This is a genomic window from Mycobacterium sp. (genome assembly GCF_035640695.1).
GTDB lineage: Bacteria > Actinomycetota > Actinomycetes > Mycobacteriales > Mycobacteriaceae > Mycobacterium.
On record NZ_DASQVQ010000084.1, the window covers coordinates 1 to 56,243 of the forward strand.

General features: G+C 67.2%; 57 protein-coding genes and 1 pseudogene (1 of these 58 running past the window's edge). 32 read left to right on the forward strand and 26 right to left on the reverse strand.

Annotated elements, in window-relative coordinates; genetic code table 11:
- Positions 1-426, forward strand: a pseudogene (locus tag VE759_RS09950) (glycosyl transferase); the annotation flags it as partial.
- Positions 427-525: 99 nt separating this feature from the next.
- Entirely contained in the window at positions 526-1,797 is a 1,272-nt protein-coding gene (purD, locus tag VE759_RS09955) for a phosphoribosylamine--glycine ligase (RefSeq protein WP_324931119.1), read from the forward strand.
- Here the strand turns inward: purD and VE759_RS09960 are convergent.
- Complete coding sequence (locus VE759_RS09960; protein WP_324931122.1) at positions 1,794-2,705, reverse strand: alpha/beta hydrolase; 912 nt, start codon at positions 2,703-2,705, stop codon at positions 1,794-1,796. The genes purD and VE759_RS09960 overlap by 4 nt on opposite strands.
- Before the next feature lie 68 nt (positions 2,706-2,773).
- On the opposite strand from VE759_RS09960, the gene VE759_RS09965 reads away from it, so the two are divergent.
- The 3 genes from VE759_RS09965 to VE759_RS09975 all read left to right on the forward strand — a co-directional run bounded on the left by VE759_RS09965 (position 2,774) and on the right by VE759_RS09975 (position 5,363).
- The gene (locus tag VE759_RS09965; protein WP_324931124.1) at positions 2,774-3,376 is read left to right on the forward strand and encodes a TetR/AcrR family transcriptional regulator; all 603 of its coding nucleotides are present in this window, start codon (positions 2,774-2,776) and stop codon (positions 3,374-3,376) included.
- A gap of 32 nt (positions 3,377-3,408) precedes the next feature.
- Positions 3,409-4,824: an adenylosuccinate lyase gene (purB, locus tag VE759_RS09970; RefSeq protein WP_324931126.1), complete on the forward strand. Its 1,416-nt coding sequence runs from the start codon at positions 3,409-3,411 to the stop codon at positions 4,822-4,824.
- 197 nt (positions 4,825-5,021) lie between these two features.
- The gene (locus tag VE759_RS09975) at positions 5,022-5,363 is read left to right on the forward strand and encodes an Lsr2 family protein (RefSeq protein WP_324931129.1); all 342 of its coding nucleotides are present in this window, start codon (positions 5,022-5,024) and stop codon (positions 5,361-5,363) included.
- Between the two features lie 26 nt (positions 5,364-5,389).
- On the opposite strand, the gene VE759_RS09980 is transcribed toward VE759_RS09975, so the two are convergent.
- Positions 5,390-6,019 (reverse strand): hypothetical protein, encoded by a 630-nt coding sequence (locus tag VE759_RS09980; RefSeq protein ID WP_324931132.1) that lies wholly within the window; start codon positions 6,017-6,019, stop codon positions 5,390-5,392.
- A 78-nt stretch (positions 6,020-6,097) separates the two neighbouring features.
- Between VE759_RS09980 and VE759_RS09985 the strand changes: the two genes are divergently transcribed.
- Both VE759_RS09985 and VE759_RS09990 read left to right on the forward strand, forming a co-directional pair.
- On the forward strand, positions 6,098-6,985 hold the full coding sequence (locus VE759_RS09985) for a phosphoribosylaminoimidazolesuccinocarboxamide synthase (RefSeq protein ID WP_324931135.1): 888 nt from the start codon (positions 6,098-6,100) through the stop codon (positions 6,983-6,985).
- A complete protein-coding gene (locus VE759_RS09990; RefSeq protein WP_324931138.1) occupies positions 6,982-9,087 on the forward strand; it encodes a S9 family peptidase in 2,106 nt (701 codons plus the stop codon). Before VE759_RS09985 ends, VE759_RS09990 begins: the two co-directional genes overlap by 4 nt.
- Here VE759_RS09990 and VE759_RS09995 read toward each other — a convergent pair.
- Positions 9,046-9,495 (reverse strand): DoxX family protein, encoded by a 450-nt coding sequence (locus VE759_RS09995; RefSeq protein WP_324931141.1) that lies wholly within the window; start codon positions 9,493-9,495, stop codon positions 9,046-9,048. The genes VE759_RS09990 and VE759_RS09995 overlap by 42 nt on opposite strands.
- Before the next feature lie 82 nt (positions 9,496-9,577).
- Here VE759_RS09995 and VE759_RS10000 point away from each other — a divergent pair, with 82 nt between their 5' ends.
- Positions 9,578-10,141, forward strand: a complete 564-nt coding sequence (locus tag VE759_RS10000) for a TetR/AcrR family transcriptional regulator (RefSeq protein WP_324931144.1) — start codon at positions 9,578-9,580, stop codon at positions 10,139-10,141.
- Positions 10,142-10,144: 3 nt separating this feature from the next.
- Here VE759_RS10000 and VE759_RS10005 read toward each other — a convergent pair whose 3' ends face one another.
- A complete protein-coding gene (locus tag VE759_RS10005) occupies positions 10,145-11,764 on the reverse strand; it encodes a DHA2 family efflux MFS transporter permease subunit (protein ID WP_414687874.1) in 1,620 nt (539 codons plus the stop codon).
- Positions 11,765-11,899: 135 nt separating this feature from the next.
- On the opposite strand from VE759_RS10005, the gene VE759_RS10010 reads away from it, so the two are divergent.
- Positions 11,900-12,604: a DUF2334 domain-containing protein gene (locus tag VE759_RS10010; RefSeq protein WP_324931147.1), complete on the forward strand. Its 705-nt coding sequence runs from the start codon at positions 11,900-11,902 to the stop codon at positions 12,602-12,604.
- A 29-nt stretch (positions 12,605-12,633) separates the two neighbouring features.
- On the forward strand, positions 12,634-14,277 hold the full coding sequence (locus VE759_RS10015; RefSeq protein ID WP_324931150.1) for an FAD-binding dehydrogenase: 1,644 nt from the start codon (positions 12,634-12,636) through the stop codon (positions 14,275-14,277).
- Between the two features lie 24 nt (positions 14,278-14,301).
- Here the strand turns inward: VE759_RS10015 and VE759_RS10020 are convergent, their stop codons facing one another.
- Entirely contained in the window at positions 14,302-14,940 is a 639-nt protein-coding gene (locus tag VE759_RS10020; protein WP_324931152.1) for an MBL fold metallo-hydrolase, read from the reverse strand.
- A 62-nt stretch (positions 14,941-15,002) separates the two neighbouring features.
- Here VE759_RS10020 and VE759_RS10025 point away from each other — a divergent pair, with 62 nt between their 5' ends.
- The 4 genes from VE759_RS10025 (at position 15,003) to VE759_RS10040 (ending at position 17,708) form a co-directional block, all read left to right on the forward strand.
- Positions 15,003-15,689, forward strand: a complete 687-nt coding sequence (locus VE759_RS10025; protein WP_414687875.1) for an ATPase — start codon at positions 15,003-15,005, stop codon at positions 15,687-15,689.
- Between the two features lie 67 nt (positions 15,690-15,756).
- Entirely contained in the window at positions 15,757-15,996 is a 240-nt protein-coding gene (gene purS, locus VE759_RS10030) for a phosphoribosylformylglycinamidine synthase subunit PurS (RefSeq protein WP_324931158.1), read from the forward strand.
- Complete coding sequence (purQ, locus tag VE759_RS10035; protein WP_324931162.1) at positions 15,993-16,667, forward strand: phosphoribosylformylglycinamidine synthase subunit PurQ; 675 nt, start codon at positions 15,993-15,995, stop codon at positions 16,665-16,667. Before purS ends, purQ begins: the two co-directional genes overlap by 4 nt.
- Before the next feature lie 147 nt (positions 16,668-16,814).
- A complete protein-coding gene (locus tag VE759_RS10040; RefSeq protein ID WP_324931165.1) occupies positions 16,815-17,708 on the forward strand; it encodes a LysR family transcriptional regulator in 894 nt (297 codons plus the stop codon).
- On the opposite strand, the gene VE759_RS10045 is transcribed toward VE759_RS10040, so the two are convergent.
- From VE759_RS10045 to VE759_RS10055, 3 genes are all read right to left on the reverse strand, one after another.
- Positions 17,709-18,449: an SDR family oxidoreductase gene (locus tag VE759_RS10045; protein WP_324931168.1), complete on the reverse strand. Its 741-nt coding sequence runs from the start codon at positions 18,447-18,449 to the stop codon at positions 17,709-17,711.
- A gap of 125 nt (positions 18,450-18,574) precedes the next feature.
- Positions 18,575-19,372: a family 1 encapsulin nanocompartment shell protein gene (locus tag VE759_RS10050; protein WP_324931171.1), complete on the reverse strand. Its 798-nt coding sequence runs from the start codon at positions 19,370-19,372 to the stop codon at positions 18,575-18,577.
- Positions 19,372-20,397, reverse strand: a complete 1,026-nt coding sequence (locus VE759_RS10055; protein WP_324931174.1) for a Dyp-type peroxidase — start codon at positions 20,395-20,397, stop codon at positions 19,372-19,374. The genes VE759_RS10050 and VE759_RS10055 overlap by 1 nt, the downstream gene beginning before the upstream one ends.
- Positions 20,398-20,474: 77 nt before the next feature.
- Between VE759_RS10055 and VE759_RS10060 the strand changes: the two genes are divergently transcribed.
- Positions 20,475-21,746: a M18 family aminopeptidase gene (locus VE759_RS10060; protein ID WP_324931269.1), complete on the forward strand. Its 1,272-nt coding sequence runs from the start codon at positions 20,475-20,477 to the stop codon at positions 21,744-21,746.
- Here the strand turns inward: VE759_RS10060 and VE759_RS10065 are convergent.
- A complete protein-coding gene (locus VE759_RS10065; RefSeq protein WP_324931177.1) occupies positions 21,731-21,961 on the reverse strand; it encodes a hypothetical protein in 231 nt (76 codons plus the stop codon). The two genes, VE759_RS10060 and VE759_RS10065, sit on opposite strands and share 16 nt — an antisense overlap.
- 157 nt (positions 21,962-22,118) lie before the next feature.
- On the opposite strand from VE759_RS10065, the gene purL reads away from it, so the two are divergent.
- From purL to VE759_RS10080, 3 genes are read left to right on the forward strand one after another with little or no spacing between them, the layout of a single operon-like run.
- On the forward strand, positions 22,119-24,386 hold the full coding sequence (purL, locus tag VE759_RS10070) for a phosphoribosylformylglycinamidine synthase subunit PurL (protein WP_324931272.1): 2,268 nt from the start codon (positions 22,119-22,121) through the stop codon (positions 24,384-24,386).
- 28 nt (positions 24,387-24,414) lie between these two features.
- On the forward strand, positions 24,415-26,181 hold the full coding sequence (locus VE759_RS10075; protein ID WP_324931274.1) for an alpha/beta hydrolase: 1,767 nt from the start codon (positions 24,415-24,417) through the stop codon (positions 26,179-26,181).
- An 8-nt stretch (positions 26,182-26,189) separates the two neighbouring features.
- Positions 26,190-26,888, forward strand: coding sequence for a CPBP family intramembrane glutamic endopeptidase (locus tag VE759_RS10080; protein WP_324931180.1), 699 nt, complete (start codon positions 26,190-26,192; stop codon positions 26,886-26,888).
- Here the strand turns inward: VE759_RS10080 and VE759_RS10085 are convergent.
- Positions 26,806-28,569, reverse strand: a complete 1,764-nt coding sequence (locus VE759_RS10085) for a CocE/NonD family hydrolase (RefSeq protein ID WP_324931276.1) — start codon at positions 28,567-28,569, stop codon at positions 26,806-26,808. The genes VE759_RS10080 and VE759_RS10085 overlap by 83 nt on opposite strands.
- 297 nt (positions 28,570-28,866) lie before the next feature.
- Here VE759_RS10085 and VE759_RS10090 point away from each other — a divergent pair, with 297 nt between their 5' ends.
- Together VE759_RS10090 and purF are read left to right on the forward strand one after the other, a co-directional pair.
- Positions 28,867-29,259 (forward strand): sterol carrier family protein, encoded by a 393-nt coding sequence (locus VE759_RS10090; protein WP_324931182.1) that lies wholly within the window; start codon positions 28,867-28,869, stop codon positions 29,257-29,259.
- A 162-nt stretch (positions 29,260-29,421) separates the two neighbouring features.
- The gene (gene purF / locus VE759_RS10095; protein ID WP_324931186.1) at positions 29,422-30,939 is read left to right on the forward strand and encodes an amidophosphoribosyltransferase; all 1,518 of its coding nucleotides are present in this window, start codon (positions 29,422-29,424) and stop codon (positions 30,937-30,939) included.
- 23 nt (positions 30,940-30,962) lie between these two features.
- On the opposite strand, the gene VE759_RS10100 is transcribed toward purF, so the two are convergent.
- Complete coding sequence (locus tag VE759_RS10100; protein WP_414687878.1) at positions 30,963-31,358, reverse strand: cupin domain-containing protein; 396 nt, start codon at positions 31,356-31,358, stop codon at positions 30,963-30,965.
- A 133-nt stretch (positions 31,359-31,491) separates the two neighbouring features.
- Between VE759_RS10100 and purM the strand changes: the two genes are divergently transcribed.
- Positions 31,492-32,565: a phosphoribosylformylglycinamidine cyclo-ligase gene (purM, locus tag VE759_RS10105; RefSeq protein WP_324931192.1), complete on the forward strand. Its 1,074-nt coding sequence runs from the start codon at positions 31,492-31,494 to the stop codon at positions 32,563-32,565.
- Here the strand turns inward: purM and VE759_RS10110 are convergent, their stop codons facing one another.
- Both VE759_RS10110 and VE759_RS10115 read right to left on the reverse strand, forming a co-directional pair.
- The gene (locus tag VE759_RS10110) at positions 32,566-32,733 is read right to left on the reverse strand and encodes a DUF3073 domain-containing protein (RefSeq protein ID WP_324931195.1); all 168 of its coding nucleotides are present in this window, start codon (positions 32,731-32,733) and stop codon (positions 32,566-32,568) included. It lies immediately after the preceding gene.
- Positions 32,734-32,874: 141 nt separating this feature from the next.
- Positions 32,875-33,960, reverse strand: a complete 1,086-nt coding sequence (locus VE759_RS10115) for a folate-binding protein YgfZ (RefSeq protein WP_324931198.1) — start codon at positions 33,958-33,960, stop codon at positions 32,875-32,877.
- Between the two features lie 84 nt (positions 33,961-34,044).
- Between VE759_RS10115 and VE759_RS10120 the strand changes: the two genes are divergently transcribed.
- Positions 34,045-34,896 (forward strand): aminodeoxychorismate lyase, encoded by an 852-nt coding sequence (locus VE759_RS10120; protein ID WP_324931201.1) that lies wholly within the window; start codon positions 34,045-34,047, stop codon positions 34,894-34,896.
- Between the two features lie 266 nt (positions 34,897-35,162).
- Here the strand turns inward: VE759_RS10120 and VE759_RS10125 are convergent, their stop codons facing one another.
- From VE759_RS10125 to lmeA, 7 genes are all read right to left on the reverse strand, one after another.
- A complete protein-coding gene (locus tag VE759_RS10125) occupies positions 35,163-35,810 on the reverse strand; it encodes an FABP family protein (protein ID WP_324931203.1) in 648 nt (215 codons plus the stop codon).
- Between the two features lie 129 nt (positions 35,811-35,939).
- On the reverse strand, positions 35,940-36,245 hold the full coding sequence (locus VE759_RS10130) for a DUF1416 domain-containing protein (protein ID WP_324931206.1): 306 nt from the start codon (positions 36,243-36,245) through the stop codon (positions 35,940-35,942).
- Between the two features lie 3 nt (positions 36,246-36,248).
- Positions 36,249-37,082, reverse strand: coding sequence for a sulfurtransferase (locus VE759_RS10135; protein WP_324931209.1), 834 nt, complete (start codon positions 37,080-37,082; stop codon positions 36,249-36,251).
- Between the two features lie 34 nt (positions 37,083-37,116).
- Positions 37,117-37,572, reverse strand: coding sequence for a DUF4395 domain-containing protein (locus tag VE759_RS10140; protein ID WP_324931212.1), 456 nt, complete (start codon positions 37,570-37,572; stop codon positions 37,117-37,119).
- A gap of 91 nt (positions 37,573-37,663) precedes the next feature.
- Positions 37,664-37,753, reverse strand: coding sequence for an Ms5788A family Cys-rich leader peptide (locus VE759_RS22890; RefSeq protein ID WP_414687876.1), 90 nt, complete (start codon positions 37,751-37,753; stop codon positions 37,664-37,666).
- Between the two features lie 29 nt (positions 37,754-37,782).
- Positions 37,783-38,202: a thioredoxin family protein gene (locus VE759_RS10145; protein WP_324931216.1), complete on the reverse strand. Its 420-nt coding sequence runs from the start codon at positions 38,200-38,202 to the stop codon at positions 37,783-37,785.
- Entirely contained in the window at positions 38,199-39,014 is an 816-nt protein-coding gene (gene lmeA / locus VE759_RS10150; protein WP_324931219.1) for a mannan chain length control protein LmeA, read from the reverse strand. The genes VE759_RS10145 and lmeA overlap by 4 nt, the downstream gene beginning before the upstream one ends.
- A gap of 142 nt (positions 39,015-39,156) precedes the next feature.
- Between lmeA and VE759_RS10155 the strand changes: the two genes are divergently transcribed.
- The 8 genes from VE759_RS10155 (at position 39,157) to VE759_RS10190 (ending at position 46,742) form a co-directional block, all read left to right on the forward strand.
- Positions 39,157-39,966: a response regulator transcription factor gene (locus VE759_RS10155; RefSeq protein ID WP_324931279.1), complete on the forward strand. Its 810-nt coding sequence runs from the start codon at positions 39,157-39,159 to the stop codon at positions 39,964-39,966.
- Positions 39,963-40,880, forward strand: a complete 918-nt coding sequence (mshD, locus tag VE759_RS10160; RefSeq protein WP_324931222.1) for a mycothiol synthase — start codon at positions 39,963-39,965, stop codon at positions 40,878-40,880. Before VE759_RS10155 ends, mshD begins: the two co-directional genes overlap by 4 nt.
- A 230-nt stretch (positions 40,881-41,110) precedes the next feature.
- Positions 41,111-42,247: a phosphate ABC transporter substrate-binding protein PstS gene (pstS, locus tag VE759_RS10165; protein WP_324931225.1), complete on the forward strand. Its 1,137-nt coding sequence runs from the start codon at positions 41,111-41,113 to the stop codon at positions 42,245-42,247.
- A gap of 12 nt (positions 42,248-42,259) precedes the next feature.
- Positions 42,260-43,309 (forward strand): phosphate ABC transporter permease subunit PstC, encoded by a 1,050-nt coding sequence (gene pstC / locus VE759_RS10170; protein ID WP_324931228.1) that lies wholly within the window; start codon positions 42,260-42,262, stop codon positions 43,307-43,309.
- Entirely contained in the window at positions 43,306-44,211 is a 906-nt protein-coding gene (pstA, locus tag VE759_RS10175; protein WP_324931232.1) for a phosphate ABC transporter permease PstA, read from the forward strand. Before pstC ends, pstA begins: the two co-directional genes overlap by 4 nt.
- A 15-nt stretch (positions 44,212-44,226) precedes the next feature.
- A complete protein-coding gene (gene pstB / locus VE759_RS10180) occupies positions 44,227-45,003 on the forward strand; it encodes a phosphate ABC transporter ATP-binding protein PstB (protein WP_324931235.1) in 777 nt (258 codons plus the stop codon).
- A gap of 65 nt (positions 45,004-45,068) precedes the next feature.
- Entirely contained in the window at positions 45,069-45,806 is a 738-nt protein-coding gene (locus tag VE759_RS10185; protein ID WP_414687877.1) for a winged helix-turn-helix transcriptional regulator, read from the forward strand.
- 9 nt (positions 45,807-45,815) lie between these two features.
- Positions 45,816-46,742 (forward strand): NADP-dependent oxidoreductase, encoded by a 927-nt coding sequence (locus VE759_RS10190; RefSeq protein ID WP_324931238.1) that lies wholly within the window; start codon positions 45,816-45,818, stop codon positions 46,740-46,742.
- A 26-nt stretch (positions 46,743-46,768) separates the two neighbouring features.
- On the opposite strand, the gene phoU is transcribed toward VE759_RS10190, so the two are convergent.
- The 5 genes from phoU to VE759_RS10215 all read right to left on the reverse strand — a co-directional run bounded on the left by phoU (position 46,769) and on the right by VE759_RS10215 (position 52,713).
- On the reverse strand, positions 46,769-47,437 hold the full coding sequence (gene phoU, locus VE759_RS10195) for a phosphate signaling complex protein PhoU (RefSeq protein ID WP_324931241.1): 669 nt from the start codon (positions 47,435-47,437) through the stop codon (positions 46,769-46,771).
- 88 nt (positions 47,438-47,525) lie between these two features.
- Positions 47,526-49,661 carry an LCP family protein gene (locus tag VE759_RS10200; protein ID WP_324931244.1) on the reverse strand — a complete coding sequence of 712 codons (2,136 nt, stop codon included), beginning with the start codon at positions 49,659-49,661 and terminating at the stop codon, positions 47,526-47,528.
- 187 nt (positions 49,662-49,848) lie between these two features.
- The gene (dusB, locus tag VE759_RS10205; RefSeq protein WP_324931247.1) at positions 49,849-51,042 is read right to left on the reverse strand and encodes a tRNA dihydrouridine synthase DusB; all 1,194 of its coding nucleotides are present in this window, start codon (positions 51,040-51,042) and stop codon (positions 49,849-49,851) included.
- A complete protein-coding gene (locus tag VE759_RS10210; protein WP_324931250.1) occupies positions 50,994-52,016 on the reverse strand; it encodes an acyl-ACP desaturase in 1,023 nt (340 codons plus the stop codon). Before VE759_RS10210 ends, dusB begins: the two co-directional genes overlap by 49 nt.
- A gap of 100 nt (positions 52,017-52,116) precedes the next feature.
- Positions 52,117-52,713: a TetR/AcrR family transcriptional regulator gene (locus VE759_RS10215; RefSeq protein ID WP_324931253.1), complete on the reverse strand. Its 597-nt coding sequence runs from the start codon at positions 52,711-52,713 to the stop codon at positions 52,117-52,119.
- Positions 52,714-52,786: 73 nt separating this feature from the next.
- Between VE759_RS10215 and VE759_RS10220 the strand changes: the two genes are divergently transcribed.
- The gene (locus VE759_RS10220; protein WP_324931256.1) at positions 52,787-53,791 is read left to right on the forward strand and encodes an oxygenase MpaB family protein; all 1,005 of its coding nucleotides are present in this window, start codon (positions 52,787-52,789) and stop codon (positions 53,789-53,791) included.
- Positions 53,792-53,901: 110 nt separating this feature from the next.
- Here VE759_RS10220 and VE759_RS10225 read toward each other — a convergent pair whose 3' ends face one another.
- Positions 53,902-54,783 (reverse strand): TIGR03854 family LLM class F420-dependent oxidoreductase, encoded by an 882-nt coding sequence (locus VE759_RS10225; protein ID WP_324931259.1) that lies wholly within the window; start codon positions 54,781-54,783, stop codon positions 53,902-53,904.
- A 249-nt stretch (positions 54,784-55,032) separates the two neighbouring features.
- Between VE759_RS10225 and VE759_RS10230 the strand changes: the two genes are divergently transcribed.
- Positions 55,033-56,243: the 5' portion of a serine/threonine-protein kinase gene (locus tag VE759_RS10230; RefSeq protein WP_324931261.1), read on the forward strand. The gene runs 16 nt beyond the window's last position; only the first 1,211 of its 1,227 coding nucleotides appear in the window; its start codon is at positions 55,033-55,035; its stop codon lies beyond the right edge, outside the window.

Below are 56,243 nucleotides of genomic sequence, written 5' to 3' on the forward strand. Positions count from 1 at the left end.
GGTGCGCGGGTCGGCGGCGCGCCGCCGTGGGTGCCCGGCGGCCTTGGCGGCTGCAACCTACTGGATGCCGGTAAACCCGAGCAGGCCGTCGTCGACCGGCTCACCGCCGACGCCGACTCCTACACCTGGGTGGCGGCCACCATCGGATCCAGTTGCGCCTCCGGATATCAGCTCGCCTCGGGGCATCCGGTCATGTCGGTCGGCGGCTTCAACGGATCGGATCCGTCCCCGCCGCAACCCCAATTCGAGCGCATGGTCGTCGCAGGCAAGATCCACTATTTCATCGTCGTCGGCGCGAACGACGATCTCTCCGAGAACGATCCGTCGGTGCACCTGAACAACAGCGGCCTGATCCAGCAGTGGGTGGAACGCAATTTCACGCCGCTGAAGTTCGGCAACGTGACGCTATATGACCTGACCGTGTGATCGACCGCGACGCGGCGGGTTCCGTCTCGGGCCACCACCTACACCGCCGCAAAGTGAAACGGGAAGCAGGCAAACTGGACCCCCATTAGGGTGGCAGTTGTGCGCGTCCTGGTGATCGGCTCCGGTGGTCGTGAGCATGCGCTGGTGATGGCGTTGCGGCGCGACCCCGAGGTCGACGGGCTGATCGCCGCGCCCGGCAACGCCGGCACCGCGGCCGTGGCCGAGCAGCACGACCTCGACATCACCTCCGGTGAAGCGGTGGCCAAGCTGGCCGCCAGCGTGGGCGCGGATCTGGTCGTAATCGGCCCCGAGGTTCCGTTGGTGCTCGGCGTCGCCGACGCGGTGCGCGCGGCCGGTATCGCATGCTTCGGACCGTCGGCGGAGGCAGCCCGTATCGAGGGCTCGAAGGCCTTCGCCAAGGACGTGATGGCCGCCGTCGGCGTCCGCACCGCCCGCAGCGAGATCGTCGACAACCCGGCGCACCTCGACGCCGCGCTGGACCGATTCGGCCCCAACCACACTGCCGATGCGGCCTGGGTGGTCAAGGACGACGGGCTGGCCGCGGGCAAGGGAGTCATCGTCACACCGGATCGGGCAGCCGCACGGGCCCACGCGGCCGGATTGCTGGACGCCGGACATCTCGTGCTGCTGGAGTCCTACCTCGACGGGCCCGAAGTGTCGCTGTTGTGCGTGGTCGACGGCGAAACCGTGGTGCCGCTGCTGCCGGCCCAGGACTTCAAACGTGTCGGCGACGGCGACGCTGGTCCGAACACCGGCGGCATGGGCGCATATGCGCCGCTGCCGTGGTTGCCCGACGAGCTAACCGCGCAGATCGTCTCCGAAATCATTGAACCCGTTGCGTCGGAACTGGTTCGGCGTGGGTCGCCGTTCAACGGTGTGCTTTACGCAGGACTGGCGATCACCTCATCGGGTCCGGCAGTGGTCGAATTCAATTGCCGCTTCGGCGATCCCGAGACGCAGGCCGTGCTCGCGCTGTTGGACTCGCCGCTCGGGCAGCTGCTGCAAGCGACCGCGACCGGCGCGCTGGCCGAGCAGCCGAAGCCGCGTTGGGATCCGGGCGCGGCCGTCGTCGTGGTGCTGGCGGCCGAGAACTATCCCGGTCGCCCGCGGGTGGGCGACGTCATCCACGGCGCCGAAGGGGACGGAATCCTGCACGCCGCAACCGCCCGCCGCGATGACGGCGCATTGGTGTCCACCGGCGGACGGGTGCTGTCGGTGGTGGGCACCGGCCCCGACTTGTCCGCCGCGCGGGCGGCGGCGTACCAGAAGATCGAGTCAATCCGGCTGCCGGCCAGCCACTTTCGGCATGACATCGCACTCGCAGCGGCCCAGGGGCGGATCCGCGTTTAGGCCACCAGCAGCGGGGCCATCCAGATCAGCTCCGCCGGCAGCTGCTGGCTCCAGAATCCGTCGTCGTGACCGCCCGGGGAGAATCCGCCGGACGGCGGGGTGGGCAGCTGGGCGATGAACTGCTTGGTGGCCGAGTAGAACGGATCGCTGTTACCGCAGTCCACCCGGATCGGAATCGACCCCAACTGCGGCAGGCCGAACACATTGTTGGCCGACCACTCGTCGGCGCTGTCGAACGCACCGGGCGCGGTGGCGCCGTATGACATCCACAACGCCGGGCTGACCGCGCAGATCGCCGCTGTGCGGGACGGGCCGAGGTGCGCGCCGAGCAGCAGCGCCCCGTATCCGCCCATCGACCAACCGAGGAACGCCACGCGCGACGTGTCCAGGCCCTTGCCGTCCAGCATCGGCAGCAACTCGTTGAGCACCATCGCACCGGTGTCCTCACCGGACGCCCGCTTGTGCCAATAGCTTCCACCGCCGTCGACGCTGACGACGGCGAGCGGTGGCAGGCCGGCGGCGAGGGCCTGCGCCAGTCCGTTCTCTACCTCGCCGGCCATCACCTTGGCCGCGTCGCCGCCCTTGCCGTGCAGTGCGATTACGGGCCGCAATGCCTTGGTCTGTCCCGGCGGGCGGGCGATGGCCCAGTTGGTGTCGATGCCGCCGCGGGCGGCCGATTTGAACGACCCGGTGAGATAAGTCGGCGCCGCGTTGGGCGGAGGCGCCGGCTCGAGTGGGGTGGGCGGTGCGAGCGGCGGAAGCGATGCGCCGGCTCCGGTCATCGACACCTGCGTTGTTGCCGGGCCACGCAGACCGCCGATCGCGTAGGAGCCCGCGGCTCCGAGGGCCGCACCGGCGCCGAGGCGCAACAGCGCGCGGCGGGTGAGCTGAGGCATGCGCGTCATCATGCCAGTGCGGCCAAGGTTTTGTGCGAAAGGGCAATGTAGTACCGGGCTGCCTGGCAGCATGACTAGGCATGACAGCCGCGGTCACCCGGAAGGGTGAACGCCGACGGGACGCGTTGGTGAGCGCCGCCGCCGAATTGCTGTGCGAGCGGGGATTCGATGCGGTGCGCCATCGCGCCGTCGCGCGACGGGCGGGCATGCCGCTGGCGTCGACCACCTACTACTTCTCGTCGCTCGACGATCTGATCGCCAAGGCCGTCGAGCACGTCGGCGAGCAGGAGGCCGAGCAGCTGCGGATGAGGTTGGCCGGGCTGTCGCGTCGTCGCCGCGGCGTTGAGTCGACCGCCGACGTGTTGGTCGACCTGCTGTTGGGGGATTGCCCCACAGCGCAGATCAGCGAGTGGCTGATATCTCGCTACGAGCGCTACGTCGTCTGCGCCCGGCAGCCCGCGCTGCGGGCGATCCAGCGGCGCATACGACAGCAGCGTGCAGACGCGGTCGTCGAAGCGGTCGAACGATCCGGTCGCTCGGTGCAGACCGATCGGGTGACGGCGTTGGTTTGCGCTGTCGACGGTGCGGTGGTGGCCGCGTTGGTGGATGACGGGAACAGTGCCCGGGCCTCCGCCAGAGCAACTTTGGTCGACGTGATCGACGCGCTGGCGCCGTTCGGCTAGGACCTCGCATTACGGCCGTAAGCTTGGCTTTTGTGAGTATCCCCAACGTCCTGGCGAGTCGGTATGCCAGTGCTGAGATGGTCGCCATCTGGTCGCCGGAGGCCAAGATCATCGCCGAGCGCCGACTGTGGCTTGCCGTCCTGCGCGCCCAGGAGGCATTGGGCGTCGACGTACCGGCGAACGCGCTCGACGACTACGAGCGCGTGCTGGACACCGTCGACCCGGCGTCGATCGCCGCCCGGGAACGGGCACTGCGCCACGACGTGAAGGCCCGCATCGAGGAATTCAATGCGCTGGCCGGCCATCAGCAGGTGCACAAGGGCATGACCAGCCGGGACCTCACGGAAAACGTTGAGCAGCTGCAGATCCGGCTATCGCTGGAACTCGTGCACGCACACGGCGTCGCGGTGGCCGCGCGGCTCGCCGAGCGGGCCGTGCAGTACCGCGACCTGGTCATGGCGGGCCGCAGCCACAATGTCGCCGCGCAGGCAACCACGCTGGGCAAGCGGTTCGCGTCCGCGGCCCAGGAAACGCTGGTCGCGTTGACGCGGCTGCGCGAGCTGATCGATCGCTATCCGCTGCGGGGCATCAAGGGCCCGATGGGCACCGCGCAGGACATGCTCGACCTGCTCGACGGCGAGCCCGATCGGCTGGCCGAACTCGAGGACCTCGTCGCCGAATTTCTCGGTTTCGAAACCGTTCTCACCAGCGTTGGGCAGATCTATCCGCGGTCGTTGGATCACGACGTCGTCTCGGCGCTGGTGCAACTCGGCGCGGGCCCGTCGTCGCTCGCGCACACCATCCGGCTGATGGCCGGGCACGAGCTGGTCACCGAGGGCTTCGCGCCGGATCAGGTGGGCTCGTCGGCGATGCCGCACAAGATGAACACGCGCAGCTGTGAGCGGGTCAACGGACTGCAGGTGGTGCTGCGCGGCTACGCGTCGATGGTCGCCGAACTGGCGGGGGCGCAGTGGAATGAGGGTGACGTGTTCTGCTCGGTGGTGCGTCGCGTCGCGCTACCCGATGCGTTCTTTGCGATCGACGGGCAGATGGAGACGTTCCTGACGGTGCTGGAGGAGTTCGGCGCGTATCCGGCGGTGATCGAACGCGAGCTCAATCGCTACCTTCCATTCTTGGCGACAACCCGAATCCTGATCGCGGCGGTGCGCGCCGGAATGGGGCGGGAAGCCGCACACGAGGTGATCCGTGAGCATTCGGTCGCGGCCGCGCTGGCGATGCGAGAGGGTGAGGAGCCGCGGCTGCTGGACCGGCTGGCCGACGATGAGCGGCTGCCGCTCGACCGGGCGTCGCTGGACGCCGCGCTTGCCGACCGGCAGGCGTTCACCGGCGCGGCGGGTCGCCAGGTCGACGCGGTCGTGACCGCCGTGCAGGACCTTGTCGACCGCTACCCCGAGGCGGCCAAGTACACCCCCGGCGAGATCCTGTAGCGATGTTCTCGGCGTTCTGCCGGAGCCAGTCATCGACCATCGATAACCCACATACTCGAAGTTCTTGAATCCCTATCAATTGCGAGTAGGGGTATGTAATATGCCGCCTACCGAGTAATTCGGTTTGTTGGATGGTCGAACTTCCCGGGTCGTGCGCCGGCCTTTGAGAACGCAACAAGGGAAAGGGGGCATGGGATATGTCGAGAAAAGTCAACGTGAAGTGGGTCGATGACAGCGACGGTAAGTCCCTGGCCGATGAGAGGCTGAAATTCGCTCTCGACGGTGTCCACTATGAGATCGACCTGTCGGCCAAACACGCGAAGAGGCTGCGCGATCAACTGCGGCCGTGGATTAAGGCGGGCCGTCGCGTGGGCGGTCGCAAACGCAGGTATTCCGGTTTCGGTGGCGGGTACTTGGAGCCCCTCGACCGCGAACAGCACGCCGTGATCCGGGAGTGGGCAATTCGGAATGGCTACGGCGTCGGCAGACGGGGCCGGATACCGCGCACCGTGGTGGCGGCGTTTCAAGAATCCGCCTGAGTTTCATCTGGCGGTTTTGCGCGCCGTTAGCGCACGGAAGCCGGTCGGCGCCGGACGCCCGCCGACCGCAGTTCCAGCGTGGCGAGGCCGCGGATCACCGCGGCATCCTGTCGTCGCCAGCCGGCGACGGGGTCGATGTCGACCGCGGCAAGCCGCCGAAGCGGGCGGGTCGTCAACGCCCGCAACGCCAGCAGCTGCTCACCGGCGGGCGTCGCCGCCAGGCCGAGCACCGTCCACTTGCGCCTGAAGAACCTCAGCCGAAGAAACAGCCACGGCATCGCGATCGTGAGGATCGGCGGCGCCGCCACCGCCAGCGCCAACAACACCGCTAGCCACGTCACCGTGGTGTTCAGATTGTGGCCGGCGCCGGCCATGTCGAGCGCGGCCTTGGCCGCCGCGCCCAGCGGCTTGCTGAGCGCATCGCCGATCAACGGCACCTTGTCGGCTCGGTGGCTGGCCGAGTCGAGGTTGTGGGCAATGCCGTTGGCGTCGTGTTCCACCTGCCGACCGAACTCGGCGATCGTGTAAACCGCTGAATGCACTGCGATCCCGATCAGCACCCACAACGTCGTCCAGGTCACCACAACCAGGTCACTGACCAGTTGCAGGAGCAGCCGGCCCGGGGTGCTGGCATAGGGCAGATATCGCGAAGTCATGGCGTCGATCCCAACACAAACCGGGCCGTTCGGTCCGGCGGGGAGCAGCGCGGCGACCCGGGGGAATACGCTGACCCGATGCGCCCCGCTCTGTCCGACTATCAGCACTTGGCCAGCGGCAAGGTTCGCGAGCTGTACCGCATTGACGACAAGCATCTGCTGTTCGTTGCGACCGATCGCATCTCGGCGTACGACTACATCCTGGACAGCGAGATTCCCGACAAGGGACGCATCCTGACCGCGATGAGCGTGTTCTTCTTCGACTATCTCGACGCGCCCAACCACCTCGCGGGCCCGGCCGACGACCCGCGCATTCCCGAGAAGGTGCTGGGCCGCGCACTCGTGGTGCGAGAACTCGAGATGCTGCCCGTCGAATGTGTGGCTCGCGGCTATCTGACCGGCTCCGGGCTGATCGACTACCAGAAGACCGGCGAGGTGTGCGGGATCGAATTACCGGCCGGGCTGGTCGAGGCCAGCCGATTCGAGCGGCCGCTGTTCACGCCGGCCACCAAGGCCGAACAGGGCGCGCACGACATCAACATCTCGTTCGACGACGTCGTCGACCTGGTGGGAGCCGATCGCGCCAACGAGTTGCGCGAGCGCACGCTGGAAAACTACATCCAAGGCGCCGACCATGCGCTGAGCCGGGGCATCATCATCGCCGACACCAAGTTTGAGTTCGGGGTCGACACCGACGGCAATCTCGTGCTTGCCGACGAGGTGTTCACGCCGGACTCGTCGCGGTACTGGCCCGCCGACGAATACCAGGAAGGCGTCGCGCAAACCGCCTTCGACAAGCAGTTCGTGCGCAACTGGCTCACCGACCCGGAATCGGGCTGGGACCGCTACGGCCCGGAACCGCCACCGTCGTTGCCGCCGGACATTGTCGCCGCGACCAGGGCACGCTATGTCGAAGCCTACGAACGCATCTCGGGATTGCGGTTCGACGACTGGATCAAGCCGTGACGGCACCGGAGGCCAAGCGGGTCGAACATCGCCGCGAGTACCACGGCGACGTGTTCATCGACCCTTACGAGTGGCTTCGCGACAAGTCCAACGCGGAGGTGATCGAGCACCTCAACCGCGAGAACACCTACACCGATCGGCTGACCGCGCACCTGGAGCCGCTGCGGCAGAAGATCTTCGACGAGATCAAGTCACGCACCAAGGAGACCGATCTCACCGTGCCGATCCGCCGCGGCCAGTGGTGGTATTACGGACGCAGCTTCGAAGGCAAGCAGTACGGCGTGCAATGCCGTTGCCCGGTAATGAAACCCGACGACTGGACACCCCCGCGGCTCGGCGACGACACCGAGATTTCCGGCGAACAGGTGCTGCTCGACGAGAACGCCGAGGCCGAGGGTCACGACTTCTTCGCGCTGGGCGCCAGCAACGTCAGCCCGGACGGCAATGCGTTGGCCTACTCGGTCGACGTCGTCGGCGACGAGCGGTACACGTTGCGGTTCAAAGACTTACGCACCGGCGAGACATACCCCGACGCGATCACCGGAATCGGTGCGGGAGTGACGTGGGCGGCCGACAGCCGCACCGTGTACTACACCACGCTCGACGACGCCTGGCGGCCCGACACCGTCTGGCGACACCGGCTCGGTTCCGGCCAGCCCGCCGACCGGGTCTACCACGAACCCGACGAGCGGTTCTGGTTGGCGGTCGGACGCACCCGCAGCGACAGGTACATCCTGATCGCGGCGGGATCGGCGATCACCTCCGAGGTTCGCTACGGGGATGCGCTCGATCCGCGCGCCGAGTTCACGACCGTACTGGAACGACGCGATGGCATCGAATACTCGGTCGACCACGCCGTCGTCGGCGGCCAGGACCGGTTCCTGATCCTGCACAACGACGGCGCCGTCAACTTCACGCTGGTGGAGGCTCCGGTCAACGACCCGTCGGCGCAGCGCACGCTGATTCCGCACCGCGACGACGTTCGCATCGACTCGGTCGACGCATTCGCCAATCACCTGGTGGTCAGCCACCGGCGCGAAGCCTTGCCGCGCCTGCAGATCTGGCCGCTCGCCGACGACGGCGAATACGGGCAGGCCCGTGACGTCACGTTCGACTCCGAGCTGATGTCGGCGGGCTTGGGCGGCAACCCGAACTGGGATTCCCCGGTGCTGCGGATCGGGGCCACGTCGTTCCTGACGCCGGTCCGCGTGTACGACATGGAGCTCGCCACCGGGCAACTCACGCTGCTCAAGGAACAGCCGGTGCTCGGCGGCTACCGGCGCGAGGACTATGTCGAGCGACGCGATTGGGCGGTCGCGGGTGACGGCGCCCGCGTCCCGGTGTCGATCATTCACCGCGCCGACCTTCGGTTCCCGGCACCGGCACTGGTGTACGGCTACGGCGCCTACGAGTTGTGCGAGGATCCGCGGTTTTCCATCGCGCGGTTGTCGCTGCTGGACCGCGGCATGGTGTTCGTGATTGCGCATGTGCGCGGTGGCGGCGAGCTGGGCAGGCTGTGGTACGAGCACGGCAAGCTGCTGGAGAAAAAGAACACGTTCATCGATTTCGTCGCGGTGGCAACGCATCTGGTCGACACCGGCGTCACCCGGCCGGAGAACATGGTGGCGCTCGGCGGCAGCGCGGGCGGGCTGCTGGTGGGCGCGGTGGCCAACCTCGCACCCGAGTTGTTCGCCGGCATCCTGGCCCAGGTGCCGTTCGTCGACCCGCTCACCACGATCCTCGATCCGTCGCTGCCGCTCACCGTCACCGAATGGGACGAGTGGGGAAACCCCCTGCGCGACAAGGACGTCTATTTCTACATGAAGTCGTATTCGCCGTATGAGAACGTCGAGGCCAAGCAATATCCGCAGATCCTGGCGATGACGTCGCTGCACGACACTCGAGTCCTCTACGTCGAACCGGCCAAATGGGTAGCGGCACTGCGATACACCAAGACCGACGCTCATCCGGTGCTGCTGAAGACCCAGATGAGCGCCGGCCATGGTGGCATCAGCGGACGCTACGAACGCTGGAGGGAGACCGCGTTCCAGTACGCGTGGTTACTGGATGCCGCCAAGGCCAACGGCGACGGCCGCGCCTAGGTACACGACCTCCAACACACTTCGCACCGGTAGCCGCGAGTTCATCGACTTCGGCGGGTAGGGCATCCGGGCCGCATGGACGTTCGCCGGGAACATCACCAGCATCAGCAGAAACAGACAGACGGCCGCGGCGACCCGGGTGGCCGGGATCAGCAGTCCGATCGCGCCTGCCAGCTCAAGCACGCCGGTGATGGTGACCAGCAGGGCGGGCCGGGGCAGCCGCGGCGGCACGATCGCGATCATGTCGCGCCGCAACGGGTTGAGGAAGTGCGCCGCCCCGGTTAGCAGGAACATCGCCGCCAAGCCCACCGCGATCGCCTTGGGCCAGCTGTCGACGTAGTCGACGCCCAGCCGGCCGACAACGCGCGCACCCAGGGTGCCCAGGACGAGGGTGAGGATGACGGCCATTACCAGCTCCAATCTAGACAGTGACAAGATGACAATAGGGACGGATCTAGCCACTGTCAAGATGTTCCGTTAAAATAAAAAAATGCGGCGAGGTTCCTATCACCACGGCGACCTGCGCGCGGAGATTCTGTCGGGGGCGGCCAAGCTGGTGGCCGAGCAAGGTGCCGACGCGGTGTCGCTGCGGCAGCTCGCGCGGCATTCCGGGGTGTCCCACGCCGCGCCAGCGCACCACTTCACCGACCGGCGCGGGTTGTTCACCGCCCTTGCCGCCGAAGGCTTCCGGCTGCTGGCCGAGGCGCTGACCGATGCGCGGCCGAACTTCATCGACGCCGCTGCGGCCTACGTTCGGTTCGCGATCGACCATCCCGGGCACTACGCGGTGATGTTCGACCGCTCGCTCGTTGATTCCGGCGATCCGGAACTCGTTGCCGCACAGGCGGCCGCCGGCGCCGAATTGGCGCAAGGGGTGAGGACTTTGGACGACCCACACGCCGCGGCCGATCCGGCCGGTGCCGAACTGGCGGCGTGGTCGCTGGTGCACGGATTTGCGATGTTGTGGTTGAACGGCGCCGTGCCGTCCGACGTTGCGCGGTCCGATCCAGAGCCGACGGTGGAGCGGATCGCGCGGATGTTGTTCGAGGGCTAGCTTCTAGTGCGCGAGCACGGGCGCCGCCGGGGCAGCCGACGACGTGGTGGCCGGCTTCTTGGGCAGGAACACCGCGGGTATCAGCGTCGACACCACCAAACACACCGCGACGACGAACACGACGGTGTAGGCGTGCGACAGGTCGCTGGTCAAGTGCTCCGTGAAGTTCGGCGCCAGCACCTGCGGGGGCAGCCTCGTCGGGTCCGGCGGGACGCCGTTCTTGGCGGCTTCCTGCTGTAGCGCGGCGGCCTTGTTTGCGGCTGAGACGTATTCGCTGCGGTTGAACTGGCTGGTCAGAATCACCGACATCAGCGCGGTGCCGATCGAGCCGGCGACCTGCTGGTTGACGTTGATCAGCGTCGAGGCGCGCGCCACCTGGTGCGGCGGCAGGCTCTGTACCGCCGAACCCGACACCGGCATCATCGTGCAGCCCATGCCCATGCCCATGACCGCCAACCCGACGAGCAGCACCGGCAGGTAGGCGTCGTGCTGGTGGACCCCGTAGGCGAAGGTGGCCATGCCGGCGGCGATCAGCGTGATACCGACGAGCACCACGTAGCCGGGGCCGCGCTTGTCCATGAGCCGGCCGCCGATCGGCATGGTCAGCATCGCGCCCAAGCCCTGCGGGATCAAATGAACGCCGGACTGCATCGGCGTCTGGCCGAGCAGCTGCTGAAAATAACTCGGGAACAGCAACCCCGCGCCGAAGAACGCGATCGCGAACAGAAACATCGTGGTGTTGGCCAGTGTGAGGACGCGGTTCTTGAACAGCCGCAGATCGATCAGCGGGTGACCGGCGCGGAACAGTGCGTGGAGCACGAACCCGATGATCAACGCCAGCCCGATCGACGCCGGGATCCACACGTGCCGGTCGGAGGCGGTGCCGCGGCCGGGTATCGACGACACCCCGTAGAGGAACGTCGCGAGGCCGGGCGAGAGCAGCAGCATGCCGGTGAAGTCGAACTTCTCGGCGGGATGCGCCTCGTCCGTGGGAAAGATCACCACAGCGAGGACCACGGCGAGGAATCCGATCGGAAGGTTGATCAGGAAGATCCACTGCCAGCTGTAGGAGTCGATCAGCCACCCGCCAAGGATCGGACCGCCGATCGGGCCCAGCAGCATCGGGATGCCCAGCACCGCCATCAGCCGGCCCAGCCGCTTCGGGCCGGCCTCGCGGGTCAGGATCGTGAACGTCAGTGGCATCAGCATGCCGCCGCCGAGGCCCTGCACGACCCGGAAGGCAACCAGCAGCGTTATGTTGGGCGCCATCGCGCACAGGAGCGAACCGAGGGTGAAGAACAGCACCGAGCCGATGAACAGCCGTTTGGTGCCGAACCGGTCGGCGGCCCAGCCGGTCAACGGGATCACGGTGGCCAGCGCCAGCGTGTAGCCGGTCATGGTCCATGCGACGACGGCCTGGGTTGTGCCGAACTCCCTGATGAATGTGCGTTGAGCGACGCTGACAACGGTGGTGTCGAGGATTGCCATCACCGTGGCGAGCACGCAGACTGCTGCGATCTTCAGCAGGTCGGCGTCGAGACGGTCGGGGTATTCGCCGGCGGGCGGGTCGCTTTGGTTGGGGACGGCGCCGCCTGGCTTTGGGTCTACAGCGCGATGGACCACGCGAGCTAGAGTACGAAAAATTAGCTAGGCGGCCAAGCTAATTGTGGGCAGTGCACAGTCCCTGATAGCCAAATCGCAACCTTTCGTCAGCGTGTTCGACACGGCCAGGCCATCAGGCGTCGCGAGAATATTGGTGTGCTTGGACAACTGATTGTCTCGGTTTCCGGGGTCAGTGACCGCACCGCGGATGAGGTCGCCGAGTTCTGCGCACTGCTTGATTCGCGTAGCGTCCCGGTGTCGTTCCTGGTGGCGCCGCGGCTGAGCGGTGGCTACCGGCTGCACGCCGACGCGGCCACCGCGGACTGGCTGCGCGGCAGGCGCGATCGCGGGGACGCGATCCTGCTGCACGGTTACGACCAGGCGGCGACCAAGAAACGCCGGCCGGAGTTCGCGACGCTGCCCGCCCACGAGGCCAACCTGCGGCTGATGGCCGCCGATCGCGTGCTCGAACACGTGGGGTTGCGCAGTCGGCTGTTTGCACCGCCGGGATGGCTGGCATCGCCGGGGACGGTTGCGGCATTGCCGCGCAACGGTTTCCGCCTGCTCGCCGCGATGGACGGAGTGACGGACCTGGTCCGCCAGACGACGGTGCGGGCGCGGGTCCTTGGCATCGGGGGCGGCTTCATCACCGAGCCGTGGTGGTGCCGCACGCTGGTGCTGTCTGCTGAGCGGACGGCCCGCCGGGGCGGCATTGTCCGGCTGGCCATCACCGCCAAGCAGCTGCGGCGATCGGGCCCGCGCCAGGCGATCGTCGACGCGATCGATCTGGCGCTGATGCACCGGGCCACGCCGACGGTTTACCGGTGGCCGGACCAGCCGGTACTCCTCGACGCGGCCTAGCACCCAGCCTGGGCGGCTACCGTGAGCGCATGGCAGATAGCGACGTCATTGTGGTGGGCGCCGGGCTCGCCGGCCTTGTTGCGGCGTGCGAATTGGCGGATCGCGGGCGCAGCGTGCTGGTCGTCGACCAGGAAAACGCCGCCAACCTCGGCGGGCAGGCGTTCTGGTCGTTCGGCGGCTTGTTCTTCGTCGACAGCCCCGAGCAGCGTCGGCTCGGCATCCGCGACAGTCACGAGCTAGCGCTGCAGGACTGGCTGGGAAGCGCCGGATTCGACCGGCCCGAGGACCATTGGCCGCGGCAATGGGCGCACGCCTACGTCGACTTCGCCGCCGCCGAGAAGTACAGCTGGCTGCGGTCACTCGGGTTGCGGCTGTTTCCGTTGGTGGGTTGGGCGGAGCGCGGCGGTTACGACGCGCGCGGGCACGGCAACTCGGTTCCGCGCTTTCACATCACTTGGGGCACTGGGCCGCGACTCGTGGAAATCTTCGCGCGGCGGCTAACGGAGCGGTCCAACGTCCGCTTCGCGCATCGGCACCGAGTCGACGAGCTGGTCGTCGAGGCCGGCGCGGTGACCGGAGTTCGCGGCACCGTGCTGGAGCGGTCGGACCAGCCGCGTGGTGTGGCATCGTCACGAAACAGAACCGGGGATTTCGAGTTCCGCGCCTCCGCGGTGATCCTGACCAGTGGCGGCATCGGCGGCGACCACGACCTGGTGCGGCAGAACTGGCCTCGCCGGATGGGTCGCGTTCCGGACCAGTTGCTTTCGGGTGTGCCCGCCCACGTCGACGGCCGCATGCTGGCCATCGCCGAAGCCGCCGGGGCGAACCTGATCAACCGCGATCGCATGTGGCATTACACCGAGGGCATCACGAACTATGATCCGGTGTGGCCGCTGCACGGCATCCGCATCATTCCCGGGCCATCGTCGCTGTGGTTGGACGCGACCGGCAAGCGGCTTCCGGCTCCGCTGTATCCGGGCTTCGACACGCTGGGCACTCTGGAATACATTGCTCGCTCCGGCCACGACTACACGTGGTACATCTTGAACGCCCGCATTATTGCCAAGGAATTCGCGCTGTCGGGCCAGGAACAAAATCCCGATCTGACCGGTCGCAGTGTGCCCACGCTGCTTTCGCGGGTGCGTTCCGGAGCTGCGCCGCCCGTGCAAGCGTTCGTCGACCGAGGCGCGGACTTTGTCAGTCGGGATCACCTGCGCGACTTGGTGTTTGCGATGAATGAGTTGCCAGACGTGATCCCGCTGGACTACGCCACCGTCGAGGCCGAGGTCACCGCGCGCGACCGCGAGGTGGCCAACCGGTTCACCAAGGACAGTCAAATCACCGCGATCCGAGCGGCACGGGGATACCTCGGCGATCGCTTCACCAGGGTGGTGGCGCCGCACCGGCTCACCGATCCCAAGGCGGGGCCGTTGATCGCCGTCAAGCTTCACATTCTGACTCGAAAGACATTGGGCGGTTTGGAAACCGACCTCGACGCCCGGGTGCTCAAGCCGAACGGCGCGGTGTTCGACGGCCTGTACGCCGCGGGCGAAGTGGCCGGCTTCGGTGGCGGCGGTGTGCACGGCTACCGCGCGTTGGAGGGCACATTTCTTGGCGGTTGCCTCTTTTCGGGCCGGGCCGCGGGCCGCGGCGCTGCCCGGGATATTGGGTGACGATCCGCGCAGAAATAGGCGGCGTTAGATCTCGGTGGCGTTCTCGGGTCGCAGCACCTGGAAGTCGGCGCGTCCCATCTCCGAGTAGCGTTGGTAGTAGATGGCATACGCATCCGGATTCACGATGCCTTGGTGAATCGGAATGGCGCGCTGCGGGTTCACCGCGCGCAGATATTCGACGCCCTCGGAGATCTTCATCCAGGGCGCCGCGGCCGGGAGCGCGAGCACGTCCACGGGCTCACCGGGGATGAACAGCGAATCACCTGGATGCATCAGACGCGCGGCATGCTGGTCATCGCCGATCAGATACGAAATGTTGTTTATCGCAGGAATTTCCGGGTGGATGATCGCATGCACGCCGCCGCGGCCACGCACGCGAAGCCCGTTGATCGCCAATTCGTCACCGGGATTGACCGCGCGCCACGGATCGCCGAGCTGAGCCGCGGTCTGCGGATCCGCATACAGCGCCGCGCCGGGATTGGCCTCGACCAACGCGGGCAATCGCGCGGTGTCGACGTGGTCGGGATGCTGATGGGTAATCAGGATTGCCGACAAGCCGGTGATGCCCTCGAATCCGCGCGAGAAGTTGCCCGGATCAAATAACAGCATGGTGCCGTCAAAGTCGGCAAGCAGACAGGAATGGCCGAAATGCGTCAATTGCATGACCCCGATTCTGCTCCGCGCTGCCCTGGCTTCGGTATCCTGCCGCCCTAGGGGGTATGCGCGTGAAGCGACTGGTAACCGCCCTCGGGGTGGCGGTGTTAACGGTCGGCTGCTCGTTGCTGGTCGATGTGCCGGTGCAGGCGCATGCCGCACCCGATAATTGCCCGCCGGCCTGCGACCGCATTCCGGACGCGGCCTGGATTGACCCGTCGGCGATCCCGCTGCATACGACCTACTCATGGCCGACGCTGTCCGCACTTGCGGTGACCGCCACCAAGCCCCGGTTCCAGTTCGAGGAACTCTGCGCGAAACCGCCGCCGCACGCTGACCCGCGCGAGTACGCCGTCGCCGCGAAGGCCCTCGTCATCAACCCACCCGGCCAATGGCAACTTCAGGTCCAGGTCATCCACTGGCGCGGTGACGTGTGGCTGGGTGGCCAGAACGCCGACGCGACCATAGCGGCGGCGGCCTGGGGACTGCGCACCTGTCAGCTCAGCGCACCCGCCGTCTCGCCGTCGGTGACGATCGACCAACCGGGGCGACTCGCCGCGGTGATCAGCGGCAGCGCAGCCACACCGGTGGTCGCCCATCAATACCTGGCGTCGCATCCGGCCAGCGGAACGGTCGTCGAACTTGCGATGTGGGCCTCGTCGCCGCCGCTGGTCGGCTGGCCGACAGTCAACGATCAGCAGGTGCTCGACGCGCTGATCACGCCGCTGTGCACGGCCTACATCGGTTCATGCGGCTAACCGGGTGCACGGCGAAACCACCGGTAGAGTTGTCGCCGAGCAATCGGCAGAGAGCGAGGAGCCGCGGGTGGCCCGGGTGGTTGTGCACGTGATGCCCAAGGCCGAGATCCTTGACCCGCAGGGGCAGGCGATCGTCGGCGCGCTGAGCCGCCTTGGCCACTCCGGCATTTCAGATGTGCGGCAAGGCAAGCGATTTGAGCTCGAGGTCGACGACAGTGTCGACGACGTGCAAGTCGCCCAGATCGCCGAGTCGCTATTGGCCAACACCGTCATCGAGGACTGGACCGTCAGCAGGGAGCCGTCGTGACCGCGCGGGTCGGGGTGATCACGTTTCCCGGGACGCTGGACGACGTCGACGCCGCCCGCGCGGCCCGCCTGGTCGGCGCCGAGGTGGTGAACCTGTGGCATGCCGACGCCGACCTGAAGGGCGTGGATGCGGTGGTGGTGCCGGGTGGTTTTTCCTACGGCGATTACCTGCGGGCCGGTGCGATCGCGCGGTTCGCGCCGGTGATGGGTGAAGTGATTGCGGCGGCAAGCCGTGGTTTGCCAGTGTTGGGTATCTGCAACGGTTTTCAGGTGCTGTGCGAGGCCGGCCTGCTGCCGGGCGCGCTGACGCGCAACGCCGGCCTGCATTTCGTGTGCCGCGACGTGTGGCTGCGAGTCGCTTCCAACACCACGGCGTGGACGTCGCGTTATGAACCCGGCGCCGACCTGCTTGTGCCGCTCAAATCCGGCGAGGGCCGCTTCGTCGCGCCGGAGCCCGTGCTCGACGAGCTCGATGCCGAGGACCGGGTGGTGTTCCGCTATCGGGACAACCCAAACGGCTCGATGCGCGACATCGCCGGCATCTGTTCGGCGAACCGCCGCGTGGTCGGTCTGATGCCGCATCCCGAACACGCGACCGAGGCGCTGACCGGCCCGTCCGACGACGGCCTCGGTCTGTTCTACTCGGCGCTGGATTCGGTCCTCGCGGCCTGAATTACGCGGCACCGCGTGCCGACACTTATGCCGTCGTCCACCCGCGATACCACCTCACCACGGACGCGTGCCGCTTTTCCACACCGGTGTCGGACTCCGGCTATAAGCTCCACCTATGGCGAGGTCGGCGGGACACGCGTGGTGGCCATGGAGTTACGGGAACTGACCGCGTTCGTTGCGGTGGCCGAGGAGGGCGGAATGTCGGCCGCGTCGCGTCGCCTGCACATCAGCCAGCCGGCGTTGTCGCAGACGGTCAGTTCCCTCGAGCGTCAGCTCGGCCTCCAGCTCCTCGAGCGCAGCAGCACCGGAGTGCGGACCACCGACGCTGGCGCCGTACTGTTGTCAGAGGCGCGGGCAATTCTGGCCCGGCACGACCAGGCTGTGCGTGCGATGGCCCAATTCGCTTGCGACGGATGCGGCGTCATCCGACTCGGGGTGCCGCTGGAATTGCCGTCCGGAATCTTACCGCGCGCCATGGCGAAGTTCGCGACGCAGCATCCCCAGACGCGCATTGTGCCGCGGCATCTGTCCACCGCGCGACAGCTGGCCGCGCTGCGCGATGATGAGCTCGATCTCGCCTTGGTGCGCGAACGACCGATCGGGCGCGACGTCGACGCGATGCTGGTGGTGCGGGAAAACCTGGGTGTGCTCCTGGCGGCGGAGCTGGCCGATCGCATCGTGGGGCCGGACGGCGTCCGCCTGGACGCCCTGTGCGGGTTGGACTGGGTCGGATTCGCGCGCTCCGGGAGCCCGGCGTGGTACGACGAGCTGACGGCGATCTTGCGCAGCCACGGCATCGAGGCCGGTCCGCCGCCGCCCGACGACCATGACCTGATTCCCGACGTGAAGTTCGTCGGGGTCGGCGCGGGGCGGGCGTTCGCGCTGGCGCCGGAGAACTGGGATCAGCCGCTGCCCGAAGGCATCACCTGGTCGCGGCTGATCGACCATCCCCTGGTGCGGCGTACCTGGCTGGTATGGCCCGCTGATTCGCGCCGCCGCGACTTGGCCCACCTGGTCGCCGCGTTCGACGTGCCGGCCTGATCAAGGTGCGATCGCGGCCTGGCCGCCCGTCGCCTGCAGGATCGTGCCGTTGACGTAGCTTGCGGCCGGCGATACCAAAAACGTTACGGCGTTGGCGATTTCGTCGGCCGTGGCCGCCCTGCCGAGAGCGGTTAGCCGGCCCAGGCCGTCGGTGAGACCCGGTGTCACCGCGGTTCCTGGAGTTTCCGTCGGTCCGGCTTGCACGGCGTTTACCCGCACCCCGGAACGACCGAACTCGTCCGCCCACACGCGGGTCAACAGCTCGACCGCGGCCTTGGTCGCGCCGTATATGCCGCCGGTTCGAGCCGGCACGGCAGCGGCGATGGTACTGAGGTTGACGACAGCGCCCCTGCCCCGTTCGGCCATGCCGGGCACCAGCTGCTGGACCAGGATGAACGGCGCGCGCACGTTCAAGTTCAGGTGCTCGTCGAAGAACGCGTCATCGCTGTCCGCGGTGGCGGCGAACTTGTAGACACCGGCGTTGTTGATCAGGATGTCGACGGGGCCGGCCTCGGCGGCCAGGCGACGCACGTCGTCGGCATCCGCCAGATCGGCCGTTACGAAACGTGCCTTGCCGCCGGCCTTTTCAATTTCGCGGACCGTTTCGGCGCCGCGTTCGGCGCTACGTCCGTGCACGACCACCTCGGCGCCGAGGGCGGCCAGCTGCAGGGCGATCGCTCGGCCGATGCCTGCGGTCGCGCCCGTTACCAACGCGGTGGAACCTTCGAGTGTCCTAGCCATGAAACCTCCTCGCAAAACGTTTCGGACCTCCAGTAAGCACCCAAGCGGTCGGCCGTAATCCGGTTCGCCCATAGCGGTTGCCTATGGCGAGCTATTTTGGCCAGCGTGTGGGCCCGTGTGGGCCGCTATTGGGTCAGCGCCACCGAGGCCTCTGCGGTGTAGACGATGAACGTCAGCGTCTCCTGCAGGTACAGCCGCACCGTGTCGGCATCGTGGCTGGTGTAGCCGATCGCCACGTCGGTTCCGAGCTGCAGGTCGAAATCGCCGCCCCGGGTGGTCAGCACGAATGCACCGTCGATGGCCGGCGCCCAGATGATCTCGCCGTCGACCAACCGGTTCAGGTGCTCGCGGATCGGATAGCCGTGCTCGGTGGTCTCGCTGACGATGGTGTAGGTATCGGGCGACAGCAGCACGGAGTACGGGCCGTCGACCCCGGCCAGTCGTAGTTCGGACAGTGCTTGGGAGATGACGTCGGGGATCTCGCGCGCGTCGTCGGGCAACGCCAACGCCGGGTTCGAACTGGTCTGCCGGATGCCCTCGATCGACGCGGCGGCATACCCCTCGAATATCGCGCGGTCCTCGACGAACGCCAGTTTCTTGGCGGCGTCCTTCACCGGATCCCAGTCGGAACCCTTGGAGCCACGCTCTACATCGTCGATCTCGGTGCGCGACAACGTGAATGGCACTCGCAGCCGTACCAGCGGTTGGCTGGCCCGCAGGTGCGCTATCACTCCGCCGGTCGGCGCGTCGACGTCGACCAGTCGGCCCGTGGTGACGGCTGCGGTGGTCGGGCCGCCGGGTTCACTGACATCGACAACCCGCCGGCCGGCGATGTGGCGCTTGAACGTCCGCGCGGCCTCCAATTCGATTTCCGCCCAAGCCAGTTCGGTAATCGGAGCAAGCTCGCGATACAGGTTGTTCATCAGCGGGTCCCTTTCAGGCTGCCGATCCTCAACGAGCCCTCATACCCGGATGTGAGTTGCGGCGCCGGCGTCCGTGCTAAGGCGGCCGCGCCGGGCAGCGGCGGCGGATCGTTGAGAAAGTCGACGGTGGGAACGAAGAACATGCCACCGGTGACCGCGGTGGAGAAGTCCAGGATCCGGTCGGTGTTGCCGGGCGGATCGCCAAGGAACATGTTGCGCAGCATCCGTTCGGTGACGGCGGCCGTGCGTGAGTACCCGATGAAGTACGTGCCAAATTCACCCTTGCCGAGCTCGCCGAAGGGCATGTTGTGCCGCACGATCTTGAGCTCGGTGCCCTCGGCGTCCTCGATCACGTTCAGCGCGAGGTGCGAGTCGGCCGGCTTCTCGTCGTCATCGAGCTCGATGTCTTCGAGCTTGGTGCGCCCGATCACCCGCTCCTGCTCGGTGACCGAAAGTGATTCCCACCCCGTCATGTCGTGGAGGTACTTTTGCACGTGCACGTAGCAGCCGCCGGCGAAGTCCGGGTCTTCGTCACCGATCCGCGTCGCGCTTTCGGCCAGCGGCCCGTCCGGGTTCTCGGTGCCGTCGACGAAGCCGAGCAGATCCCGGTTTTCGAAGAATCGGAAGCCGTGCACCTCGTCGACGACGGTGACGGCACCGGCCATCGCCTTGAGGATCTGGCCGGCCAACTCGAAGCAGACGTCCATCGCCTCCGCGCGGATGTGGAACAGCAGGTCGCCCGGTGTCGCCGGCGCGTCATGGCGCGGGCCGTTGAGCTCGATGAACGGATGCAGCTCAGCCGGCCTCGGCCCGGCGAACAGCCGATCCCACGCGTGCGAGCCAATGGATGCGATCACCGACAGCCGCTTCGCCGGATCGCGGAAGCCGACCGCGCGGACCAGACCGGACAAGTCCGGTAGCGCGTCGTGCACGGTTTCCTCGCCACCCTCATCGATGGTGGCAACGAGGAAGATCGCCGCGGGCGTCAACGGCGCGAGGACGGGCTGCGGCAGCGGCGGAGGCATCACCTGTGACATTAATGCCAATCGAATCGGTCATGATGAGGAACATGGGCAGCGGGCAGGGGCGGACCGACTCGGGGATGGGCTTCGCGAGCGCGCACGGGCTGTGTGAATTCGTCGACGCGTCGCCATCGCCGTTCCACGTCTGCGCCACGGTCGCGCAGCGGTTACGGTCGGCCGGTTACACCGAACTGTCCGAGGCCGAAACCTGGCCCGCGGCAGGCAGATTCTTCACGGTGCGCGCGGGATCGATCGTCGCGTGGGATTCGTCGGACGACCCCGATCGCCCGTTCCGGATCGTCGGCGCCCATACCGATAGCCCGAATCTGCGGGTCAAACAGCACCCCGATCGGTCGGTGGCGGGCTGGCACGTGGTGGCGCTGCAGCCCTACGGCGGTGCGTGGCTGAACTCGTGGCTCGACCGCGATCTCGGCATCAGCGGCCGGCTTTCGGTGCGCGACGGCGGTGGCGTGGTGCAGCGACTGGTGCGCATCGACACCCCGATCCTGCGGGTGCCGCAACTGGCGATCCACCTGGCCGAGGACCGAAAGTCGGTGACACTGAACCCGCAACTGCACGTCAACGCGGTGTGGGGGGTTGGCAGTGAGGCGCCGGGGTTGCTCGGTCACGTCGCCGAGTGCGCCGGCGTGGACCCGGGCGACGTGCTCGGCGCGGATCTGATGACCCACGACCTGGTGCCGTCGACGCTGGCCGGGGCGGACGGCACACTGCTGAGCGCGCCGCGGCTGGACAACCAGGCCAGCTGTTACGCCGGGCTGGAAGCCCTCCTGGCCGCTGAGCCACGCGGCTACCTGCCCGTGCTAGCGCTGTTCGACCACGAGGAGGTGGGGTCGACGTCGGATCACGGCGCGCAGTCGAACCTGTTGCCGACCGTCCTGGAACGCATCGTGCTGGCCGCCGACGGCGGCCGGGAGGACTTCCTGCGCCGATTGTCGGGGTCTGTGCTGGCCTCCGCCGACATGGCGCACGCGACACATCCGAACTATCCGGAACGCCATGAGCCCGGCCACTTCATCGCGGTCAATGCCGGCCCGGTGCTGAAGGTGCACCCGAATCTGCGGTATGCCACGGACGGCCGCTCGGCGGCGGTGTTTGCGCTGGCGTGCGAGCAGGCGGGGGTGCCGCTACAGCGGTACGAGCACCGCGCCGATCTGCCGTGCGGGTCGACGATCGGTCCGATGGCCTCGGCGCGCACCGGTATTCCGACGGTCGACGTCGGCGCTGCGCAACTCGCCATGCACTCGGCGCGCGAGCTGATGGGTGCCGACGACGTGGCGGCGTATTCGGCGGCGCTGCGGGCGTTCCTTTCGCCGGACTACTTGATCCGCTGAGCCAGCAGCCGCTTGCCCTCTTCCGCGCCCTTCTTGCTGTCGGCCTGTGCCTTGCGGAACAGCTCGGAAAGCTGCTTATCACCCTCGCGCTCGGCATCCTGTACGTAGGTCTCCAGCCGCAGCGCATTTTCAAGGCATTGCTCGGTGTACCAGATCAGGTTGTAGTCCTTGTCCTTGGTGCCGGTCACGTGGCCGGTTTCGGTGCTCGCGGTCATGCATCACCATCCTTCGCTTCGTGATTGCCCTGTCGTGATCGGCCTACCCGTCGGTCTCGCGGTGCAAACGTCCGGCGAACAGGAGGGATGCGGCCCGGGAAACTACACTGCATTCGTGACGTCCCCGCTCGCCCAGACGCCTGCGACAACGCCCGCGCTGGACACCGTCGAGCACGCCGCCGACACCCCCGATCTGCCGCAGCCGTACCGCGAGTTGGGCCTCAAGGACGACGAGTACCAACGGATCCGCGACATCCTCGGGCGCCGGCCCACCGACTCCGAGCTCGCGATGTACTCGGTGATGTGGAGCGAGCACTGCTCCTACAAGTCGTCCAAGGTGCACCTGCGCTACTTCGGCGAAACGACCACCGATGAGATGCGGGCGGCGATGCTGGCCGGGATCGGAGAGAATGCCGGCGTCGTCGACATCGGCGACGGCTGGGCGGTGACTTTCAAGGTGGAGTCGCACAACCACCCGTCCTACGTCGAGCCATATCAGGGCGCCGCCACCGGCGTCGGCGGCATCGTCCGCGACATCATGGCGATGGGCGCCAGGCCGGTCGCGCTGATGGACCAGCTGCGGTTCGGCGCCGCCGACGCGCCGGACACCCGGCGGATGGTCGACGGCGTGGTCCGCGGAATCGGCGGATACGGCAATTCGCTTGGGCTGCCCAACATCGGCGGCGAGACCGTCTTCGACGCGTCCTATGCGGGCAATCCGCTGGTCAACGCGTTATGCGTGGGCGCGCTGCGCAAGGAGGACCTGCACCTGGCGTTCGCATCCGGGGTAGGCAACAAGATCATCCTGTTCGGCGCGCGCACCGGGCTCGACGGCATCGGCGGGGTGTCGGTGCTGGCGTCGGAGACGTTCGGGGGCGATGACGGCGGATCTCGCAAGAAGCTGCCTTCGGTTCAGGTCGGTGACCCGTTCATGGAGAAGGTGCTCATCGAGTGCTGCCTGGAGTTGTATGCCGCGGGGTTGGTGATCGGCATACAGGACCTCGGCGGGGCCGGGTTATCTTGTGCCACTTCCGAATTAGCCTCGGCCGGCGACGGCGGCATGGACATCGAGCTGGACAGGGTGCCGCTGCGGACCGCGAACATGACGCCGGCCGAGGTGCTGGCGAGCGAGTCGCAGGAACGCATGTGCGCGGTCGTCGCGCCCGACAACGTCGACGCGTTCCTCGCGGTCTGCCGCAAGTGGGACGTGCTGGCCACGGTGATCGGCGAGGTCACCGACGGAGGCCGGCTGCGGGTCGGCTGGCACGGCGAGACCGTCGTCGACGTGCCGCCGCGCACCGTCGCGCACGAAGGGCCGGTCTACCGGCGTCCGGTCGCGCGCCCCGACAGCCAGGATGCGCTGAACGCCGACACGTCGGCGAAGCTGCCGCGGCCGGCCACCGGTGACGAGTTGCGCGCGACGCTGCTCGCGATGCTGGGCAGCCCGAACCTGTGCAGCCGCGCGTTCGTCACCGAGCAGTACGACCGCTACGTGCGCGGCAACACCGTGCTCGCCGAGCACGCCGACGGCGGCGTGCTGCGCATCGACGAACAAACCGGCCGCGGCATCGCGGTGTCCACCGACGCGTCGGGGCGCTACACCCAGCTCGGCCCGTACACCGGCGCCCAGCTCGCGCTGGCCGAGGCGTACCGCAACGTCGCCGTCACCGGCGCCACCCCCGTCGCGGTGACGAATTGCCTGAACTTCGGTTCACCCGAGGACCCCGGCGTGATGTGGCAGTTCTCCGAGGCGGTGCGCGGACTGGCCGACGGCTGTGCGGCCCTTGGCATTCCGGTCACCGGCGGCAACGTCAGCTTCTACAACCAGACCGGCTCCACGCCGATCCTGCCCACTCCCGTGGTCGGGGTGCTCGGTGTCATCGACGATGTCAGCCGACGCATCCCTACATCTATCGGTACCGAGCCGGGGGAGACGCTGATCCTGCTCGGCGACACCCGCGACGAATTCGACGGCTCGATGTGGGCACTCGTCACCGCCGACCATCTCGGCGGCACGCCGCCCACGGTGGACCTGGAGCGCGAGCGGCTGCTGGCCGACGTGCTGACCGCCGCGTCGCGCGACGGGCTGGTGTCGGCGGCCCACGACCTGTCCGAGGGCGGGCTGATCCAGGCGGTGGTGGAATCCGCGCTGGCCGGCGAAACCGGTTGCCGCATCCTTATTCCCGAGGACGCCGACCCGTTCGTCACGCTGTTCTCCGAATCGGCGGGCCGCGTAGTGGTGGCCGTTGCGCGCACCGAGGAAAGCCGGTTCCGCGCGTTGTGCGAGGCGCGCGGTCTGCCGGCCACTCGCATCGGCGTGGTCGACCAGGGCAGCGACGCATTGGAGGTGCAGGGCCTGTTTGCGGTGTCGCTCGAGGAATTGCGGGCAACCTACGAAGGCGTGCTGCCCGGGCTTTTCGGATGAGCCCTTGCCCGAAGACACCGCAGCGGCGATGAAATCCGACGTCGACAGCATCACCGAAACCCGGGCTGTCGAACCGGCGGAACGACCAGGTCGCCACCCGTTGCTGGGGTGGGCGTGGAGCCTGGTGCGCTTGGACTTCACCGGCGTCGCGTTCGGCGCACTGTTTTTCTGCGTGTCGCTGACGCCGTCGCTGCTGCCGCGGGGCCGGGTGTTTCAAGGGTTGATCGGCGGCGTCAACGCCGCGATCGGCTACGGGCTTGGCGTGGTGATTGGAATGGCGTTCCGCCACTTCGTGTTACGCCGCCGTAGCTGGTGGCCACCGGCGCCGCCGGTGCTGTACCTGTTGAAGGCCGTCACTGTCGGGGCGTCCATTGGCCTCAGCGTGCTGATGCTGATCCCTGCCGCGGCCTGGCAGCGGCAAGTATCGGCGCTGATGGGTATGGAGGGTCCCGGGACGCTCAACTACATGCGCACGTTGTTCATCGCGCTGGTGACCGGCGGCGTGCTGGTCAGCGTGTCGCGGATATTGAAGGACGCGGTAAAACTGCTTTCCCGCTACTTCATCAAGCGCTGGCACGTCGGCGTCGAGGTCGCGCGGTTCATCGGCACCGCGATCGTCGTCGTGCTGGTGGTCACACTGGTCAACGGTGTGCTGATCCGGGGCTTCTTCGCCGCCGCCAGGGCAGTGTTCCAGCCGCAGAACGCCAGCACCCGGGCCGGCATCACGCAGCCGATCGATCCGGAAAGGTCCGGCAGCCCAGCTTCTTTCGCGTCGTGGGACACGCTGGGCTATCAGGGCCGCAACTTCGTCGCCACCGGACCGCACGCCGGCGAACTCACCGCGCTCAACGGCCGTCCGGCAAAGGAGCCGATCCGGGTGTACGCCGGGCTGCAATCCGCCGACACGGTCGACGGCCGGCTCGACATCCTGGTCAGCGAACTTGACCGCACGCACGCATGGGACCGCACGCTACTGGTGATCGTGCCCACCACCGGCACGGGCTGGGTGGACCCGGCGGCGGCGCGTTCGATCGAGTCGATGTACAACGGCGACACCGCGCTGGTCGGGATGCAGTATTCGTATCTGACCAGCTGGATTTCGTTTCTGGCCGACCAGCAGAATGCTCTCGAGGCCGGCAGGGCGATGGTCGACAAGATTCATGACCGATGGTTGCGGCAGCCGCGCGACCACCGCCCGAAGTTGGTGCTCTACGGTGAGAGTCTCGGCGCGATGGCGGGTCAGGGTGCGTTCGCATGGCTCCCCGACATTGCGGGCAAGAATTTCTCGTCGGTGTTGTGGGTGGGCCCGCCGTATGCCAGTCCGCTGTGGCGGGCGCTGACCGTCCGCCGCGACCCGGGTACTCCGGAAGTCAAGCCCCGCTACGACAACGGCCGCACCGTGCGGTTCAGCGAGGGCGGCAGCCCCGAGGAGATCGCCCGCGACGCGGCGCCGCCCTGGGAAGGCACCCGGGTGTTGTTCTTGCAGCACCCGTCGGATCCGGTCATCTGGTGGTCGCCGGATCTGCTGTTCAACCGGCCGGATTGGCTAGAGGAACCACCCGGCCGCGACCGCACCACGTCCATGCGGTGGTATCCGATCGTGACGTTCTGGCAGGTCGGCGCGGACATGACGAACGCGCAGGCGGTGCCCGGCGGGCACGGCCACAATTACGGCGAGCTGGTGCTTGACGGCTGGGTAGCGGTCGCGCCGCCGGACGGCTGGACTCCGGCGGACACCGAACGTGTCCGGCGCTCGCTCGAGAAGGCGATGGCCGCGGGCCCACCCGAATTCTGATGAGCCAGATGGGTTCTCGAGTCAAGGCGCTGACGCTGGCCGGAGTGCTGGTGGGCTGGAGCCGCACTGCGAGACTGGAGATTCCCGCCCGACGGCATCCGCTGGTCCAAGCCGGATTGGCGGCCGGGTTGGTCGCGATCACCGGCGCGCCGCTGGGTCTGCGGCCGCCGGCCCTGCGGTCGGGGCTCCGCTTGGGAACGGCGGCTGCGGCGGTCGCGGCGGCCGGTGTCGCGGCAAGCACCGCGCTGCCGCAGGTGCGAGCGGCGATGGCCGAGCGCGACCTGCCGGCTCCCGCAGCGACGTGGCTAGGCGTGCAGATACCGCTGGGCACCGTGTGGTCGGAGGAAGCCGCCTACCGTGCGGCGCTGGGCACGGTGGCCGCCGAGGCATTCGGCCGGTCGACCGGACGACTCGTGCAGGCAACGGCTTTCGGGCTGTCGCACGTGAACGACGCACGCGCCACCGGTGAACCCGTCGCCGCCACGGTCGTTGCAACCGGCATCGCGGGCTGGCTATTCGGATCGATGTTCGAACGCTCACGCAGCCTGGCTGCGCCGATGCTGGCGCACCTGGTGATCAACGAGGCCGCCGCGATCGCGGCATTGGCGGTTCATCGCCGGAATTCTATTTCGGCACGCGCGGGAACCGGTCACGGCCGGCATCGCCGGCGGGGAACCGGTGGCGGCCGGCATCGCCGGCCGGGATGACCGGCAGCACCACGGCCGACGCGTGCGCGGCGTCATGCAAGATCGTCTGGGTCGCCGGCGCGCTGTCGGCGGTTTGGCCGAACGGTGCGCCGGTGTTCGGGTTCGGTGCGAACTGCGGGAAGTCGCTGCTGGAAATCTCAAGGCGTACCCGCTCGCCGGCGCGAAACAGGTAACTGGTCGGCCAGATCGCGATCTCGTACTCATTGGGTTGACCCGGGGTGGCCGGATGCGGTTCGGAGAGCGAATCCTTGAACGCCGTCCGAAGGACTCCGTTGTTCAGGTTGACGACCTGCCCGTCGGGTTTCACAACGGCGAGTTTCGCGGTGAAGTCGGTGTCGCGCGCCGATGAGGAGGCCCACAGATCAACCGTCACCGGACCGGTCACTTCCGTGTCGGTCGACATCACATCGCTGCTGTAAACCAGGACGTCCGAGCGCTGTTCGGGAAGCGTCTGGTCGTAGGGGCCCTGTGGACCGCTCTGGGCGCCGCAGCACGAATGCCCGCCGACACTCGGGGCGGGGTGTGCCGGATCGTAGGTGTAGGTATCCGGCGGCTGATCAGGTCCGGGGGGTGATGTCGTCAAAACGCCGGTGCGGGCGGCCATTCCACCGTTGCCGCCCAGAAAATAACGGGTCCACCGGGTTTGCGGCAGCGGCCACGCGGTTGCCGACTTCCACGTGTCGGCCCCCATCAGGAAGTAGTCGACGCGCGGCCGGCCCGACACGCCGTTGTCGACGCCGTTGAGGAAGTGGTCGAACCACGCCAGCATCAAGTCGTTGATGGGGCTGTCGCCGGCGGCGCCGATGTCCTTGAGCAGCGGGGCCGGCGTCGAGCTGTCGCGACCCCAGTTGACGTGATCCCACGGCCCGATCACGAGTCGCTGGTTTCGGCGGGCATCGGGGGTGCCGCCGTTGGCGGCCATGCCGGCGAAATTCTCGATGCCGCCGGCGAGGAAGGCGTCGTACCAGCCCTCGACGTCGAGTACCGGGACCCGCACCGCGCCGTATCGGTCCCGGATGCTCCACCGCTTCCAGTAGTCGTCGCGCGTCGAGTGGCCGATCCAGTCGAAGTACCACGGCGCGACGGTGTTGCTGGTGGGCTGTAGCGGCGGAAAGTCTTTGTACGGCAGGAAGTTCAGCCACCGTGTGGGGTCGTCGGCGGCGGCTTTCAGCGCCTGCGCGGTCGCGTCGTCGTGTCGGTTCGTCGCGGCACTGGTGGCGATGCCGATCGCCCACGGTGCGACGAACGCGAGGCGGAATTCACCACCCTCATACGTCCACCCGTCGTAATAGTCCGATGCCGTGTTGGCGGGCACGATTGTCACCAGATGCGGCGGAGCGCTCACCGCGGCCAGCCACTGCGTGGCGCCGACGTAGGACGACCCGTACATACCGACTCGGCCGTTGGCTCCGGGCAGCGTGGCGGCCCACTCGACCGAGTCGTAACCGTCCTCCTGGTCGTGGGCGAACTCCTCGAACGTGCCGCCGGAGCTGCCTTGGCCGCGAATGTCTTGAACCACAACCTGGTAGCAGTGTGATGCGAACCAGTCGGGGGACTGATACCGGGATGGCTGAACTTGTGCGTCATTCTTTCCGTACTGGGTGCGCATCAGCAGCACCGGGACGGGTTGTGCCGACTCGGGTCGGTACACGTCGGCCCGCAGGACGGTGCCGTCGCGCATGCGCGCGGGCACGTCGGTCTGCTCGGTCACCTTGCACGGCCCCCGACCACCGGGGGGCGGCCAGGATCGCCCGGCAGCGCGCGGCGCCGCGCCATGCTGAGCGCCGGCGCCACAGCCCGCCAACAGCACTCCGACGACCGCGACGATCGCCGCCAAGCGGTTGATCCGCACTCACCCAACGCTACTGTCGGGCCCCCTTGCCGGCGCGATCGTCGGACCGGCGGGTAAAGGATTCACACGCCACCGTAGAACCTCAACTTCGGTTGACGTCAACGCGCGCGTTAGGATCGCCGCGCAATGCCCGCCCGCCGCGCAGTCGACCCCGCACAGACCCGCACCGCCGTGCTGGAAGTTGCGAATTGGCTGCGCGACGACACTCGGCGGGCGCCGGCGCGGGCCGAGCTCGCCGACGCGGTCCGGCTCACGGCCCGCATGCTTGCGGCACTGGCACCCGGCGGCAGCGTCGAGGTCAGGATTCCGCCCTTGATTGCGGTGCAGTGCGTCCCAGGGCCGCAACATCGTCGGGGCACGCCGCCCAATGTCGTCGAAACCGACCCGCGCACCTGGCTGCTGCTGGCCACCGGCCTGCTGTCGGTGCCCGACGCGGTGGCGTCCGGAAAGCTGCAACTGTCCGGGTCACGGGCCGGCGACGTCGCCGAATGGCTACCGTTGATACCGCTCGACGGCTAACCCACCAAGAGAGCCGGCACCGGCCGTAGCCGACCGGAAATGACTGGCACAGCGGAATCGTTGAATAACAGAAGGCGACACTGCCGACCGATTCCGTTAATGATCCGTTATCACCGTAGACTCGGTGACGTCACCCACCGCGCCCCTTGGAGCAGCCAACTCGTGACCGGCCAACAGACCGAAACCCCTCCCGGCGAAGAATGCGGCGTATTCGGCGTCTGGGCCCCCGGCGAAGAGGTGGCCAAGCTCACCTACTACGGCCTCTACGCACTGCAGCACCGCGGGCAGGAGGCCGCGGGCATCGCCGTCGCCGACGGCTCGCAGGTACTGGTGTTCAAGGACCTGGGCCTGGTCAGCCAGGTCTTCGACGAGCAAACACTGATCGCGATGGAGGGTCACGTCGCGATCGGACATTGCCGCTACTCCACAAGCGGGTCGACGACCTGGGAAAACGCCCAGCCGGTGTTCCGTAACACCGCCGCCGGCACCGGTGTCGCGCTGGGCCACAACGGCAATCTCGTCAATACCCCCGAACTGATCGCTAGGGCGCGCGATGCCGGCCTGATCAACACCAGGGATGCGGGTTCGGCAACGACGGACTCCGACATCCTGGGCGCGTTGCTGGCCGACGGCGCCGCCGACGCCACGCTGGAGCAGGCCGCCCTCGAGCTGCTGCCGACGGTGCGCGGCGCGTTCTGCCTGACGTTCATGGACGAGAACACGTTGTATGCCGCGCGCGACCCATACGGCGTGCGGCCGCTGTCGCTGGGCCGGCTCGATCGCGGCTGGGTGGTGGCCTCCGAGACGGCCGCGCTCGACATCGTCGGTGCGTCGTTCGTCCGCGAGATCGAGCCGGGCGAGCTGCTGGCCATCGACGCCGACGGCGTGCGCTCCACTCGGTTCGCCAACCCGATTCCGAAGGGCTGCGTATTCGAGTACGTCTATCTGGCCCGTCCGGACAGCGCGCTGGCCGGCCGGTCGGTGCACGCGACCCGCGTCGAGATTGGTCGGCGGCTGGCCCGAGAGAAGCCGGTGGAGGCCGATTTGGTGATCGGCGTGCCCGAATCCGGCACCCCGGCAGCGGTCGGCTACGCGCAGGAGTCGGGCATCAAGTACGGGCAGGGCTTGATGAAGAACGCCTACGTCGGGCGGACCTTCATCCAGCCGTCGCAGACGATCCGGCAACTGGGTATTCGGCTGAAGCTCAATCCGCTCAAGGAGGTCATCCGCGGCAAGCGGCTGATCGTCGTCGACGACTCCATCGTGCGCGGCAATACGCAGCGCGCGATCGTGCGGATGCTGCGCGAGGCCGGCGCCGTGGAGGTGCACGTCCGGATCGCCTCTCCGCCGGTGAAGTGGCCGTGCTTCTACGGCATCGATTTCGCCTCGCCCGCCGAGTTGATCGCGAACGCCGTCGAATCCGAGGACGAGATGCTCGACGCGGTGCGGCATGCCATCGGCGCCGACACGCTCGGCTACATCTCGCAGCAGGGCATGGTCGCGGCCACCGAGCAGCCCGCATCGCGGCTGTGCACCGCCTGCTTCGACGGCGAATACCCGATCGAATTGCCGCGCGAAACGGCGTTGGGCAAGAACGTGATTGAGCACATGCTGGCAAACACTGCACGGGCGGGCGTGCAGGCCGAGAACGACAACGTCTCGGCGCTGCGACGGCCATAGCGCTTGGCGGATCGGGCAACGTGCTAGGCGAAACCACAGCCGGGGTCCGGCGCGTCCTGCGACAGTGCGCCGCCCGCCGGGAGGACGTAGAGCACCTGCAGGACTAGCGGCGCGCCGCCCTCGTTGCGGCCAATGTGCACCCGATCCTGTCCGCTCTGCTCGAACACGGCATCGCCGACCGAATAGACGCCGTCGACCGTGCAGTCCGCCATGTAGTGGGTGAGCGTGCCCTCCTTGATCACGCCGTAGAGCCGCCCGGTGTGCCAGTGCCAGCCGGTGCTGCCCCCGGGCGCGATGGTGATCTCGCGGAACGTGTAGTCCATGCCGTCGGCGGTCCGCTTCCACAGCTCGGTGGCCTGCACGTCGCGGCCGGGTGTCGCGTGCGCCGGCGTTGCAATGACGCTGGCGGCGGCCATCATCACCGCGATCGGCGGCACGATTCGAGTCGCCCACACGGATCGAATTTTCACACGCCGGCCGGCTGCCGACGCGTTGGTCGACGGTCAACGTCGCCGCCCGCGCGGTGTCCGAGACCGAGTAGCCTTAGTCGCGATGAGTGATCCAGCCGATGCATTCGGCATCACGTACGCTGCGTCCGGGGTGGATATCGAGGCCGGCGATCGGGCAGTAGAACTGCTCAAACCGCTGGCAGAGAAGGCCAGCAGGCCCGAAGTCGTCGGCGGCCTCGGTCATTTCGCTGGGCTGTTCGCCCTCAAGGGCGGTTATCGCGAACCGCTGTTGGCCGCCTCGACCGATGGGGTCGGGACCAAGATTGCGATCGCCCAGTCGATGGACAAACACGACACCGTCGGCATCGACCTGGTCGCGATGGTCGTCGACGACATCGTGGTGTGCGGCGCCGAGCCGTTGCTGCTGCAGGACTACATCGCGGTCGGCCGTACCGTGCCGGAACGCATCGCCGCGCTGGGGGCGGGCATCGCAGAGGGCTGTGTGCAGGCCGGGTGTGCGCTGCTGGGCGGGGAAATCGCCGAGCATCCCGGGTTGATGGCGCCCGACGCGTACGACATCTCGGCGACCGGCATCGGCGTCGTCGAGGCCGACGACGTGCTCGGTCCCGAGCGGGTGCGCCCCGGTGACGTGGTGATCGCGATGGCGTCGACGGGCCTGCACTCCAACGGCTATTCGCTGGCCCGGCAGGTGCTGCTGGAGATCGACCGGATGAACCTGGCCGGCCACGTGGAGGAGTTCGGCCGCACGCTCGGAGAGGAGCTGCTGGAGCCCACGCGCATCTACGCCAAGGATTGTCTGGCGCTGGCCGCCGACACGCAGGTGCGGACGTTCTGCCACGTCACCGGCGGCGGGCTGGCCGGCAATCTGGCGCGCGTGATACCGCACGGGTTGCGCGCCGAGCTGGACCGCGGCACCTGGACGCCGGCGCCGGTGTTCTCGATGATTGCGCAGCGCGGCCGCATCGACCGCGCCGAGATGGAGAAGACATTCAACATGGGTGTCGGGATGGTCGCCGTGGTCAACCCCGACGACACCGACCGCGCGTTGGCTATCTTGACCGCCCGCCACCTCGATTGCTGGGTGATCGGAACGGTTAATAAGGCGGGGAAGAGCGGTACTCGCGCCGAACTCGTGGGCCGCCACCCCCGGTTCTAGCTAGCGGCGCTGGTCGTCCTCGTCGTCCCAGCCGTCGGGGCTGTCCTCGGAGTCGGGGTCGGCCCCGGAGAGCTCCCGTTGGAGCCGCTCGAAATCGGTCTGCGGGGAGCTGTACTTCAGCTCCCGGGCAACCTTCGTCTGCTTCGCCTTCGCCCGGCCGCGGCCCATGGGGGAACCCCCTCGCGCAATAACGGAGCGGCCCAATGATAAGGCGGCTCCGATCTGAGTGTGTCTTTGTCAGTCCTGCCAACTACTTTACCGTGCCGACGGCCGGTGCGCTGCCAGGCCCTACTCGGCGGTACGGCGTGGTCAGCGCGTGACGCCGCGTAGCCGGTCGACGGCTTCGCGGCCGCGGCCTGCGACGTCCGGCGCCGGCATCGATTCGGGGTCGATCACCAGAGAAACGCCGGCGGCGTCGTCGCTCGTGAGCACGGTGTCGGCCGGCACCGTACGTTTGACCAGGGCGAGCGCCACCGGCCCGAGGTCGACGTGGTCGACGACCGTGCCCAACCGGCCCACGGTGCGTCCGTCGGCCAAAACCGGCGAACCGGTCGACGGACGCGCGTCGGTGCCGTCGAGGTGCGTCAACACCAACATCCGCGGCGGCCGACCGAGGTTGTAGACCCGCGCGACGGTTTCCTGGCCCCGATAGCAGCCCTTGTCCAGGTGCACCGCGGTCGGAATCCAGCCCACTTCGTGCGGGATGGTGCGCTCGTCGGTGTCCACCCCGAGCCGCGGGCGCAGCGCGGCGACGCGGTGCGCTTCATACGTCCACACACCCGCCGGGCGAACCCCGGCCGCACGCAACTGTTCGCCAAGGGCTAACAGCCGCTCCCGCGGCGCCACCACGTCGAGCGCAATCGCGGGGCCGCCGGCGTCTGCCGGCATGCGCCGCACGAAGCCGCCGTCGGGCAGCCGGGTGGCCGACGCGACGTCCGGCAACTCGTCTATCCGCAACGCGGCAAGCACCTGCGGCGCGGCCAACCCCGGTCCGAGCAGTGACAGCACGCCGCAGTCGGCGGCATCGGGCACGACGTCGGCCCAAAACACCATCTTGCGCAGGTAGGCCAGCAGCGGCTCGCCGCGCCACGGCTCGGTGTCCAGGTAGCTGACGCCGTCGAGCTCGGTCTGGATCCAGTGATCTTCAACACGGCCCTGGCCGTCGAGGCTGAGATTCTGCACGGTCGCGCCGTCGGCCAGGTCGGCGACGTGCTGCGAAGAGATGTTGTGCAGCCACGAGAGTCGCTCCCCGCCGGTCAATGTCAGCACCGCCCGGTGCGAGCGGTCGACGAAAACCGCATCGGTCAGCGCGGCGCGCTGTTCACCGAACGGGTCGCCGTAATGCCAGACCGCTCCCGCGTCGGGGCTGGAGGCGGGGGCGGGCACGGCGGACACGCTTTCCACTCTACGGACGCTTCGAACCGCTTTCCCGGGTCGCTTCGATCCTGCCCGCCGAACTGCCCGGTTAGGCTGTCGCCCATGTCGATCGTCGTCACGCTGGATGGTGAATCGCACGATCCGACGGCGCCACTGCTGTTCGCCGACGACCTCGCCGCGGTCCGGGGCGACGGCATCTTCGAGACACTTCTTGTCCGGGACGGCGGGCCGTGCCTGTTCGACGCGCATCTGGGTCGGCTGGCGCAGTCGGCCGAGCTGATGCACCTGCCTTCGCCCGATGCGGAGGCGTGGCGGCGGGCGGCCGGACTGGCAGCTGCGCGGTGGACAGCGGACAGCAGCGATGACGGCGTGATGAGGTTCGTCTACAGCCGCGGCCGGGAAGGCGGCGGCCCCCCAACGGCGTATGTCACCGTCGCGCCGCTGCCGCAGCGGGTGGTCGCGGCGAGGCGCGACGGGTTGGCCGCACTGACGCTGGCGCGCGGATTGCCCACGACGGCCGCCGCCGCGCCGTGGCTGTTGGCCGGCGCGAAAACGTTGTCGTATGCGGTGAACATGGCCGCACTGCGGTACGCCGCCGAGCGCGGCGCCGGTGACGTGATCTTCGTCAGCTCGGACGGGTACGTGCTGGAGGGACCGCGCTCGACGGTCATCATCTCGACGAACGACGGACTGCTGACGCCGCCGCCGTCGCTGCCCATCCTGCACGGCACCACTCAGCAGGCGCTATTCACGGTGGCCGGCGAGAAGGGCTACCAATGTCAGTATCGGCCGCTACGGCCGGCCGACCTGATTGAAGCGCAGGGGATTTGGCTTGTTTCGAGCATCACGCTTGCGGCCCGCGTGCACACCCTGGACGGGCTCGCATTGCCGGTGTCTTCGCTCGCTGCGGAGTTCGCCGAACTCGTCGACCTCGCCATCGTCAGCGACCGCTGAGAATTCGGTTGTCGCCCGGGCGTGTCGCGGGTACGGTCGCCGTTACACGGGAAAGGAGGTGGTCCGAGAAATTGATTGACTTATGGACACGTGAGGTGGCTGCCGGCTAGCAGCCGCAGGCGAGGAATCACCTGCAGGCGCTGGCGAATTCCCCGCAGCCACCCGGCCCCCGAGTCCCGGTCCGTCCAACCTGGAGCAACGACTCGGGGGCCGCTCCATGTCTGGGTCCGGATCGGGTGTCCGGCACCGGATCGGGTCACGCGAGGTTAGCCGGCGTATCGGGACAGTCGCGCCGACAGGTGCGGAACCAGGCCGCCGTCGGCGTCGACCCGCTCCTCGACATAGGCCAGATCGCCGCCCTCAACGATGCCGTACAGCCGCTTCGCGCCGCCGACTAGTACACCGGATCGGCTGCGCGCCAAGGCATCCGTGACGAGTTCCCAGGATGACTGGGTACGCGGCGTGCCGTAGAACAACTCGACGTATCCCGACGAGTGCGCCAGCAGCAGCTCGATGGCCTGCGACTCGGTGGGGTCGGTGGGATCGTTGACGAAGCGCCAGTAGCCGGTTTCGCGCAGCGCGGGCGCCTCGTACTCGCCACTGTCGGAGAGCCGCCAGGACCGGGCCTCCCAGTTCAGGTACTCCCCGCCGTCGTGCGACACGATGATCTGCTGGCCAAATCGATAATCGCCGTCGGATCCGCGGCCCTCGCCGGTGCCGCGCCAGACGCCGACGAGCGGCAGCAGCGCCAGCAAGCTGTCATCGAGGTTGGCGCCCTCGCGGAGGTTGGCGGTGTCGGCGGGCAGTGGCAGGTCGTCGAAGACCGGGATGTTGCGGGTGGCCGTGATCTTCGCGCGTTCCGCCGCCGCGGCGACCGCCCGGTCGCCGGAGCGGGCGCGGGCATCGCCACTCACGAGTCGTCGGAGATGAGCCGGTACACCGCATACAGCGCGAACCAGGTGATCACCACCACGCACGCGACCAGCAAGATCTCGAAGAACAGCACCACGGCGCCGAGTCTAGCCGGACGGGCTCGCCGCGACTCAGGCGGCGATTTTGATGTCGATCTCGTGAATGCCCGGGCCGCCGGGAACGATCACCGCATCGCCGCTGCCGATCTTCGACAGCGCGCGCACGGTCCACGATCCGGGCGCCGCGAAAAAGCGGAAATCGCCGGTCGCCGACGCCACCACCTCGGCGGTGAACTCGTCGGAGGAGTCCAGCAGGCGCACGAACGCGCCGCCGACCGGCTGCCCGGTGTCGTCGACCACTCTGCCGGTGATCACCGTCTCCTTCTCTACGTCAACGCTGGCCGGCAACGTCGTACCTTGCTTCGGTGCAGAGCACATATCTCAACTTCCCAACTCGATCGGGACTCCCACCAGGGAGCCGTATTCCGTCCAACTGCCGTCATAGTTCTTGACGTTCTGCTGCCCGAGGAGCTCGCGCAGCACGAACCAGGTGTGCGACGAACGCTCCCCGATCCGGCAGTACGCGATGGTGTCCTTCGAGCCGTCCAGGCCGGCCTCCTGGTAGAGCCCGGTCAACTCCGCATCGGATTTGAAGGTGCCGTCCTCGTTGGCCGCCTTGCTCCAGGGCACGTTGATGGCGCCAGGGATGTGCCCGGGCCGCTGGCTCTGTTCCTGGGGCAGGTGCGCCGGGGCGAGGATCTTGCCGGAGAACTCGTCGGGGGAGCGGACATCGACAAGGTTCTTCTTGCCGATCGCCTCGACCACCTCGTCGCGGAACGCGCGGATGCTGTTGTCGGGGTCCCTGGCGGTGTAGCTGGTCTGCTCGCGCTGTACCGCGTCGGTGGACAGCGGGCGGCCGTCCAGCTCCCACTTCTTGCGGCCGCCGTCGAGCAACTTGACCTTGTCATGCCCGTACAGCTTGAAGTACCAGTACGCGTACGCGGCGAACCAATTGTTGTTGCCGCCGTAGAGGATCACGGTGTCGTCATTGGAGATTCCGCGCTCGGACAGCAGCTTGGAGAACTGCTGGGCGTCGACGAAGTCACGCCGGACAGGGTCCTGCAGATCCTTGCGCCAATCCAGCTTGACGGCGCCGGCGATGTGTCCGCCGTCGTAGGCGGAGGTGTCCTCGTCGACCTCGACGAAGACGGTGTTGGGTGCGTCAAGATTGCTCTCGGCCCAGTCGGCTGTGACCAGGACGTCGGAGCGAGCCATTCGAATTCCTTTCGGTTCTTTGGTAATTGGTGAGTCAGACGGATGCCGGTTCGCGGCGCAGCTGGGCCACTAGCGGGTACAGCCGACAGCCCAGGCAGACGCCGAAGGCGGCGTTGAGGAAAGCCGCGAAAAGCGCGAACGCGGTCGCGATCACGCCCAGCACGGTGACACCGGTGGTGAAGCCGACGACTCCGACCACGGCGAAGACCAGGCCCACCAACTGCGCGAACTTCAGCGGTGGCACCGGCTCGCGGTCCGTCACCGGCCCGAGGCGGGGGGCCACGAGCCGGGCGAACACCAGGCCGTACGGGCTGTGCCGGGGGCCGCGCAGCGCGCCGAACGCGAACACCGCGGCCTGCACAACCAGGATCACCGCCGCGGCCGTCGGGCTGACCGCGGCGACCGCCAACGTGGCCACCAGGACCGCGGTGGTGAGCCAGGCGGCGAACCGCGGACCACGGACGTCCACTTGGTTCGTATCGGTCGACATGAAGTTGCTCCTGTGGGCACGGACATAGGCTGGGAAGGGCATGCCAATACGGCCGCCTCGAGCGGTTGCGCCAACGAAACGGCGCGCCGGCTCAGCGGCTAAAGCAACAACAACAACCCGCGGTGCGGCACAGGTCTACTGCGCGGCGCTTGGTGAGCCGAAGCTCCAGACGGGCTGACATGTCGCTGAGCTTACCTGGTCGGGTGCCGATCAAGCCAACAGCGGGTGCAAGACGGTGCGCAGGTCAGCCGCCTTCGGTACGCCGGTGGTCCGGTAGCGCTGCCGCCCGTGCGCGTCGAACACGAAGGTCGTCGGCAAGGACAGCACCGACAGCCGTCGCCCGGCGGCCGGATTGGCATCCATGTCGATCTCCACATGAGCCACATCGGGCAGGTCCGCGCAAACCTGGTTGACGACGCGCCGCACCGACGCGCACGGGCCGCACCACACCGCGCTGAAGTGCACGACCGTGGGGCCGGTGCGCGATAAGCCGAGGTCAGCGGTCTCCGCGTCGGGTCCCTCGAAAACCTCCCGCAGCACGCCTGCGCGCCGATTGATCAGCACCCCGATCGCGGTAGCCAGCCCCAGCGCCGCAACGATGGCGGTCAGCGCGATCACTGCAACGGTCATGACTGTTTGAACCCATCGAGGGTGATGGTTACTCCGTCGGCGATTCCTTCGATGATGATGTCGGATCCGCGGGCCCCCTCGCGAGTCGGAGCGATCGCGAACGGCAACTTCTGCCCGGGCAGGCTGGTGGTAAATGCCGCGAGCACGGCCGGTTTCTTATCCTCGGGTACCTGACGGTCGGCGGTCCCGGCCCCGGTGATGACCCCGATTCCGGTGAATTCCAACGTGGTACGGTCCGGGCCGGAGATGGAGAGATCGACCGAAACGCTGACGCGCTCATTGAAGTTTGCGGCCTTCGGTGTCCCGGTGAACACCAGCCCGCGGCTGCTGGAAATGCCGGATTCGGTGGTGCCGCCGGTGGCGTCGTTGGTTTCCTTCGGCGGGGCCTCGATCATCAGGTCGTTGATACCCATGAACCGGCCGACGTGCATGGAATCGATGATGATCCGGCTCTCCGCCTTCCCGACCGGCAGGGCGGCGGTTGGCCGAATCAGCCACGACGCCTGGGTCAGGTCGACGGAATGCAGGGTGGCCTCCATCGAGGCCTTGCCGACAAGTGCATGGTCGACACCGTGGGCCTTGATCTCGATCTCGTTGTAGCGATGCCGGATGGCCTGTGTGATGAACGGAAAGCCGAGAATGCCGACCGACGGGTCGGCGTTCACGCCCGTTTCGCTGCGCAGCGTGCGGGCCAGCCGGTATTCGGCGTAAATCGCGGTGCCGAAGTCCGCGCCGACGACCGCGACGGCAACTGCGAGCAGCGTCACACTCAAGCCGATCAGCAGCGCACGCACCCGGACATTCTGTCCCACACGTCGCCTGGCCCGGCCCACGCGCGGCTAACCAGCAGGTGGCGCGCTATCGTTGAATCACCGTAGTCAGGCACATCGGACAGTGACGTCCACACCCGCGGGAGGCAAACCTCGGGAACGGTGTCCCAGCGCGCTGGAGAGTCTGTTGGATTTATTGCTGCTGACCGTCGATCCACATCCTGAGTCGGTGCTGCCGTCCTTGTCGCTGCTGCCGCACAACGTGCGGTCCGCACCGACCGAGGTTTCTTCATTGCTGGAGGCCAACACCGCCGATGTGGCGATCGTCGATGCGCGCGCCGACCTGGCTGCCGCCCGTGGCCTGTGCCGGCTGCTGGGGACGACCGGCACCTCGGTCCCGGTGGTGGCCGTCGTCAACGAAGGCGGCCTGGTGGCCGTCAACGTTGAATGGGGTCTCGACGAGATCCTGCTGCCCGGCACCGGGCCCGCCGAGATCGATGCGCGGCTGCGGCTGCTTGTCGGGCGCCGCGGCGGCGCAGCCAACCAGGAGAGCCTGGGCAAGGTCAACCTCGGCGAGCTGGTAATCGACGAGGGCACCTACACCGCGCGGCTGCGTGGACGTCCGCTCGATCTCACCTACAAGGAATTCGAGCTGCTGAAGTACCTGGCACAGCACGCGGGCAGGGTGTTCACCCGGGCGCAGCTGTTGCAGGAGGTGTGGGGTTACGACTTCTTCGGCGGCACCCGCACCGTCGATGTGCATGTGCGGCGGCTGCGAGCCAAGCTCGGTCCCGAATACGAGTCGCTGATCGGGACGGTCCGCAACGTCGGGTACAAGGCGGTGCGGCCCGCGCGCGGCCGGGCGCCGTCGGGCGACGCCGAGCTCTCCGAGGAGGACGCCGGTGACGGCTTCGAGGCGTCAAGTACGTTCCCAGATTCCCTTGCTCTTCGCGCCGGCGGCGCTTCGCGGGTGGACCCGCTACACGCCCCGTGACGGCAATCGGCTGGCGCACCACTATCACACCGGCCGATCGACAGCAGATCCGCGACGTGGTTGCGGCGGCAGCGGGCCACGACGGCGTCGCGCCCGTCGGTGAGCAGGTGGTGCGTGAGCTGCCCCATGACCGCACCCGACATCTGGTGGCAGCCGATGACGACGCGATCGTCGGGTACCTGGACCTTGCGCCAGGCACCGACGCGGCGCCGCCGATGGCCGAGTTGGTCGTGCACCCGCGGGCGCGGCGGCGCGGTATCGGCTCGGCGATGGCCAGGACAGCCCTCGCGGAAAGTGATGCAGCAACGCGTTTTTGGGCTCACGGGACATTGCCGCCAGCTCGGGCGACCGCTGACGCGCTCGGGCTGACCGCGGTGCGCGAGCTGCTGCAGATGCGGCGCTCGCTGCGGGACGTGCCGAGCGCGGCGATCCCGGACGGAGTGCGGATCCGCACCTATCGAGGCGCCGTTGACGACGCTGAGCTGCTGCGCGTGAACAACGCGGCGTTCTGGTGGCATCCCGAGCAGAGCGGCTGGACGCCCGGGCATATCGCCGAACGACGATCGGAACCGTGGTTCGACGCGGATGGGCTGTTCCTGGCGTTCGACGCCGCGACGAATGCGCTGCTCGGCTTCCACTGGACGAAGCGACACCCGGACCACCCGGGTCTGGGCGAGGTTTACGTTCTCGGCGTCGACCCGGCCGCCCAGCGCCGCGGAGTCGGCCGCTATCTGACCATCATCGGCCTGCACCACCTGGCGAAGCGGCTGTCCGATCACCCCGATCCCACGGTGATGCTCTACACCGAGGCCGACAACACCGCCGCCGTCCGCACCTATGAGGCGCTGGGATTCGCCGTCTCCGCTGTCGACACCGCGTACGCGCGGACCGGGCCGCCTCCGCACGGCGGCTAAATACCGCCGCACGGTCGAGCTGCGGCGGCCGTGGAGGTATCGCGGCGTGGCAAACCGTCCGCCCGGTTCATCTTCCGTTCATCATTATCGGGTTGCGTATTCACAGTTGGGCCCTAGGTTCTGGGCGGAGCAGCGACGACGGACCTGCTCGTACGGAACGGTGTTCCGTGGCTCGGCCCTGACCCTGGTGGCGGCGGTGTGGTCGTCACCCCGACTGTTGAAGGAGCTACGTGAAGCTCAACCGATCTGGCGCTGCGCTGAGCCTGCTGGCCGCCGGTGCCATGGTGCTATCAGCATGCGGCAGTAATCAAAACGCCCCGTCATCAGCGCCTGGATCCAGCGGCGCCCCTTCGGGTGCGGCGTCGGCGGCGCAGGTGGCCTGCGGTGGCAAGAAGACACTCAAGGCCAGCGGCTCCACCGCGCAGGCCAACGCGATGACCCGATTCGTCAACGCCTACGAGCAGGCCTGCTCGGGCTACACGTTGAACTACACGGGCAACGGTTCGGGTGCCGGGGTTAATGAGTTCGTCGGTAACCAAACCGATTTCGGCGGCTCGGACTCACCGCTGAACAAGGATAAGGGCGAATACGACAAGGCGCAGGCGCGGTGCGGCTCGCCGGCGTGGAACCTGCCGGCGGTGTTCGGCCCGATCGCGGTCACCTACAACGTCAAGGGCGTGGATTCGCTGGCGTTGGATGGGCCGACGCTGGCGAAGATCTTCAACGGCGCCATCACTACCTGGGACGACCCGGCGATCAAGGGCCTCAACCAGGGCGCGACACTGCCGTCGACCCCGATCCATGTCGTGTTCCGTAGCGACGAGTCGGGGACCACCGACAACTTCCAGCAATATCTCAACGTCGCCTCCGATGGGGCGTGGGGCAAGGGCGCCGGCAAGACGTTCAACGGCGGTGTCGGCGAGGGCGCCAAGGGCAACGACGGGACGTCGGCGGCGATCAAGAACACCGACGGGTCGATCACCTACAACGAATGGTCATTTGCGCAGGCGCAAAAGCTGAACATGGCCAAGATCATCACCTCGGCCGGCCCGGATCCGGTCGCGATCACCGGGGAATCGGCCGGCAAGACGATCTCGGGCGCGACGGTCAAGGGTCAGGGCAACGACCTGGTGCTGGACACCACGTCGTTCTACAAGCCGAGCCAGCCCGGGTCCTACCCGATCGTGCTGGCGACCTATGAGATCGTCTGCTCCAAGTACCCCGATGCGGATACCGGCAAGGCGGTGAAGGCGTTCCTGCAGGCGACGATCGGTCCGGGCCAAAATGGCTTGGCCGACAACGGATATGTGCCGATACCCGATTCGTTCAAGTCGAAGTTGTCCACGGCGGTAGATGCCATCGCGTGATCAGAGGTCAACATGGCCCTAGAACCGGGAGTTCGGCCCGAGGGGGCGCCGTCCAGCACGGCGCCCCCCGGTGCCACAGTTCCCAACGTGCTTGACCCCCTGAGTGTCAAGCCGACCCCCACGGCGACGGGGGGCGGCACCCGCCGCCTCGGGGACCGCATCTTCAGACTCATCGCGATCGCGGCCGGCTCGACGATCGTGATCGCCATCGCGTTGATCGCGATCTTCCTGTTGATCCGCGCGGTGCCGTCGCTGCGCGCCAACCACGCCAACTTCTTCACCAGCGCGGTCTTCATCACCAACGACGCCAATCATCTTGCGTTCGGGATCCGCGACCTGTTTATGGTGACCGTGCTCAGCTCGGTGTTCGCCCTGGTGCTTGCGGTTCCGGTGGCGATCGGAATCGCGGTTTTCCTTACGCAATACGCGCCCGCGCGAATGGCCAAGCCGTTTAGTGTGATGGTCGATCTGCTGGCCGCGGTGCCGTCGATCATCTTCGGGTTGTGGGGCATCTTCGTACTCGCGCCCCAACTCGAGCCGGTCGCAACCTTTCTCAACCGCAATTTCGGCTGGCTGTTTCTGTTCAAGCAGGGCAATGTGTCGCTGGCCGGCGGCGGCACCATCTTCACGGCCGGCATCGTGCTGGCGGTAATGATCCTGCCGATTATCACCTCCGTGTCGCGGGAAGTCTTCCGCCAGACACCGATTGCGCACAAGGAGGCCGCGCAGGCGCTTGGCGCGACGAAGTGGGAAGTGGTGCGCACGACGGTGCTGCCCTACGGGCGAAGCGGGGTGATCGCCGCATCGATGCTCGGATTGGGCCGTGCCTTGGGCGAGACGGTGGCGGTGCTGATCATTTTGCGCTCGGCTGCGCAGGCTGGGCATTGGTCGCTGTTCGACGGTGGTTACACCTTTGCCTCTAAAATCGCCTCCGCCGCATCGGAATTCAGCGCGCCGCTGCCCACCGGGGCCTACATCGCCGCGGGCTTTGTGCTGTTCGCGCTGACGTTCGTGGTCAACGCGGCCGCCCGGGCGGTCGCCGGCGGAAGGGTCAACCAATGAACGCCGCCACCACGCTCGACCAGCCGGTCAAGGGACCAACCTTCCACCCGATCGGCCTCGCGCGACGGGTCAAGAACAATGTCGCCGCGACGTTGTTTGTCACCGCGTTCGGGATCGCGGTAATTCCGCTGGTCTGGGTGCTATGGATCGTGATCGAGCGCGGCTGGTACGGGGTGACCAGATCGACCTGGTGGACCCATTCACTGCAGGGTGTGCTGCCCGAACAATTCGCGGGCGGCATCTATCACGCGCTCTACGGAACAATCGTGCAGGCAGGCGTGGCCGCAATATTGGCCGTGCCGCTGGGATTGATGGCCGCGGTGTATTTGGTCGAATACGGCGGCAGCCCGCTGGCGCGGGCGACCACCTTCATGGTCGACGTGCTCGCCGGGGTGCCCTCAATCGTGGCCGCGCTGTTCATCTTCAGCCTCTGGATCGCCACGCTGGGATTTGAGCAGAGCGCCTTCGCGGTGTCGCTGGCGCTGGTCCTACTGATGCTGCCGGTGGTGGTGCGCTCCACCGAGGAAATGCTCAAACTCGTTCCCGACGAGTTACGAGAAGCCAGCTACGCCTTGGGTATTCCGAAGTGGATTACCATTGTGCGGATCGTGGTGCCCACCGCACTGCCTGGCATCATCGCCGGTGTGCTGCTGTCGCTGGCCCGCGTCATCGGCGAAACGGCGCCGGTGCTGGTGCTCGTCGGCTACAGCCGCGCCATCAACTTCGACATCTTCCACGGCAATATGGCATCGCTGCCGCTTTTGATCTACACCGAACTGACCAACCCACAACACGCCGGCTTCCTCCGAATCTGGGGTGCTGCCCTCACGTTGATCATCGTGGTGGCCCTGCTCAACTTGGCGGCCGCGGTGGCGACCCGCCTCCTGACTGCCCGACGTTAAACCGACAGGAACACCATGGCCAAACGCATTGATCTCAAAGACGTCAACATCTACTACGGAAATTTCCACGCGGTCGCCGACGTCGACCTGGCGGTGCCGCCACGCAGCGTCACCGCCTTCATCGGTCCGTCGGGCTGCGGGAAATCGACCGTGCTGCGGTCGCTGAACCGCATGCACGAAGTGATTCCGGGGGCCCGGGTGGAGGGGTCGGTGCTGCTTGACGGCGAGAACATTTACGGCTCCGGGGTCGACCCCGTCGGGGTGCGCAAAACCATTGGCATGGTGTTCCAGCGCCCCAACCCGTTTCCCACCATGTCGATCAAGGACAACGTCACGGCGGGACTGAGATTGCAGGGCATGCGAAACGGCAAAAAGCTCGACGAAGTCGCCGAGCGGTCGCTCAAGGGCGCCAATCTCTGGAACGAGGTCAAGGACCGCCTCGACAAGCCTGGCGGCGGGCTCTCCGGCGGTCAGCAACAGCGCCTCTGTATTGCCCGCGCCATCGCCGTACAACCCGACGTGCTCCTGATGGACGAGCCATGCTCGGCGCTCGACCCGATCTCTACTCTCGCGATCGAGGATCTCATCGCGGAACTCAAGCTCGAATACACGATCGTCATCGTCACCCACAACATGCAGCAGGCCGCGAGGGTCAGCGACCAAACCGCGTTCTTCAACTTGGAGGCCACCGGCAAACCCGGCAAGCTGGTGGAGGCCGACGACACCGAGAAGATGTTCTCCAACCCGAGTCAGAAAGCTACAGAGGACTACATTTCCGGGCGATTCGGCTGATCGTGTCGAGACCCACGGCATTCGGGGGAAGCCGGTAGCGCGACAGAAAGGGCGGACAGCAGGACTTGACCATCGAGATGCGGCGCGCGGATACGGTGGGTCCCGGTGAGCACCGCGCGGCAATTCCGGCGCCGCGCAGTGCCCTGGTGCTCGCCGAAACCGACCCCGCCACCGCATCCAAGCTGATGGACGACGCCGCCCAGATCGGCATCGACACCACCTGGTGCCGCGACGGTGCCGAGGCGCTGCTGGCCGTGGGCGCGGAGGCACCCAACGTCTTGGTGATCGGCGCCCGAACCGACACCGTGGACGCCGCCAGCATCGCCGCGGCGGTGCGCAGCCGATCGGATCTGCCCATCCTCGTCGGCGCGGCAATCGGCGAAGACGACTTGGCGCGCGAAGCACTCGCCGCCGGGGCCTCCGCGGTGATTTCCCGGCCCTACGACATCACCGCAATTGCGCCATTCGCACTGAGCGGCGAACTCTCCCAAGGCCCGACGGTTTTCATCGCCGGCCCCATCCGCGTTGACCTGCGTGGCTACGAGACGCGAGTACGCGGACGCCACGTCCAACTCACCCAACGCGAACTCGAACTGCTGATATTTTTCATCAAGCAGCGCGGGAAAGTCGCCAGCAGCAATGAAATCAGCCAAGCGGTGTGGGGCCGCCCCTCCGACACCAACACCGTTGCAGTGCACGTCAAGCGGCTGCGCAAGAAGCTCGGCACCGACCCCGAGCACGGGGAATTCATCCGCACCATTCGCGGGGCCGGCTACCGGCTCGCACCCTCGATCTGCGCGTGAAGAGCACGCATGAGCAAGACGGTGGTGTTCGATCGGTACGGTGACATCGACGTGCTCGAGGTGCGCGACGTCCCTCGCCCAGTACCGGCCGCCGGGGAAGTGCTCGTCGAGGTCAAGGCCGCCGGCATCAATCCCGGCGAGGCGATGATCCGCTGGGGTGCGTTGCACGAGCGCTGGCCGGCGACCTTCCCGTCCGGTCAGGGCAGCGACCTGGCGGGTGTGGTGGCCGAAATCGGTGCCGGCGTCGACTCTTTCGCGGTCGGTGACGAGGTGCTGGGCTTCACCCACCGGCGCGCGAGCCAGGCCGAATTCGTCGCGGTGCCGGCCGACCAGCTCACCGCCAAACCACCGGCGGTGTCGTGGGAGGTGGCCGGTGCCCTTTACGTCGCGGGCACAACGGCATACGCCGCGGTACGTGCCGTCAACTTGACACCCAACGACACGGTCGCGGTCGCCGGAGCGGCCGGAGGGGTGGGCTCGATCGCGGTGCAACTGGCCAAGCGGACCGGCGCCACCGTGCTCGGCGTCGCGGGCCCGTCGAACGACGACTGGTTGACCGCCCACGGCGTGATACCGGTCAACTACGGGGAAGATCTCGCCGATCGGCTGCGTGCCGCCGCGCCGGCCGGCCGGATCGACGCCTTTCTGGACTTTTTCGGCGGCGGCTACGTCGAACTCGCCGTGGCCGAACTCGGGGTGGCCCCGGAGCGAGTCGACACGATCATCGACTTTCCGGCGGTGGAAAGGTTCGGCGTAAAGATGGCGGGCAATGCCGACGCGTCCGACGCCGGTGTGCTCGCCGAACTCGCCGGGCTGGTAGCCGACGGCGAGCTCGAGGTGCCCATTGCCGAGGTGTTTGCGCTCGACGAGGTTCGGCGCGCATACCGGACGCTGGAACAGCGCCACACCCGGGGCAAAATCGTGCTGCGGCCCTAGCAGGGTGCCCTGGCGGGGGCGAGCGCCTAACTGACCGAGGGCAGCTCTTCGTCGTCGGGGAGGTGGCCGGTCACCATGAAGATCACTCGGCGGCCCACCTCGACCGCGTGATCGGCGAACCGTTCGTAGAACCGACCCAGCAACGTCACGTCGACGGCCGCGGCAACGCCGTGCTTCCACTCACGGTCCATCAAGACGGTGAAAAGGTGTCGGTGCAAATCGTCCATCGCGTCATCTTCTTCGCGCAGGCGCGCGGCCTTTTCGGGGTCACGCGTGATCAGCACCTCTTGGGTAGCGTTGCCCAATTCCACTGCGACCCTTCCCATTTCGGCGAAGTAGCCGTTGACTTCCTCGGGCAGCGCATGTTGAGGATGACGGCGGCGGGCGATCTTGGCGACGTGCAGTGCCAGCGCGCCCATCCGGTCGACGTCCGCGACGATCTGGATGGAGCTGACGATCGCGCGCAGGTCGCCTGCCACTGGTGCCTGCAGTGCAAGCAGCACGAATGCGCTTTCCTCGGCGCGTGCGCTCATCGCACTGATGTGTTCGTGGTCGGAAATGACCTGCTCGGCAAGCACCAGGTCGGCTTGTAACAGCGCCTGTGTGGCGCGCTCCATGGCCACCCCGGCCAGGCCGCACATCTCGCCAAGCTGGGTGGTCAACGCAGCTAACTGCTCGTGGTACGCGGTCCGCATGCTCCCACCCTACGGTCTGACCGGCAGGAAGGTCACGCAGCGATGGGTGAACGGACGGTGAATGCCGCCAACTGCTTTCGCCCGGCGGCTACTTGCAGGTGGTGTCGGCGGCGTTTGTGATGCTGAGATCTTCGGGCAGCCGCGTGGGCGTGGCATTGGTGCCGCGGGTGACATGCACCTTCACCGAAGAACCGGTCGGTTGAGGGGCGCTGACCGTGTGAAAGTCGGGGCCGAGGACCACCTGCACGACGTCACCCATGCCGGTAACCCGCTCGATCGGCGCGTTGCTGAACGACGACGCAACGGTGGCGGCGGCCTTCTCGTTGCCGGGTGAGAAGAACACCGTCGTTGATTGCAACGAGCGGGGGTAGTCGTCGGGGTTGAGCACGTTGAAGCCATGCCGCTGCAGTGCGTTTGCCGTGGTGGCTGCGAGCCCGGTCTGCCCGGTCGAGTTGGACACGTGGACCGTGACCGCCTTGGGCTCCGTGGTGGTCGCGTCGACCAGCTCGGTGCCGTCGGCTTGTGCGGGCGTTTGCGGAGTTGACGGCGCCGTGCTGGTCTGGGCTTGGGCCTTCGCCGCCGCGGTTGTGGGCGTGGTTGTCTCGTTGTTGTTGTTCTCGCCCGGCAGCGGGTCGTCGTTGATGATCGCGTTGAACATCGCACGGTTGTCGTCTTCACGTAATTGCTCGTTGCCCTGCTCGTCGGCATAACCGGTGGTGGGCACGGTCAGGAAGCTGATCCGCCCCGCCGCGATGTTCTGCAGCGACTGGCCCAGGTTGACGAGATCCTTGGTCTGAATGTTGTCGACGTAGCTGGCATTGATGAACATGTCGACGACGTTGTTGAGCTTGCTGGGGTTGAAGAACACCTCTTTGGAGATGAGCGAGCGCAACAGCGACGACAGGAACAACTGCTGGCGCTTGATGCGGCCGTAGTCGCCGTTGACCTCAGTGGTCACTTGGCGGGCACGCACATAGTTCAGCGCGGTTTTCCCGTCGACAATCTGCCGGCCCGGATTGGCGAGCACGGTGCCAAGCTCGTAGTCCTTCAGCGCAGTCGTGCTGCACACCTGTACGCCGCCCACCGCGTCGACCATCTTTTCGAAGCCGACGAAGTCGACGGCCATGAACCGGTTGATGGACAGCCCGGACAGCTTCTGGATGACCTTCACCAAACACTTTGGACCGCCGAACGCGTAGGCCGAGTTGAGTTTGGTTTCGGTGTAGACCTTTTCCGGCCCGTATGACCGCGTCTGGTCATCCCAAAGCGGGCCGTACTGGCCGGTATCAGAATTCCAGGCGTCGCAGAGCATTGGGGTAATCGCGAGGTCGCGCGGAAACGACACGGCCACAACTCGTTTGCGGCTTGCCGGAATGTTGACCAGCATCACGGTGTCGGAGCGGATGCCGCCGGCATCCTGGGTATTACCCGCTCCCACTGCACTATTGGCACCGGCGCGGCTGTCGACACCGACAATCAGGAAGTTCTCATCGCCGTACTGCGCGGTGGGATCGACTATGTCTCGTGAATTCGGGTCAAGCGCCGAGACGTGGTTCATGCGGTGGTTCTTCGAGCTGCTCCATTGCCAGGCCGCGCCGGTGAGCGCCAGCGCCAGCACGGCGGTGAGCGACGCCGCCGCGCGGCCAGCGATCATGACCGAGCGACCGCGGTGCTTCGGTTCCGGTTCGGTGGTCGTCGAGGCGCCGCCCAGCCTGTGCGGCGGCGGCCGGTCGGCCACCGCGGGCAGCTCGGTCGTCGTGGCGGCGTCGAAGCGGCGCCCGCCGGCGCGGACCGAAAGATTGGGAACGTCGGACTCATACACCCGTGGGGTCGGCGCGGTGACCTCGCTCCAGAGCTGTTGGTCGGCCGGATCATCGACCTGTTCGGGTTCGGGATTGGCGTGATGAGATGTCGGACGCGGGTTCACGCCCACTTTCGCGATGAGATCGGCGACGGTCAGAACGCGGGTGCCGGCATGGTTCCCGCGCCCTTCGCCGTCGCCGGGCGGCCGGTCGGTGCTGCGGCCCGGCGGCGTTGGCGACCACTGTTCGTCCCGCGGACGGTCGGAGGCCTGGAACGCCCCGGCCGGCTCGGACCGGGAAACTGATCGACGTTCCCACGGCGCGGCGCCCATGGATGGGCGCGGGCTTCGGGTAAGCCATGGGTTGTGCCGATCGCCGTTGGGCGCAGGTTGGCCAGGAGTGGCGTTGTCGCCATCACTCATGTCCTACCGGCCTCCGACTCGGGTGGAGTCGCGCGTCAGCTCGCGCGCGTCGTTCGCCGCACTACCTGTCTTCTAGCAGCACTACGTGTGGATCCGCCATTCGAGCAGATCGCGCCCGGACTCAATCCAACAAGTCCTACATCGTACTGAGACATTCAAACGATCGTGATGTCGAGGCTGTCTCGGTTCAGCCACCGGAGTGCATAGCGTCCGCCCCGGCGGGCACCGTGCAGTCGTCCGGGTCGGCCAGCCAGCCGTTCGGCAGTACAACCGCTGCCGGTGAACCCCGCCTCCCCCGCGGCCCCGTCGCCACAGCCGGAAACGGCACATCGGACTCCAGCCGGTCCAGCATAGCGTCGAGCTCGTTGAGCGTCTTGACCAGCGCTAATGCTCGACGCAAGTCGGCGCCTGCGGGAAAACCGTGCAAATACCAGGCGATGTGCTTGCGGAGGTCCCGCATGCCCTTGTCCTCGCCGAAGTGGGTTGCCAACAACTCGCCGTGCCGGCGCACGATGTCGGCGACCTCACCCAGTGTGGGCGGCGGGAGTGCCGGGTTGCCGGTGAACGCCGCGGACAGCTCCGCGAAGAGCCATGGCCGACCGAGGCAGCCGCGGCCGATCACCACGCCGTCGCAGCCCGTTTTGGCCATCATCGCGAGCGCATCGCTGGCGTCGAAGATGTCCCCGTTGCCGAGCACCGGGATCGATTCGACATGGTCCTTGAGCGCCGCGATCTGGTCCCAATCGGCAATTCCGGAATAGCGCTGGGCCGCGGTGCGCGCATGCAGTGCGACCGCTGCGGCGCCCTCATCAGCGGCGATACGACCGGCGTCGAGGTGGGTGTGATGCTCGTCGTCGATGCCGATCCGGAACTTGACGGTGACCGGGATACCGCTGCCCTCGGTGGCCCGTACGGCCGCCGCGACGATCTGCCCGAACAGCCGCCGCTTGAACGGCAGCGCCGCGCCACCGCCGCGGCGGGTGATCTTAGGCATGGGGCAACCGAAATTCATGTCGACGTGGTCGGCAAGGCCCTCGTCGGCGATCATCCGCGCCGCGGCATACGTGGTATCGGGGTCAACGGTGTAGAGCTGCAGCGACCGCGGCCGCTCGTCGACTCCGAACGTCGTCATGTGCAGCGTGACCGGATGGCGCTCGACCAGCGCGCGCGCCGTCACCATCTCGCACACGTACAGCCCGCTGACCGTGCCGGCGCGGGCGATTTCCAGCTCGCGGCACAGGGTGCGGAACGCAATGTTCGTTACGCCCGCCATCGGCGCCAGCACCACAGGACTGCGCAGCGCGATCGAGCCGATCCGCAAAGCGCTGCCTGCTACGACGCTGCCACGCTGAGGGTCAGATCCCCCGAGGTCGCGAGCCAACTGCTGGCGTTCAGCTTCTCGGTCTTGCGGGCCTGACGCTCCAGCCGGCGCTGCTTGGAGACCTCGAACTTGTCGCACTGCTCGTCAAGCTCCTCCATCAACAGCGCGAGGTCGTCGCGCATCCGCGCGGCCTCGCCGGTGAAGTCTTCGCGCTCGAAGATCCGCCACTTCTTGAGCACCGGCATAACGACGTCGTCGAGGTGGATGCGCGGGTCATACACGCCGCCGACGGCAATGATGACTGCCTTGCGGCGAAAATCCGGAACGGTGAACCCGGGCATCTTGAAGTGGCGCAGCACGCGGTGCAGCGAATACATCGCCTGGTTTGGTGCGATGTCGAATCCGGCCTCGCTGACGTCGCGGTAGAAGATCATGTGCAGGTTCTCGTCGGCGGACACCCGGGCCAGCAACTGATCGGCGATCGGCTCCTGGCAGGCGCGGCCGGTGTTGCGATGTGACACCCGGGTGGCCAGTTCCTGGAACGTGACATAGATGACGGAGTCGAACAGGCTCTCCGCGAACTTGTCGCCCTGCCGGTTCTGGCCGGGGCTAAAGCCGCGGGTCATCTGTTCGACGCGAAGCTTCTCCAGCCCGACCGGGTCGACCGCGCGGGTGACGACGAGGTAGTCGCGCAGCGCGATGCCATGCCGGTTCTCTTCGGCGGTCCAGCGGTTGACCCAGTTGCCCCAGGCGCCGTCCATGCCGAAGTTCATCGCGATCTCGCGGTGGTAGGCCGGCAGATTGTCTTCGGTCAACAGGTTCTGCACCATCGCGACCTGGGCGACCTCGGTGAGCTTGGACTGCCCCGGCTCCCAATGCTGGCCGCCGAGCGCGTAATAATTCTTGCCGTCTGACCACGGAATGTAGTCGTGCGGATTCCAGTCCTTCCGCATCGACAGGTGCCGGTTGAGATTTGACTCGACGACCGGCTCGAGCTCATGCAAAAGCTCGAGGTCGGTGATGGCTCGGGCCACTACCCCTCCCCAGTTATCTGTACCTCGTGGTTATCTGTACCTCGCGGTTGCACTCAATATATCTGTGTACCCCGGTGACATTCAAGTTAGCGCGGAGCCGCTACGCCCGTGTCGGTGAATGAGCGGTCGGGCTGAGCAGCATCGCCACGCAGTAGTCGATGAACTGCTCCCGGCTCGCCGCCAGCCGCCCGTTCAGGTATGCGGTGAATAGCGCGGTCAGCGCGCCGATGAGCCCGGTGGCGACCATGTTCTGCAGCACCGGATCGGTGATGGTGGTCAGCTTGCGCTGTAGCAAGTCAATGAAGCTGGGCATCCATTCCGCGCCCGAGCGTGCCAGCACGGGCTCGACCTCCGGCGCCAACAGCAGCACCCGGCCCCGCACCGGGTCGTCGACCATCAAGGCGACGAATCGCTCGACGGCTTCGCGGGGTGTGGTCGCCGCCATGAGCGCGGCCATAGCGCGGGTACACACGTCGTCGTAGACGGCGCGCACGAACTCGTCGCGGTCGGTGAAGCTTTCGTAGAAGTAGCGTTCGGTGAATCCGGCCTCGCGGCACACGGCCCGCACGGTGAGGGCGGGCCCGGCCGCACCGCCGAGCAATCGCACGCCGGCGCCGACCAGTTCGTCGCGGCGCAGGGCCTGGCGATCCTGCAGCGGAACGCCGGACCAACGGCCGCGTCGTTGACCCGAAGGCACATCCCTCCTAGACTTCAAGCTGACAACGCATGTAGTCAGAATTCTACGGTCTGACTCGATCCGAAAGTCACCAGTGACACAACATACGTCTGCGCCTGGCCCTGCGACCAGCGAATTGGCATCGGGCTGTCCGCTGTCCGCGCTGGGATACGAGGCACCGCCGGCCGCGCTCGGACCGGGCTCGTTGACCTGGAAATACTTCGGCGACTGGCGTGGCATGCTGCAGGGGCCGTGGGCGGGCACCATGCAGAATATGCACCCGCAGCTAGGGGCGGCCGTCGAGGAGCACTCGACGTTCACCCGGGAGCCGTGGCCGCGCGTGCTGCGGTCGCTGTACCCGATCGGCGGGGTGGTGTTCGACGGGCATCGTGCGCCGACGACCGGGGCGCAGGTGCGCGATTACCACGTCGACATCAAGGGCGTCGACGCGAAGGGCCGCCGCTATCACGCGCTCAACCCTGACGTCTTCTACTGGGCGCATTCCACGTTCTTTGTCGGCACCATCCATGTGGCCGAAAGGTTTTGCGGCGGTCTGACCGAAGACGAGAAGCGCCAGCTTTTCGATGAGCACATCGCGTGGTACCGCATGTACGGCATGAGCATGCGGCCGGTACCCAAGAGCTGGGAGGAATTCCAGGATTATTGGGATCGGATGTGCCGAGAGGTGCTAGAGGACAACAAGGCAACCCGTGACGTCCTTGATCTCGCGCACTATCCGAAACCTTGGTTCGCGCAACGCATCCCGCACAGGCTGTGGTCTGCGTTGCAACAGCGTCTGCTCGCCCCGTTCATGGTGTGGCTGACCGTCGGGCTGTACGACCCGCCGGTGCGTGAGCTGCTGGGTTATCGCTGGTCGCGTCGCGACGAGTGGCTGCATCGCAAGTTCGGTGGCGCTGTCCGGCTGGTGTTCTCACTGCTACCCCGCAGGCTGCGGAAGCATCCGCGGGCACGCGCCGGCCTGGATCGAGCGAGCGGCCGCATTGTGGCCGACGCGCCTTTGGTTGATACGCCTGCGCGCAACCTGCCGCCGCTGGACGAGCGGCACAAGCCGACGCACTACTGCCCGGTGACGCATTGACCCGCGCTAGCGGTGCACGGCTTTCGGGGATTACTGTTTGTGCCCGCCTTCGAGCGACAAAACCACGTCGCGAAGTCGGCGCGGGCGCGCTGGCCGCGCTTGGTCAGCAGTCAGTTCTGGCGCGGCAACAATTCGGCGACGAACTTCTCAAGGAAAGCTTGCGTCGGTTGCCCGCCGACCGGTCGAACGACGAACTTGGTAAGTCCCGCTTCGATATACGCGTCGATCTGGCGGTGCAGTGCCGACCACCCGGTGGCGATCAGTTCGGCGGGTTCGAGATCGGGCCTGCGCTGTTTGACCGTGGTGACCAGCGTGTCCGGCAGTTCACCTTCGGCGACCGCGACCCCGAGCCCGAAGTGGTCGGGCTCGATCTCGCGACAGGCCTGCGCCGCTGCCGTCTCGATCAATTGTCTACCGCGGCGCGCCTCCTCGGGCGTGAGGAAGCTGCCGAGCCAACCGTCGCCGAGTCGGCCAATTCGGCGCAACGCGGCCGGAGCCGAACCACCGAGCCAGATGTCGAGGGGTTTCACCGGGCGTGACCCGACACTCGCGGCAGTGACACGAAAGTAGCGACCCGAGAATGCGACATCGTCATTCTCGAGAACGGCTTTCAGCAACTGCAGTGCCTCGTCGAACACCGCGGCGCGTTCACCGGCCGGAACGTCGAAGATCTCGCGTTCGGCCGAGATCGCCGATCGGATCCCGAATGCCGGCAGCACCCGCTTTGGCCCAAGGGCGGCAAGGGATGCCAATTGCTTGGCCACCAACACCGGATGGCGGCCTGGCAATATCGCGACGGACGTGCCGACCTTCAGGTTGCTGGTACGTGCGAGCGCGAATGCCATGCCGACGAACGGATCGACCGCCTTGGTCGAGACGAGCTCGGAAAACCACAGAGAGTCGACCCCGGACGTCTCCAGTTGGTCGACGATGCTGGCGAGCTCCTCGGGCCCGGTATCTGCGCCGAGCCCAACACCGAAACGGATCTTCACGGATGGCGCAACTTCCTAATTTGGTCGAACATTCCCGGTCAGCACTTTGACCCGCGGCGCCGCGTCGATGTCGTCGACCGATCTGTCGGCGGGTTCGAAGGCGCCGGGTGATTCCGCGTCGGCACCAGTGGGTATCAGTTCACCGGGCGCGTCGGAGCCGCCGATTCAGCGAGCGGAGTCCCTGCCTCCTCCGCGATGAAGTAGCCGACGGTGGCTTCCGACGCGCGCTGAGACGCTAGCGTTAGGACCATGATGGCCCCCGAACTTCTGGGTGGTCGCTATGAGCTGCGGGGCGTCTTGGGCCGCGGTGGGATGGCCGAGGTCCGCGACGGTTGGGATACCCGTCTGGACCGAGCGGTCGCCATCAAACTGCTGCACCCGGGTCTGAGCGCGCAGCCGGACAACCGGCGGCGGTTCGAGGCCGAGGCGAAATCGGCGGCCGGGCTGACGCACCCGAACATCGTCGCCGTGCACGACAGCGGCGAACATAGCGGGACGCCGTACATCGTGATGGAGCGGCTGCCGGGCCGGTCGCTCGCCGATGTGATCGCCTGTGGTCCGGTGCCGCAACCGTTGCTGCGCCGGGTGCTCGACCAGGTGCTGGCGGCGTTGACGGTGGCCCACGAGGCGGGCATCCTGCACCGCGACATCAAGCCGGGCAACATTCTGTTCGCCGATTCGGGAGACGCCAAGGTCGCCGACTTCGGAATCGCGAAGTCGGCCGACATCGACCAGACCGTGACCGGTCAAATCGTCGGCACGATGGCCTACCTCAGCCCGGAGCGCATCGCTGGCAGAACGGCCAGCGTCGGCGACGACCTGTACGCGCTGGGCGTCGTCGGCTACGAGGCACTGACCGGCCGCCGCCCGTTCGTCGAGGAGAACATGGGCGCGTTGGCCCGGGCGATCATGGACCACCGGCCGACACCGGTGGCCGCGCTGCGGCCGGACGTCGACCCATCGTTGGCCGCCGTGATTGAGCGGGCCATGGCCCGCTGGCCAGAGCAACGGTTCCACAGTGCTCGGCACATGCGCGGGGCTTTGTCGGGCAGTGCCTTTGCGGCGATATCGCCGGGGACGCGGCCGTCGGGCCCTTGGCCGCCGGGGCCGTGGCCGCCGGGCCCGTGGCCGCCGGGGACTCGGCCGCCGACCATGGTGCTGACGTCGGCGGTTCCGCCCTTGCCGACGTATGTGGGGCCGCACGTCGGGTCGCAACGAAATGTGCCCAGCAACAAGAAGCTGCTCATGGCCGGGGCTGGATTAATCGCAATCGCCATCGCGGCCGTCGCGTTTGCGATGGACTCCGCCTCGCAGGGCACGGTGCCCGCGGTCACCTCGAGTTCGCTGCTGCCACCGCCGCCACCGCCGCCACCAAGCATCAGCCCGGTCACGTCGTCGATTGCTCCGCCGCCCGTTGACGAACCGGGCTTCAAGAGGCGCGGTCCGGGCGGCAAGGGCGG

Excerpts from the sequence above, each read along its gene's own strand:
- VE759_RS09960 (WP_324931122.1), bottom strand. The coding sequence starts at position 2,705 with ATGATGACGCGCATGCCTCAGCTCACCCGCCGCGCGCTGTTGCGCCTC.
- VE759_RS09965 (WP_324931124.1), top strand. The coding sequence starts at position 2,774 with ATGACAGCCGCGGTCACCCGGAAGGGTGAACGCCGACGGGACGCGTTG.
- VE759_RS09975 (WP_324931129.1), top strand. The coding sequence starts at position 5,022 with ATGTCGAGAAAAGTCAACGTGAAGTGGGTCGATGACAGCGACGGTAAG.
- VE759_RS09980 (WP_324931132.1), bottom strand. The coding sequence starts at position 6,019 with ATGACTTCGCGATATCTGCCCTATGCCAGCACCCCGGGCCGGCTGCTC.
- VE759_RS09985 (WP_324931135.1), top strand. The coding sequence starts at position 6,098 with ATGCGCCCCGCTCTGTCCGACTATCAGCACTTGGCCAGCGGCAAGGTT.
- VE759_RS09995 (WP_324931141.1), bottom strand. The coding sequence starts at position 9,495 with ATGGCCGTCATCCTCACCCTCGTCCTGGGCACCCTGGGTGCGCGCGTT.
- VE759_RS10000 (WP_324931144.1), top strand. The coding sequence starts at position 9,578 with ATGCGGCGAGGTTCCTATCACCACGGCGACCTGCGCGCGGAGATTCTG.
- VE759_RS10015 (WP_324931150.1), top strand. The coding sequence starts at position 12,634 with ATGGCAGATAGCGACGTCATTGTGGTGGGCGCCGGGCTCGCCGGCCTT.
- VE759_RS10020 (WP_324931152.1), bottom strand. The coding sequence starts at position 14,940 with ATGCAATTGACGCATTTCGGCCATTCCTGTCTGCTTGCCGACTTTGAC.
- VE759_RS10040 (WP_324931165.1), top strand. The coding sequence starts at position 16,815 with ATGGAGTTACGGGAACTGACCGCGTTCGTTGCGGTGGCCGAGGAGGGC.
- VE759_RS10045 (WP_324931168.1), bottom strand. The coding sequence starts at position 18,449 with ATGGCTAGGACACTCGAAGGTTCCACCGCGTTGGTAACGGGCGCGACC.
- VE759_RS10050 (WP_324931171.1), bottom strand. The coding sequence starts at position 19,372 with ATGAACAACCTGTATCGCGAGCTTGCTCCGATTACCGAACTGGCTTGG.
- VE759_RS10055 (WP_324931174.1), bottom strand. The coding sequence starts at position 20,397 with ATGCCTCCGCCGCTGCCGCAGCCCGTCCTCGCGCCGTTGACGCCCGCG.
- VE759_RS10060 (WP_324931269.1), top strand. The coding sequence starts at position 20,475 with ATGGGCTTCGCGAGCGCGCACGGGCTGTGTGAATTCGTCGACGCGTCG.
- VE759_RS10065 (WP_324931177.1), bottom strand. The coding sequence starts at position 21,961 with ATGACCGCGAGCACCGAAACCGGCCACGTGACCGGCACCAAGGACAAG.
- VE759_RS10075 (WP_324931274.1), top strand. The coding sequence starts at position 24,415 with ATGAAATCCGACGTCGACAGCATCACCGAAACCCGGGCTGTCGAACCG.
- VE759_RS10080 (WP_324931180.1), top strand. The coding sequence starts at position 26,190 with ATGGGTTCTCGAGTCAAGGCGCTGACGCTGGCCGGAGTGCTGGTGGGC.
- VE759_RS10085 (WP_324931276.1), bottom strand. The coding sequence starts at position 28,569 with ATGCGCGACGGCACCGTCCTGCGGGCCGACGTGTACCGACCCGAGTCG.
- VE759_RS10090 (WP_324931182.1), top strand. The coding sequence starts at position 28,867 with ATGCCCGCCCGCCGCGCAGTCGACCCCGCACAGACCCGCACCGCCGTG.
- VE759_RS10100 (WP_414687878.1), bottom strand. The coding sequence starts at position 31,358 with ATGATGGCCGCCGCCAGCGTCATTGCAACGCCGGCGCACGCGACACCC.
- purM (WP_324931192.1), top strand. The coding sequence starts at position 31,492 with ATGAGTGATCCAGCCGATGCATTCGGCATCACGTACGCTGCGTCCGGG.
- VE759_RS10110 (WP_324931195.1), bottom strand. The coding sequence starts at position 32,733 with ATGGGCCGCGGCCGGGCGAAGGCGAAGCAGACGAAGGTTGCCCGGGAG.
- VE759_RS10120 (WP_324931201.1), top strand. The coding sequence starts at position 34,045 with ATGTCGATCGTCGTCACGCTGGATGGTGAATCGCACGATCCGACGGCG.
- VE759_RS10130 (WP_324931206.1), bottom strand. The coding sequence starts at position 36,245 with ATGTGCTCTGCACCGAAGCAAGGTACGACGTTGCCGGCCAGCGTTGAC.
- VE759_RS10135 (WP_324931209.1), bottom strand. The coding sequence starts at position 37,082 with ATGGCTCGCTCCGACGTCCTGGTCACAGCCGACTGGGCCGAGAGCAAT.
- VE759_RS10140 (WP_324931212.1), bottom strand. The coding sequence starts at position 37,572 with ATGTCGACCGATACGAACCAAGTGGACGTCCGTGGTCCGCGGTTCGCC.
- VE759_RS22890 (WP_414687876.1), bottom strand. The coding sequence starts at position 37,753 with ATGTCAGCCCGTCTGGAGCTTCGGCTCACCAAGCGCCGCGCAGTAGAC.
- VE759_RS10145 (WP_324931216.1), bottom strand. The coding sequence starts at position 38,202 with ATGACCGTTGCAGTGATCGCGCTGACCGCCATCGTTGCGGCGCTGGGG.
- pstC (WP_324931228.1), top strand. The coding sequence starts at position 42,260 with ATGGCCCTAGAACCGGGAGTTCGGCCCGAGGGGGCGCCGTCCAGCACG.
- pstA (WP_324931232.1), top strand. The coding sequence starts at position 43,306 with ATGAACGCCGCCACCACGCTCGACCAGCCGGTCAAGGGACCAACCTTC.
- pstB (WP_324931235.1), top strand. The coding sequence starts at position 44,227 with ATGGCCAAACGCATTGATCTCAAAGACGTCAACATCTACTACGGAAAT.
- VE759_RS10190 (WP_324931238.1), top strand. The coding sequence starts at position 45,816 with ATGAGCAAGACGGTGGTGTTCGATCGGTACGGTGACATCGACGTGCTC.
- phoU (WP_324931241.1), bottom strand. The coding sequence starts at position 47,437 with ATGCGGACCGCGTACCACGAGCAGTTAGCTGCGTTGACCACCCAGCTT.
- VE759_RS10200 (WP_324931244.1), bottom strand. The coding sequence starts at position 49,661 with ATGAGTGATGGCGACAACGCCACTCCTGGCCAACCTGCGCCCAACGGC.